Source organism: Pseudoalteromonas sp. XMcav11-Q, assembly GCF_040104525.1.
In the GTDB taxonomy this organism is placed as follows: domain Bacteria; phylum Pseudomonadota; class Gammaproteobacteria; order Enterobacterales; family Alteromonadaceae; genus Pseudoalteromonas.
Genome location: NZ_JBECOX010000003.1, coordinates 1 through 57,671, shown reverse-complemented (window position 1 = coordinate 57,671; position 57,671 = coordinate 1). Strand labels below are relative to the sequence as shown.

The 57,671-nt window shown below is 44.4% G+C and carries 54 protein-coding genes and 1 tRNA gene (1 of these 55 running past the window's edge); 31 read left to right on the top strand and 24 right to left on the bottom strand.

The window, feature by feature from the left end:
- The 3 genes from hflX to hflC form a co-directional block, all read left to right on the top strand.
- Window positions 1–171 carry the 3' end of a ribosome rescue GTPase HflX gene (hflX, locus tag ABMY45_RS05890; protein WP_349288573.1) on the top strand. It extends 1,119 nt beyond the left edge of the window, so only the last 171 of its 1,290 coding nucleotides appear in the window; its start codon lies off the left edge, out of view; it ends in the stop codon at window positions 169–171.
- A gap of 92 nt (window positions 172–263) precedes the next feature.
- The gene (hflK, locus tag ABMY45_RS05885) at window positions 264–1,439 is read left to right on the top strand and encodes an FtsH protease activity modulator HflK (protein ID WP_010605650.1); all 1,176 of its coding nucleotides are present in this window, start codon (window positions 264–266) and stop codon (window positions 1,437–1,439) included.
- Between the two features lie 5 nt (window positions 1,440–1,444).
- The gene (gene hflC, locus ABMY45_RS05880) at window positions 1,445–2,323 is read left to right on the top strand and encodes a protease modulator HflC (RefSeq protein ID WP_010377388.1); all 879 of its coding nucleotides are present in this window, start codon (window positions 1,445–1,447) and stop codon (window positions 2,321–2,323) included.
- Between the two features lie 739 nt (window positions 2,324–3,062).
- Here the strand turns inward: hflC and ABMY45_RS05875 are convergent.
- Window positions 3,063–4,223 (bottom strand): DcaP family trimeric outer membrane transporter, encoded by a 1,161-nt coding sequence (locus ABMY45_RS05875; protein WP_235366976.1) that lies wholly within the window; start codon window positions 4,221–4,223, stop codon window positions 3,063–3,065.
- A gap of 314 nt (window positions 4,224–4,537) precedes the next feature.
- On the opposite strand from ABMY45_RS05875, the gene acs reads away from it, so the two are divergent.
- Window positions 4,538–6,478 (top strand): acetate--CoA ligase, encoded by a 1,941-nt coding sequence (gene acs, locus ABMY45_RS05870; RefSeq protein ID WP_239421603.1) that lies wholly within the window; start codon window positions 4,538–4,540, stop codon window positions 6,476–6,478.
- Window positions 6,479–6,564: 86 nt separating this feature from the next.
- The gene (locus ABMY45_RS05865; RefSeq protein WP_010605647.1) at window positions 6,565–7,218 is read left to right on the top strand and encodes a response regulator transcription factor; all 654 of its coding nucleotides are present in this window, start codon (window positions 6,565–6,567) and stop codon (window positions 7,216–7,218) included.
- A 47-nt stretch (window positions 7,219–7,265) separates the two neighbouring features.
- On the opposite strand, the gene ABMY45_RS05860 is transcribed toward ABMY45_RS05865, so the two are convergent.
- From ABMY45_RS05860 to ABMY45_RS05850, 3 genes are read right to left on the bottom strand one after another with little or no spacing between them, the layout of a single operon-like run.
- Window positions 7,266–8,450: a VWA domain-containing protein gene (locus ABMY45_RS05860; protein ID WP_239421604.1), complete on the bottom strand. Its 1,185-nt coding sequence runs from the start codon at window positions 8,448–8,450 to the stop codon at window positions 7,266–7,268.
- Window positions 8,451–8,452: 2 nt separating this feature from the next.
- Window positions 8,453–9,286: a MoxR family ATPase gene (locus tag ABMY45_RS05855; RefSeq protein ID WP_235366981.1), complete on the bottom strand. Its 834-nt coding sequence runs from the start codon at window positions 9,284–9,286 to the stop codon at window positions 8,453–8,455.
- Window positions 9,287–9,332: 46 nt separating this feature from the next.
- Window positions 9,333–9,569: a DUF1653 domain-containing protein gene (locus tag ABMY45_RS05850; RefSeq protein WP_010377401.1), complete on the bottom strand. Its 237-nt coding sequence runs from the start codon at window positions 9,567–9,569 to the stop codon at window positions 9,333–9,335.
- Between the two features lie 84 nt (window positions 9,570–9,653).
- On the opposite strand from ABMY45_RS05850, the gene ABMY45_RS05845 reads away from it, so the two are divergent.
- The 10 genes from ABMY45_RS05845 (at window position 9,654) to rpoS (ending at window position 16,777) form a co-directional block, all read left to right on the top strand.
- Window positions 9,654–10,124, top strand: a complete 471-nt coding sequence (locus tag ABMY45_RS05845) for a DUF2947 domain-containing protein (protein ID WP_045962078.1) — start codon at window positions 9,654–9,656, stop codon at window positions 10,122–10,124.
- Window positions 10,125–10,208: 84 nt separating this feature from the next.
- Window positions 10,209–10,853, top strand: a complete 645-nt coding sequence (locus tag ABMY45_RS05840) for a hypothetical protein (RefSeq protein ID WP_010605643.1) — start codon at window positions 10,209–10,211, stop codon at window positions 10,851–10,853.
- 32 nt (window positions 10,854–10,885) lie between these two features.
- Window positions 10,886–11,179, top strand: coding sequence for a cell division protein FtsB (gene ftsB / locus ABMY45_RS05835; RefSeq protein ID WP_010605642.1), 294 nt, complete (start codon window positions 10,886–10,888; stop codon window positions 11,177–11,179).
- Window positions 11,163–11,861, top strand: a complete 699-nt coding sequence (gene ispD, locus ABMY45_RS05830) for a 2-C-methyl-D-erythritol 4-phosphate cytidylyltransferase (RefSeq protein ID WP_239421605.1) — start codon at window positions 11,163–11,165, stop codon at window positions 11,859–11,861. The genes ftsB and ispD overlap by 17 nt, the downstream gene beginning before the upstream one ends.
- Window positions 11,854–12,330: a 2-C-methyl-D-erythritol 2,4-cyclodiphosphate synthase gene (gene ispF, locus ABMY45_RS05825; RefSeq protein ID WP_010605639.1), complete on the top strand. Its 477-nt coding sequence runs from the start codon at window positions 11,854–11,856 to the stop codon at window positions 12,328–12,330. The genes ispD and ispF overlap by 8 nt, the downstream gene beginning before the upstream one ends.
- Window positions 12,327–13,364 carry a tRNA pseudouridine(13) synthase TruD gene (locus ABMY45_RS05820; protein WP_010605638.1) on the top strand — a complete coding sequence of 346 codons (1,038 nt, stop codon included), beginning with the start codon at window positions 12,327–12,329 and terminating at the stop codon, window positions 13,362–13,364. The genes ispF and ABMY45_RS05820 overlap by 4 nt, the downstream gene beginning before the upstream one ends.
- Before the next feature lie 35 nt (window positions 13,365–13,399).
- Window positions 13,400–14,140 (top strand): 5'/3'-nucleotidase SurE, encoded by a 741-nt coding sequence (gene surE, locus ABMY45_RS05815; RefSeq protein ID WP_010377409.1) that lies wholly within the window; start codon window positions 13,400–13,402, stop codon window positions 14,138–14,140.
- Between the two features lie 9 nt (window positions 14,141–14,149).
- The gene (locus tag ABMY45_RS05810) at window positions 14,150–14,788 is read left to right on the top strand and encodes a protein-L-isoaspartate(D-aspartate) O-methyltransferase (protein WP_010605637.1); all 639 of its coding nucleotides are present in this window, start codon (window positions 14,150–14,152) and stop codon (window positions 14,786–14,788) included.
- Between the two features lie 123 nt (window positions 14,789–14,911).
- The gene (locus ABMY45_RS05805) at window positions 14,912–15,733 is read left to right on the top strand and encodes a peptidoglycan DD-metalloendopeptidase family protein (protein WP_239421606.1); all 822 of its coding nucleotides are present in this window, start codon (window positions 14,912–14,914) and stop codon (window positions 15,731–15,733) included.
- Window positions 15,734–15,796: 63 nt separating this feature from the next.
- Window positions 15,797–16,777 carry an RNA polymerase sigma factor RpoS gene (gene rpoS / locus ABMY45_RS05800; RefSeq protein ID WP_010605635.1) on the top strand — a complete coding sequence of 327 codons (981 nt, stop codon included), beginning with the start codon at window positions 15,797–15,799 and terminating at the stop codon, window positions 16,775–16,777.
- Between the two features lie 85 nt (window positions 16,778–16,862).
- On the opposite strand, the gene ABMY45_RS05795 is transcribed toward rpoS, so the two are convergent.
- From ABMY45_RS05795 to pepA, 3 genes are all read right to left on the bottom strand, one after another.
- A complete protein-coding gene (locus tag ABMY45_RS05795) occupies window positions 16,863–19,712 on the bottom strand; it encodes a valine--tRNA ligase (protein ID WP_235366994.1) in 2,850 nt (949 codons plus the stop codon).
- 20 nt (window positions 19,713–19,732) lie between these two features.
- The gene (locus tag ABMY45_RS05790; RefSeq protein WP_010377414.1) at window positions 19,733–20,179 is read right to left on the bottom strand and encodes a DNA polymerase III subunit chi; all 447 of its coding nucleotides are present in this window, start codon (window positions 20,177–20,179) and stop codon (window positions 19,733–19,735) included.
- 555 nt (window positions 20,180–20,734) lie between these two features.
- Window positions 20,735–22,246 carry a leucyl aminopeptidase gene (gene pepA, locus ABMY45_RS05785; RefSeq protein ID WP_010605633.1) on the bottom strand — a complete coding sequence of 504 codons (1,512 nt, stop codon included), beginning with the start codon at window positions 22,244–22,246 and terminating at the stop codon, window positions 20,735–20,737.
- Between the two features lie 196 nt (window positions 22,247–22,442).
- Here pepA and lptF point away from each other — a divergent pair, with 196 nt between their 5' ends.
- Window positions 22,443–23,555, top strand: a complete 1,113-nt coding sequence (gene lptF / locus ABMY45_RS05780; protein WP_102056161.1) for an LPS export ABC transporter permease LptF — start codon at window positions 22,443–22,445, stop codon at window positions 23,553–23,555.
- On the top strand, window positions 23,552–24,619 hold the full coding sequence (gene lptG, locus ABMY45_RS05775; protein WP_102056162.1) for an LPS export ABC transporter permease LptG: 1,068 nt from the start codon (window positions 23,552–23,554) through the stop codon (window positions 24,617–24,619). The genes lptF and lptG overlap by 4 nt, the downstream gene beginning before the upstream one ends.
- A gap of 93 nt (window positions 24,620–24,712) precedes the next feature.
- Here lptG and ABMY45_RS05770 read toward each other — a convergent pair whose 3' ends face one another.
- Window positions 24,713–25,210 carry an RDD family protein gene (locus ABMY45_RS05770; RefSeq protein ID WP_239421607.1) on the bottom strand — a complete coding sequence of 166 codons (498 nt, stop codon included), beginning with the start codon at window positions 25,208–25,210 and terminating at the stop codon, window positions 24,713–24,715.
- Window positions 25,211–25,527: 317 nt separating this feature from the next.
- On the opposite strand from ABMY45_RS05770, the gene ABMY45_RS05765 reads away from it, so the two are divergent.
- The 3 genes from ABMY45_RS05765 (at window position 25,528) to ABMY45_RS05755 (ending at window position 29,400) form a co-directional block, all read left to right on the top strand.
- Window positions 25,528–25,612 (top strand) — tRNA-Leu (locus ABMY45_RS05765).
- A 549-nt stretch (window positions 25,613–26,161) separates the two neighbouring features.
- A complete protein-coding gene (locus ABMY45_RS05760; RefSeq protein WP_349288572.1) occupies window positions 26,162–27,553 on the top strand; it encodes a diguanylate cyclase in 1,392 nt (463 codons plus the stop codon).
- Window positions 27,554–27,597: 44 nt separating this feature from the next.
- Complete coding sequence (locus tag ABMY45_RS05755) at window positions 27,598–29,400, top strand: HAMP domain-containing sensor histidine kinase (protein WP_349288571.1); 1,803 nt, start codon at window positions 27,598–27,600, stop codon at window positions 29,398–29,400.
- Between the two features lie 150 nt (window positions 29,401–29,550).
- Here the strand turns inward: ABMY45_RS05755 and ABMY45_RS05750 are convergent, their stop codons facing one another.
- From ABMY45_RS05750 to ABMY45_RS05720, 7 genes are all read right to left on the bottom strand, one after another.
- Window positions 29,551–31,383: a DUF885 domain-containing protein gene (locus ABMY45_RS05750; protein ID WP_010607720.1), complete on the bottom strand. Its 1,833-nt coding sequence runs from the start codon at window positions 31,381–31,383 to the stop codon at window positions 29,551–29,553.
- Between the two features lie 79 nt (window positions 31,384–31,462).
- A complete protein-coding gene (hemW, locus tag ABMY45_RS05745; RefSeq protein WP_206471376.1) occupies window positions 31,463–32,599 on the bottom strand; it encodes a radical SAM family heme chaperone HemW in 1,137 nt (378 codons plus the stop codon).
- Entirely contained in the window at window positions 32,596–33,189 is a 594-nt protein-coding gene (locus ABMY45_RS05740; protein ID WP_193522438.1) for an XTP/dITP diphosphatase, read from the bottom strand. The genes hemW and ABMY45_RS05740 overlap by 4 nt, the downstream gene beginning before the upstream one ends.
- A gap of 7 nt (window positions 33,190–33,196) precedes the next feature.
- Window positions 33,197–33,631 carry a DUF4426 domain-containing protein gene (locus ABMY45_RS05735; RefSeq protein WP_010607717.1) on the bottom strand — a complete coding sequence of 145 codons (435 nt, stop codon included), beginning with the start codon at window positions 33,629–33,631 and terminating at the stop codon, window positions 33,197–33,199.
- Between the two features lie 10 nt (window positions 33,632–33,641).
- A complete protein-coding gene (locus ABMY45_RS05730) occupies window positions 33,642–34,175 on the bottom strand; it encodes a YggT family protein (RefSeq protein WP_010607716.1) in 534 nt (177 codons plus the stop codon).
- Between the two features lie 9 nt (window positions 34,176–34,184).
- Window positions 34,185–35,006: a pyrroline-5-carboxylate reductase gene (proC, locus tag ABMY45_RS05725; RefSeq protein WP_174170326.1), complete on the bottom strand. Its 822-nt coding sequence runs from the start codon at window positions 35,004–35,006 to the stop codon at window positions 34,185–34,187.
- 13 nt (window positions 35,007–35,019) lie between these two features.
- Entirely contained in the window at window positions 35,020–35,703 is a 684-nt protein-coding gene (locus tag ABMY45_RS05720; RefSeq protein WP_010607714.1) for a YggS family pyridoxal phosphate-dependent enzyme, read from the bottom strand.
- A gap of 30 nt (window positions 35,704–35,733) precedes the next feature.
- Here ABMY45_RS05720 and ABMY45_RS05715 point away from each other — a divergent pair, with 30 nt between their 5' ends.
- From ABMY45_RS05715 to ABMY45_RS05705, 3 genes are read left to right on the top strand one after another with little or no spacing between them, the layout of a single operon-like run.
- Window positions 35,734–36,780, top strand: a complete 1,047-nt coding sequence (locus tag ABMY45_RS05715) for a type IV pilus twitching motility protein PilT (RefSeq protein ID WP_010379026.1) — start codon at window positions 35,734–35,736, stop codon at window positions 36,778–36,780.
- Between the two features lie 14 nt (window positions 36,781–36,794).
- Window positions 36,795–37,916 (top strand): PilT/PilU family type 4a pilus ATPase, encoded by a 1,122-nt coding sequence (locus ABMY45_RS05710; RefSeq protein WP_174170325.1) that lies wholly within the window; start codon window positions 36,795–36,797, stop codon window positions 37,914–37,916.
- A complete protein-coding gene (locus ABMY45_RS05705) occupies window positions 37,894–38,781 on the top strand; it encodes a hypothetical protein (RefSeq protein ID WP_349288570.1) in 888 nt (295 codons plus the stop codon). The genes ABMY45_RS05710 and ABMY45_RS05705 overlap by 23 nt, the downstream gene beginning before the upstream one ends.
- A 303-nt stretch (window positions 38,782–39,084) precedes the next feature.
- Here the strand turns inward: ABMY45_RS05705 and ruvX are convergent, their stop codons facing one another.
- From ruvX to ABMY45_RS05675, 6 genes are all read right to left on the bottom strand, one after another.
- On the bottom strand, window positions 39,085–39,534 hold the full coding sequence (gene ruvX / locus ABMY45_RS05700; RefSeq protein ID WP_211867894.1) for a Holliday junction resolvase RuvX: 450 nt from the start codon (window positions 39,532–39,534) through the stop codon (window positions 39,085–39,087).
- 42 nt (window positions 39,535–39,576) lie between these two features.
- Entirely contained in the window at window positions 39,577–40,134 is a 558-nt protein-coding gene (locus tag ABMY45_RS05695) for a YqgE/AlgH family protein (protein WP_010607710.1), read from the bottom strand.
- 19 nt (window positions 40,135–40,153) lie between these two features.
- Window positions 40,154–41,113 (bottom strand): glutathione synthase, encoded by a 960-nt coding sequence (gene gshB, locus ABMY45_RS05690; RefSeq protein WP_174170323.1) that lies wholly within the window; start codon window positions 41,111–41,113, stop codon window positions 40,154–40,156.
- Window positions 41,114–41,170: 57 nt separating this feature from the next.
- Entirely contained in the window at window positions 41,171–41,905 is a 735-nt protein-coding gene (gene rsmE, locus ABMY45_RS05685) for a 16S rRNA (uracil(1498)-N(3))-methyltransferase (protein WP_010607709.1), read from the bottom strand.
- A 62-nt stretch (window positions 41,906–41,967) separates the two neighbouring features.
- A complete protein-coding gene (locus ABMY45_RS05680) occupies window positions 41,968–42,465 on the bottom strand; it encodes a hypothetical protein (RefSeq protein ID WP_010607708.1) in 498 nt (165 codons plus the stop codon).
- Between the two features lie 11 nt (window positions 42,466–42,476).
- The gene (locus ABMY45_RS05675; protein ID WP_029215930.1) at window positions 42,477–43,370 is read right to left on the bottom strand and encodes a hypothetical protein; all 894 of its coding nucleotides are present in this window, start codon (window positions 43,368–43,370) and stop codon (window positions 42,477–42,479) included.
- Between the two features lie 79 nt (window positions 43,371–43,449).
- Here ABMY45_RS05675 and glnE point away from each other — a divergent pair, with 79 nt between their 5' ends.
- A complete protein-coding gene (gene glnE, locus ABMY45_RS05670; RefSeq protein ID WP_174170322.1) occupies window positions 43,450–46,245 on the top strand; it encodes a bifunctional [glutamate--ammonia ligase]-adenylyl-L-tyrosine phosphorylase/[glutamate--ammonia-ligase] adenylyltransferase in 2,796 nt (931 codons plus the stop codon).
- On the opposite strand, the gene ABMY45_RS05665 is transcribed toward glnE, so the two are convergent.
- The 3 genes from ABMY45_RS05665 to tolC all read right to left on the bottom strand — a co-directional run bounded on the left by ABMY45_RS05665 (window position 46,242) and on the right by tolC (window position 49,252).
- The gene (locus ABMY45_RS05665) at window positions 46,242–46,850 is read right to left on the bottom strand and encodes a TcpQ domain-containing protein (protein ID WP_017217000.1); all 609 of its coding nucleotides are present in this window, start codon (window positions 46,848–46,850) and stop codon (window positions 46,242–46,244) included. The genes glnE and ABMY45_RS05665 overlap by 4 nt on opposite strands.
- A gap of 26 nt (window positions 46,851–46,876) precedes the next feature.
- Complete coding sequence (gene lpxL, locus ABMY45_RS05660) at window positions 46,877–47,800, bottom strand: LpxL/LpxP family Kdo(2)-lipid IV(A) lauroyl/palmitoleoyl acyltransferase (RefSeq protein WP_010607704.1); 924 nt, start codon at window positions 47,798–47,800, stop codon at window positions 46,877–46,879.
- Window positions 47,801–47,905: 105 nt separating this feature from the next.
- A complete protein-coding gene (gene tolC / locus ABMY45_RS05655; RefSeq protein ID WP_010607703.1) occupies window positions 47,906–49,252 on the bottom strand; it encodes an outer membrane channel protein TolC in 1,347 nt (448 codons plus the stop codon).
- 247 nt (window positions 49,253–49,499) lie between these two features.
- Between tolC and ABMY45_RS05650 the strand changes: the two genes are divergently transcribed.
- The 7 genes from ABMY45_RS05650 to parC all read left to right on the top strand — a co-directional run bounded on the left by ABMY45_RS05650 (window position 49,500) and on the right by parC (window position 57,281).
- Window positions 49,500–50,102, top strand: a complete 603-nt coding sequence (locus ABMY45_RS05650) for an NUDIX domain-containing protein (RefSeq protein WP_174170320.1) — start codon at window positions 49,500–49,502, stop codon at window positions 50,100–50,102.
- 22 nt (window positions 50,103–50,124) lie between these two features.
- A complete protein-coding gene (locus tag ABMY45_RS05645) occupies window positions 50,125–50,580 on the top strand; it encodes a DUF1249 domain-containing protein (protein WP_010379051.1) in 456 nt (151 codons plus the stop codon).
- Window positions 50,567–51,343 (top strand): metallophosphoesterase, encoded by a 777-nt coding sequence (locus ABMY45_RS05640; RefSeq protein ID WP_174170319.1) that lies wholly within the window; start codon window positions 50,567–50,569, stop codon window positions 51,341–51,343. The genes ABMY45_RS05645 and ABMY45_RS05640 overlap by 14 nt, the downstream gene beginning before the upstream one ends.
- The gene (locus ABMY45_RS05635) at window positions 51,328–51,891 is read left to right on the top strand and encodes a YqiA/YcfP family alpha/beta fold hydrolase (protein ID WP_349288569.1); all 564 of its coding nucleotides are present in this window, start codon (window positions 51,328–51,330) and stop codon (window positions 51,889–51,891) included. Before ABMY45_RS05640 ends, ABMY45_RS05635 begins: the two co-directional genes overlap by 16 nt.
- A 77-nt stretch (window positions 51,892–51,968) precedes the next feature.
- Window positions 51,969–53,858 (top strand): DNA topoisomerase IV subunit B, encoded by a 1,890-nt coding sequence (gene parE, locus ABMY45_RS05630; RefSeq protein WP_010607699.1) that lies wholly within the window; start codon window positions 51,969–51,971, stop codon window positions 53,856–53,858.
- A gap of 1 nt (window position 53,859) precedes the next feature.
- A complete protein-coding gene (locus tag ABMY45_RS05625) occupies window positions 53,860–54,969 on the top strand; it encodes a PQQ-dependent sugar dehydrogenase (RefSeq protein WP_174170316.1) in 1,110 nt (369 codons plus the stop codon).
- A gap of 8 nt (window positions 54,970–54,977) precedes the next feature.
- Window positions 54,978–57,281, top strand: a complete 2,304-nt coding sequence (parC, locus tag ABMY45_RS05620; RefSeq protein WP_039494472.1) for a DNA topoisomerase IV subunit A — start codon at window positions 54,978–54,980, stop codon at window positions 57,279–57,281.
- The last annotated feature ends 390 nt before the right edge of the window (window positions 57,282–57,671 follow it).

Sequence of the window (57,671 nt, the reverse complement as noted above, 5' to 3'; positions counted from 1 at the left end):
CCTGCGCTTGGGCGCTTACGAGGTGCACTATTTGAGCTTAATGCCGTGGATGAAAAAGGCTACGACGAGCAAGGCAACTGGCTTGTTTCGGTAAGAATGCCAAAAATCGAATGGGAAAAGCTCAATAAGGAATTCGGGCGAAATCTCAATGATTTGGTTGTTGGTAGTTAAAAATCGTCAATTTCGAGCGTATTTTTATATGAGAGTCGCTCGAATTTTGTTAGATTTAACCTAATTCATTTAAATAACAATGGAGTATAGCTATGGCCTGGAACGAACCGGGTAATAATGGCAATGATAACGATCCGTGGAAAAACCGCGGGGGGCGGGATCAAGGCCCACCTGATCTAGATGAAGTATTCCGTAAATTTGGTAATAAATTCGGCGGTATTTTCGGCGGTAAGCCGGGGAAAGGTGGTAATGGCGGATTAGGCGGTGCTGGTTTCGTCTTTATACTTATTATCGCAGCCATCGTATGGGCACTAAGTGGTATTTACACGGTAAAAGAAGCTGAGCGCGGTATCGTGTTGCAATTTGGTAAATTTGACCGTATTGCTGAGCCGGGTCTGCGCTGGAAAGCCACGTTCATCGAGCGTGTTATTCCTGTAGATATTGAAGCGGTGCGTTCATTGTCGGCTTCAGGCTTTATGCTTACGGAAGACGAAAACGTCGTGAGTGTTGAGTTTGAAGTGCAATATCGTGTTGTAGATCCAACGCTTTATCGTTTCAGTGTGACCGATGCTGATCACAGCTTACAACAAGCGCTAGACAGTGCTCTACGTTACGTTGTGGGCCATTCTCGCATGGACCAAGTGTTAACTACGGGTCGTGAAGTGGTTCGTCAGCGCACTTGGGAAGAGCTAAACAGTATTATCGAACCATACAATCTTGGTTTGATTGTTACAGACGTTAACTTTAAGGACTCGCGTCCTCCTTCAGAAGTAAAAGACGCATTTGATGATGCGATTGCTGCACAAGAAGATGAAGAGCGTTTCATTCGTGAAGCAGAAGCTTATGCGAAAGAAATTGAACCGCGTGCGCGTGGTCAAGTGACTCGTATGACGCAAGAAGCAGAAGCTTATCGCGAGCGTATAATCCTTGAATCTCGAGGTGAAGTGGAGCGCTTTGAAAAGTTACTACCAGAATACCAAGCTGCGAAAGAAGTAACGCGTAAACGCTTATATATTGATACAATGGAGCAAGTTTTGGGCCGTAGCTCAAAGGTATTGGTTGATGTTGAAGGTGGTAATAACATGCTGTATCTACCACTTGATAAGATTATGCAATCCCATAACAACGCTTCGTCACCAGTACGTTTGCCAAATCAGAGCGATATTGAGCAGCTTCGTAGAACGATTGAAGGTACTCAACAGCAAAATAGCTCTGTCAATTCAGGCGGTGATAGATTTAATCGCGACAGATTTGGTAACGGGAGATAATCAATATGAAGAATTTTAGTCTACTTCTATTAGTCACTGCCGTGATCATGTCGTTCTCTGGTATCTTTGTAGTAAACGAAGGTCAAAGAGCAATTGTACTGCTATTTAGCAAGGTACAAAAAGACGCGAATGGCGATGCTCTGGTGTATGAACCTGGCCTTCACCTGAAAGTGCCTTTCTTTAGCCAAGTACGTAAATTAGATGCACGGATCCAAACACTTGATGGTCAACCTGATCGCTTTGTAACGAGCGAGAAGAAAGACTTGATCGTGGATTCTTACGTTAAGTGGCGCGTGAATGATTTTAGTGCTTATTACCTACGTGCGCGTGGTGATAAACAGTATGCTGAAACGCTACTTAAGCAAAAGGTGAACAACGGTCTAAGAACAAACTTCGGTTCGCGTACTATTAAAGAAATAGTATCTGGTGAACGTAGCGAGCTAATGGAAGAAGCGTTAGTTCAAGCGTCTGAAAGTGCAACTGAGCTTGGGATTGAAGTACTTGATGTCCGTGTTAAGCAAATTAACCTACCTAACGAAGTAAGTAACTCGATCTACCAGCGTATGCGTGCGGAGCGTCAAGCTGTGGCGAAAGAGCACCGCTCTGAGGGTCAAGAGAAGGCGGAGACCATCCGTGCTAATGTTGATCGTCGAGTGACAGTAATGCTTGCAGATGCTGAGCGTAATGCTCGCGCGGTTCGCGGTCAAGGTGATGCAACGGCGGCAAACATTTACGCTAAAGCATATAATAAAGACCCTGAGTTTTTCGGGTTTGTTCGTTCGCTTGAAGCATATAAAAATACCTTTAAAGATAAGAATGACGTTATGGTGTTATCACCGGATAGCAAGTTCTTTGATTATATGAAGGATGCAAAAGCTCAATAAGATGATGCTTTTGAGATGATTGTAAAACCCCGCCAGCCAGCGGGGTTTTTTATTGGCGCGATATGGCCACAACGTTAGACTATGAAATCCCACGAGTAGCCGCGATCTTTCATGCCGCAAAAAACACACCGTAGCAGCGACTTTATGTCGCGAAGAAATACACTGTAACAGAGCCTTTATGCCGCGAAAAAACACATTGTAGCAGCGACTTTATATCGCGAAAAAATACATCGTAGCAGCGACTTTATGTCGCGAAGAAACACATTGTAGCTACGACTTTATATCGCGAAAAAATACATCGTAGCAGCGACTTTATGTCGCGAAGAAACACATTGTAGCTACGACTTTATATCGCGAAAAAATACATCGTAGCAGCGACTTTATGTCGCGAAAAAGCACACCGTGGCAGCGACTTTATGTCGCGAAAAAATACATCGTAGCAGCGACTTTATATCGCGAAGAAACACACCGTAGCAGCGACTTTATATCGCGAAGAAACACACCGTAGCTACGACTTTATATCGTGAAGAAACACATTGTAGCTACGACTTTATATCGCGAAGAAACACATCGTAGCAGCGGATTTTATGTAGCGAAGAAACACACCGTAGCAGCGGATTTTATGTAGCGGAAAAACACATCGTAGCAGCGACTTTATGTCGCGACCAACAATAAAAAAGCGGCCAATAGGCCGCAGTTAGGAAGTGAATTGGTACTAGCCTATTAAAATTACAAAACCTTAAAACACGTACTTCACTGAAAGTTGCAGTCTATCTAAATCACCTTCGAGGCCACTTTCTGTTTCCCGAGTACCCATCTTATATTCAGCACCAAAGGTAAGTTTTTTCACGGGTGAATAAAGTAGGTTTGCGCTGTAACTCATACTTGATTTTGTCGGATCGCCAGTTACCGCCAGCAAATCGCTTTCGTTATCAGCATTAAAGAATGAGTATAAGAATGTTGAGCGGAACTGATCATTCCAGCTATGTTGGTAAGCAATAAAGCCCGACGTCGAGTCAATTGCATGTAACGAGTTACCGTCGTATACCGCACCATTAGCAACGTTCAGTCCTACATAACGACCAAGCCCTTGGCCTTGGGTCAGCATAAACTTCAAGTTATTGTTGCCAAAATTAACACGACCAGATGCACTGACCCCAAATGAGCTTTCAGACTCATCAGCTCCACCGACTTTATAGGTTATTTGGCGCGCAAGTGCCGCTACCGCAATATGACCCCAATCTGCATTGTGTGTGTAACGTGCAGTGAAATCAGGCATGCTAGCGTCATCAGTGACGACACGGCCACTATCTGCAGTGGTAACCGTGCTTTCTGGGTTTTCAATAGAGAAAGACCAGTTTCCCGTGGTGTATTTAGCCATGGCTTGGCGTACGAAAACAGTGCCTTCAGCTGGGCCAACGAAATCTAAAGTCTCTGGTAGCGCGCTAACATTTTGGAAGTTTGACCAAGCTTGACCGAACAAGAAGCCTTTGTAGCTCACAAAGGCTTGGCGAATACGAGGTGAGTAGGAGTTACTCACACGCTCATTGCCTCCAGATGTAGAAATAAAGTCTAGCTCGATTTTAGTCTTGATACTGCTGCCATCATCAAGCTTAGTATCGGTCCCGAAGCTAAAGCGAGATTGGCGAGCGTGCATATCAAACACAGCATCGCTATCTGAGTTAACCCCGACAGGAGTCGTACCAGGAACGTAAAAGTCTCGGCCGATATTTTGCGCACCCAGCGCGCCGTCAGAAAAGTCACTCCAAATGGCATCTAGCTTGATATAACCACCATAGTTAACTTTAGTATCGCCAATCTCAGCCGCAGTGGCAGGGAGAGCGCAGAGGCTACTGATAGCAACTGCGAGCAGTTTTTTATTAATGTTATTCGTTGTCATAATCCAGTTCCTCAATAGCTGTGCTTTGCAGTTGGCAGCAGCCGATATTCATATTAATCATCACTAACTGTTGTTTAAGGTTGGTTTTTACTCAATTACCTATTGGTCTATTAGACTAAGGTGGCATACAGTAAATGAGCGGAGGATAAGGCGATCATAACGTTTGAATTAGGTACAGTCGGTAAGTTGTATGAAACTTTTACGTTTGCAGCTGTTCTACAACTAAGGTCTAATACTTAAACACCCAAGGCTGGGTGATCCTTAGGAAAAGCGTGTCTAGCAGACCTAGACCTCTAAATATAATGGAGATGACTATGTCACAGAGCATTTATCCAGTTCCTGAAAAAATCAAGAACGCAGCATTAATCAACGACGAGCAATATCAAGAACTATATCAAAAGTCGATTGATGACCCCGCAGAGTTTTGGAAAGAGCACGGTCAACGTTTAGATTGGTTCAAACCTTATAGTAAAGTTAAAAATACCTCATTTGATAAAGGCCATATCAATATTAAATGGTATGAAGACGGCGTACTAAATGCCTCTTATAACTGTATCGATAGACACCTCGAAAAGCGCGCCGATAAAGTTGCGTTGATTTGGGAAGGTGATAACCCAGAACAAACAGAAAATATTACCTACCAACAACTGCATGATGAAGTCGCAAAGCTTGCCAATGGTCTTAAGAGTCTGGGCGTTACAAAGGGTGACCGCGTGGCAATCTACATGCCGATGACTCCACAAGCAATTTATGCCATGCAGGCCTGTGCAAGAATTGGTGCTATCCATTCCGTTGTGTTTGGGGGCTTTTCACCTTCTGCGATTGCAGACCGTATTAAAGATTCTGGCGCCAAAGTGGTCATCACCTCAGATGAAGGTCGTCGCGGTGGTAATTGTGTGCCGCTTAAGGCTAATGTTGATGAAGCGGTAGCACAAGTTGGCGTCACCACTATTGAGCATGTGATTGTACATCAATTAACAGGTGGCGATGTTGAATGGAATGCTCACGATGTATGGTGGCATGAATTAGTTGCTGATAAGCCAGCCGAATGTGAACCTGAAATGATGAATGCGGAAGATCCGCTCTTTATTCTTTATACCTCGGGCTCTACCGGTCAGCCGAAAGGGGTAGTGCATACTACGGGTGGATATCTAGTGTATGCATCAATGACCCATGAGTATGTATTCGACCTTCAAGAAGATGATATTTACTGGTGTAGCGCGGATGTGGGCTGGATCACAGGTCATAGTTATATTGCTTATGGTCCACTGGTGAATGGTTGTACTCAAGTTGTATTCGAAGGCGTGCCGACCTATCCGACGTCTGGTCGCATGGGTGAAATCGTTGATAAACATGGCGTTACTATTCTCTATACTGCGCCTACCGCGATCCGTGCTTTGATGGCGAAAGGGGACGAGCCGACAGCAAGTTCTAAGCGTGATAGTTTACGTATTTTGGGTTCAGTCGGTGAGCCAATTAATCCAGAGGCTTGGTCTTGGTATTATGAGCAAATTGGTAATAGTGACTGTCCTATCGTAGATACTTGGTGGCAAACTGAAACGGGCGGCATCATGATCACGCCACTACCTGGCGCGACTGCACTTAAGCCGGGTTCTGCGACCCGTCCATTCTTTGGTATTGCTCCTGCACTATTTGACGCGGAAGGCAATACGCTGACAGGCGCGACTGAAGGAAATCTGGTGATTTTGGATAGTTGGCCTTCACAAGCCCGTACGGTTTATGGCGACCATGAGCGTTTTGAACAAACGTACTTCTCGGCTTATCCGGGCGTTTATTTTACGGGCGATGGTTGTCGCCGTGATGAAGACGGTTACTACTGGATCACCGGTCGCGTGGATGATGTACTTAACGTTTCAGGTCACCGCCTCGGTACTGCTGAAATCGAAAGTGCGTTAGTCGCTCACGAAGCGGTTGCTGAGGCGGCTGTGGTAGGCTATCCACACGACATTAAAGGTCAAGGGATCTATGTCTATATAACGCCAAATGAAGGGGTAACGGTATCTGACGAGTTAACTAAAGAGGTGAGAAATTGGGTGCGTAAAGAGCTAAGCCCAATTGCAACCCCTGACATGATCCAATGGTCTCCAGGTTTACCTAAAACCCGTTCTGGTAAAATCATGCGCCGTATTTTGCGTAAGATTGCAGCCAACGAGTATCAACAGTTAGGGGATACTTCTACACTTGCCGATCCAAGTGTGGTTGATGAATTAATCGAGAATAGATTGAATCGTTAACTGAATAACTTGAATTGCGACCTAATATAAACATACTATAACGGCTGTTATCTTTACGATAACAGCCGATTTTTTAGGAGCATAGCATGTATCAGTTTTTAATCGCGGATGATCATCCTCTATTTCGAGAGGCGCTTAAGGGGGCTCTAAAAGCGCAGTTTGAAGGACTAGAGGTATTCGAATCTGAAAACTTTGACACTACGCTCTCGGTCTTACAACAACAAGAAGAACTAGACCTACTCCTGCTCGATTTACATATGCCGGGCAATGGTGATTTATATGGACTAATTCGGATCCGTGAGGATCACCCAAGTCTTCCAGTTGTTGTGGTTTCGGGAAGCGAAGACCTTTCTATCATTTCTAAAGTGATGGGATACGGCGCGATGGGTTTTATCCCAAAAGCGGCGTCAGTAGAACAAATTACCGAAGCCATAGAGCAAGTGCTCGAAGGTGACACGTGGTTGCCTGAAGGCATGAAAGACAAAGTGGCTGAACTTGAAGGGGAGGACAAAGAGCTTGCCCAACAAGTGGCCTCGCTCACGCCGCAGCAATATAAAGTGCTACAATATTTACACGAAGGCTTGCTGAATAAGCAAATTGCCTACGAGCTAAATATTTCAGAGGCAACGGTGAAAGCACATATCACCGCTATCTTCAGAAAGTTGGGTGTCTATAATCGTACTCAAGCCGTATTGATTGCTTCAAAACTACAACTAGAACCTATCGAAGCGAGTGACTAATTTCGCATCATTGCTTGCAAGGTGCTTACCTTGCAAGCAATGATGCTTTAGCTTAACTCTTTAAACGCCTGACTTAGTCCCTCTATTGTTAGCGGATACATTCTGTCTTGCATTAATTGATTTATTAGCTCTATCGAATGGTAATAAGACCAATAGCTTTGCGGCTGAGGGTTAAGCCAAGCCACCTTACTAAAGTGATTGGTTAAACGATTCAGCCAAGTAGCACCTGCTTCTTGATTCCAATGCTCTACGCTACCTCCGGGATAGGTGATTTCATAGGGGCCCATTGTCGCGTCACCAACAAATATTAGTCGATAGTCTGAACCGTAACGGTTAATTAGCTGATAAGTATCAAGCAATTCGCTGTCACGACGGTCATTATCGTGCCAAACATGTTCGTACACACAATTATGAAAGTAAAAAAACTCAAGGTGCTTAAACTCACTGTGTGCGGCACTGAAGAGTTGTTCACAAAGCTGGATATGGTCATCCATAGAGCCGCCAATATCAAACAGCATCAATACCTTCACTGAGTTATGTCGCTCAGGAGCCATTTTCACATCCAGCATGCCGCCTTGTCTTGCGGTAGCGCGAATGGTTTCATTAAGATCGAGCTGAACGCTTGCTCCACTGCGCGCAAATTTACGCAATTGCTTGAGTGCAAGCTTAATATTGCGGCTGCTGATGTCGGTATTACTGTCAAGATTGCGATACTGCCGTTTATCCCAGACTTTTACTGCTCTGCGATGGCGATTTCCATCTTGGCCAATGCGGATCCCTTCAGGATTATAGCCGTAAGCGCCAAAAGGCGAAGTGCCTCCTGTACCAACCCATTTATTGCCGCCTGCGTGACGTTTTTGTTGCTCAGCCAAGCGTGCTTTCAACGTTTCAAGGAGCTTATCGAGTCCACCCATGGCGTTAAGTTTGGCTTTTTCTTCTTCAGACAGCGACTTCTCAAACTCTTTACGCAACCAATCCTCAGGCAATTGCTGCTGTTGAAGTTGTGAGAAGAGATCAATTGACTCTATTCCCTCAAAGTAATCAGCAAACGCACGGTCGAATTTATCAAACAAGGTTTCATCTTTCACGAAGATGGTTTTTGCCAAAAAGTAAAAGCCGTCCAGATCGGCAAAGCAAACTTCTTTATCCAGCGCCTCTAAACAGTCTAGTAATTCGCGCAGGCTCGCTTTGATACCGTAACGTCTAAGCGTGAGTACAAAATCGATGAGCATGATCAGCGGCGGCTCATAAAGGCAAGTTTCTCAACCAAAGAAACATCTTGCTCGTTTTTAAGTAGCGCACCAAATAACGGCATTAGGCCACCTTGGTTAGATTTGTCATGCAACGCGTCAGGGGAAATATCTTCCGCTAATAATAGTTTTAGCCAGTCGAGTAATTCACTCGTGCTTGGCTTTTTCTTTAGGTTTGGTGTGTCGCGTAATTGGAAAAAGCTTTCGAGTGCTCGTTGTACTAAATTTGCTTTAATATGTGGAAAATGCACGTCTACAATCTGCTGCATCTCTTCTTTGCTCGGAAAGTCGATGTAGTGGAAAAAGCAGCGGCGTAAAAAGGCATCTGGTAGCTCTTTTTCATTGTTTGAAGTGATAATAACGATGGGGCGCACCTTTGCCTTTATTTGCTCGTTAGTTTCGTAGACATGAAACTCCATTTTATCGAGTTCTAACAGCAGATCATTGGGGAATTCAATATCGGCTTTGTCGATTTCATCAATCAGCAGAACGGGGCGCTTTGTGGCGGTAAATGCCTGCCACAGCTTACCTTTGATGATGTAATTGCCAACGTCATTAACGCGAGGATCGCCAAGTTGACTGTCGCGTAAACGCGAGACCGCATCGTATTCGTACAGGCCTTGCTGGGCTTTGGTTGTTGACTTTATATGCCATTGAATTAGTTCGGTATCTAAACTTTTTGCCAATTCTTCGGCGAGTAAGGTCTTGCCAGTACCAGGTTCACCTTTAATGAGGAGTGGTTTTTCTAAAACGATGGCCGCATTCACGGCCTGTTGTAGAGCAGAGGTAGCAATATATTGATCAGTACCTTTAAACATAGTTCAACTTCTTGTGGTCAGATGAGATAGGCTCATCTTGCCACAATCAGCTTTTCGCTGCCAACCCTGCTTCGGTTTCGATTAAGGTAAAGCGAGGCACCGCTTCGCCTTCGACCATAACGTCTTCTAAAAACATTTCAAGTGGTCGAACCCAAAAGCTCATATCTCCATATAGGGTTTGATAAACCACTTGCTTCTCTTGCGTTTCACTGTGCGTTGCCAAGGCGTGCACTCGATATAATTTTCCTTTGTAGTGGCGGTAAATTCCAGGTGTGATATCCACTAATTCAAGCTCCAAAAAATAAAAGCCGTACGTGACGGGCTGAAATGTTATAATCCGTGCCATTAAGACTGAAGGTGTTTAAAGATGAATTATATTGCGCTGGACGATTATAAGAAAGCTTGGGTTTTCAAACATAAAGATCTTCCAATCGAAGAATCCGACCTGGCATTGATAAAACCAATGTCAGCGGCGCGCGCTGCGGTGCTTTGGAGCACTATGGTAAGCAACGAAAAAGATCACCCTGATTTCTTTGATAAAACTGACTGGGTTGGTAAAGCGGACTCATGGCAAGAAACCCTCAATTGGGAGCAACCGTGGGAAGCGGGAGAAGCATTTCCTGAAACTATCGAGCAATTTCTTGATTGGCAAGCTAATACTACCGTGTATTTTTGTCTCTCTCGAGATGATGTGATCGAGACCCGCTTTGACGTGTTTAAGCGATGTTGGCAGAACTTTATGTTTTTGACTGATGGTAGTTTCTTAATAGGAAAAAAACGCAGTTCGGTAGTACAATTTATGGCTGAGGGGCAAGCAAAATTAGGAACCAAGCCGTAAGCAAGTACAACTGAGCAGTTTGCTTTGATTTGAAACATGGCTAGTGTATAAAGGATGTACACCAGTCTACTAAAGTAGATTGCATTGACGGGAGGCGTTTTGGAGCAACAGCAAAATACAATCTGGTATGACGAAGCATCTCGCCTTGTATTTGCCGAGCTTGTAAACGTATTTTATGCCAGAGAGTTGCCGAAACTTGCTGAACTCTCAGATCATACTCGCCTTCAGCGTTTGTTAAACAGCCTGCCGTATTATGTTGAGCGCGCGGCCACACATATTATTCATGGTGATGTCCCGCTTGAGCTAGATAGTTTCAATGGATGTTGGTTAGCAAAGCAAAAATCACAGCCTAAATGTGATGACGCTGCCAACGCAGCATTTTTTACTACTAAGGTGAAAGTGGGGCTGGTGGTTCCCGTGCTATATGCAGACTCGACGGGGACAACCGTGAGGCTCGACAGTGTTGACCAAGTGGGTGAGGCTGACAAATTGCACTGCAACCAATTTGGCTGGTTTAGTGTTAGTGGCAATAGCTTACAAGCAAGTGATGAAGCGCGTGTACAACTGCTAAAACCGACGAAAGCGTTAATGACAGCTGCCTGTTGTGGCCATTCTTGGCACTTTGGCAAGGCGGTAGTACCACGAAGGCTGACGCTAAGGGAAATGCTACTTGCCAGTGCAATTAATTGGCCACAAGTACAAAAAACAAAAACGAGTCAACGATCCTAATCGACTCAAAAAACAGAAGTTTGGATTAAGCAATGCGATTTTTTCAGTTAGCGCTGTTGGTTTTAGCGCTATTTATTCAGTACAGACTTTGGTTCGGCCACAACGGCGTGGAGGACTACACTCGGATAAAATCCGTGGTTAAATCGCACCAAGAAACCAATGCCAACCTCAGTAAACGAAATAAACTATTAAAAGCGGATATCGAAGATTTAAAACTCGGCCTTGAAGGTGTTGAGGAGCGCGCTCGTCATGAGCTTGGCATGATTAAGCCTGGCGAAACTTTTATCCGTGTATTACCGAAAGTACCTCATGAAAAGAAACGATAAACTTGCAGTCGTCATCCCCGCAGCTGGGGTTGGCAGTCGTATGCAGGCGCAGATGCCTAAACAATATATTCCACTATTAGGTAAACCGATCTTAGTACATACACTGGAAAAACTAGCCGGACTTGAGTGCGTCAATCAATTTATGGTTGCCGTTTCCAAAGAAGATGGATATTTTTCATCGGCGTTACTACCTGATAGCCGTTTTAGCTACTGTGAAGGTGGACAAGAACGTGCCGACTCCGTTTTATTGGCGCTAAAAGCGTTAGCACCAAGTTGCCCTGACTGGGTGTTAGTTCATGATGCGGCTCGACCTTTAGTTGCGCTGGACGATATTCATCAGCTGATTTCACAATGTATAAATCAACAGCAAGGTGGCATACTGGCTGCCAAGGTTAAAGATACCATCAAACGCGGTGCGGAGTTGGTACAGGAGACCGTACCTAGAGCGTCGTTATGGCAGGCTTTTACGCCTCAAATGTTTAGGTATGAAGAGTTATTGGCTGCGCTGGAGCTTGGACTTTCTCAAGGTGCAAATATCACAGATGAAGCATCAGCGATGGAATTACAAAATCAGCCAGTCCAACTCATTGCCGCGCGTACAGATAACATTAAGATCACAACGCCGGAGGATTTACCTCTGGCGGAGTTTATAATTCAACAACAAGGTAAACAGCATGATTAGAATTGGCCACGGATTTGATGTTCATAAATTTGGTGGAGCTGGCCCATTGACGATTTGTGGGGAAAAAATTCCTTACGAACAGGGGTTTATTGCTCACTCCGATGGTGATGTGGCAATTCATGCATTGTGTGATGCCTTGTTGGGAGCGCTTGCGCTGGGAGATATTGGTAAGCACTTTCCTGATACCGCGAGTGAATTTGAAAATATCGACAGTCGTATTTTATTACGCCGCGTGATGGAACAAGTGAAAGCGCTTGGCTATCAAATAGGCAATATCGATATCACGATTGTCGCGCAAGCACCAAAAATGCGACCACATATTGATGCGATGCGCGGTAAAATCGCAAACGACTGTGAAGCGCAGCTGGACCAAGTTAATGTTAAAGCAACCACTACTGAAAAGCTGGGTTTTGAGGGACGTAAGGAAGGGATCTCAAGCCATGCTGTGGTGCTATTGGTAAAAGCATGAAGACACTAAATTATCTTTACGGCAAACCGTTATCTGATGGCGATTATAAGTCACAACCAGAAGACTTTAGAGTCGAAGAAATTTTAGATATTCCTTTTACTGGCGAAGGTGAGCACGTTTGCTTGCAGATCATAAAAAAGGGAGAAAACACTGCATTTGTCGCTAAAAAGCTTGCAGAATTTGCTCAAATTTCACCGCGAGATGTCAGTTATGCAGGAATTAAAGACAGACACGGCGTATGTACGCAGTGGTTTAGTGTGCCGGTGCCAATTAAAAAGTCGGTAGATTTTAGTGCATTAAATAGTGACTCTATTTTTGTGGTGCAACAAATACGGCACAATCGAAAGTTAAAAACAGGCTGTCATAAGGGTAATCGCTTTGCCATTACCCTCAGAAACGTGACTGCTCCACTTGATATTCTGTCGCGTATTAATGCCGTACGCCAAGGGGTTCCTAATTATTTTGGAGAACAACGTTTTGGTCATGATGGCCACAACTTAGCCATGGCAGATAGGTTATTTGACGGCGAAAAGATCCGCGATAAAAAGCTCAGAGGGCTGGTGCTTTCAGCCGCCCGCTCTCATCTGTTTAACGAAGTCGTCAGTCGCCGCGTGGCAGAGCATGGTTTGGCAACGACTTGGCATCGTGAAATCTTTTTACTGAGCGGTAGTAACGCCTTTTTTGATTCAGAAATTGATTGCGAGCTCATCGAACGGTTACTGAATGGCGACATTTTGCTTTCGGCGCCATTGGTTGGCAAAGGTGAAAAGGGCTTGTTGCCGCAAGAGCGTGAATGGTTGGCTCCTTTCGCTAAATGGCACGAAGGGTTGGCTGAATTTGGGATGAAAAATGAGCGTAGAGCGCTTAGATTAATACCCGAAGCACTTAAAGTGAGTATGGCTGACAACAGTACGCTCACCCTAGAATTCAGTTTACCAAAAGGAACTTTTGCCACGGCGCTGCTCAGAGAGCTTGTTAATCATAAAGATGCCAGTAAAAAGTTTAATAAACATGAAGAGTCGATACAGCAGTGAGATACTCATTGTCTAACAAGAAAAAGAGGTGAAATATGAAGATCCTATTGAGTAATGACGATGGTGTTCACGCCAAGGGTATTGCTATCTTGTATCAAGCGTTATCACAAATCGCGGACGTAACCGTCATTGGTCCAGATAGAAACTGTAGCGGTGCGAGTAACTCGTTAACCTTATTAAACCCGCTCAGAGCGACTACGCTAGATAATGGTTTTATCTCCGTGAATGGCACGCCCACCGACTGTGTTCACCTTGGAGTGAACAAACTGATGGATGAATTGCCGGATTTAGTCGTTGCAGGGATCAACAATGGCGCTAACCTTGGCGATGATACGCTGTACTCTGGCACTGTTGCGGCGGCCACTGAAGGTCGACATGTGGGCTTGCCTGCGATTGCCGTTTCTCTTTGCTCTAAAAATGAAGCCCACTACGAAACTGCAGCGCATGTCACGGTAGAGATCATTAAAAAGCTTGCAAACCACCCGCTACCAAAAGACCAAATCATTAATATCAACGTCCCTGATATTCCATTAAGTGACTTAAAAGGGATTAAAGTCACTCGACTAGGCTCACGTCATAAAGCGGATACCATGACCGAACAAATCGACCCATGGGGCCGAAGTGTGTACTGGTATGGCACGTTAGGTCATGAAAGTGACGCTGGTGAAGGCACGGATTTTCATGCTGTAAACAATGGTTATGCCGCTATCACACCGCTCAAGGTGGATATGACGGCTTACGAGAGCTTAGATGCTGTGGCGAGCTGGTTATCTTAAGAGGCGTATGTGCTGAATAATTATCAGGGCAGTGCCAACGCGCTGGTGGAACTGCTAACACAGCAAGGCGTAGAAGATAAAATGGTACTCAATGCCATCGCTAACACGCCTAGACACTTGTTTGTCGATGAAGTGCTTAAACATAAGTCATATGAAAATACTGCACTTCCTATCGGTCAAGGGCAAACGATATCACAACCTTTTATCGTCGCAAAAATGACTGAAGTGTTAAAACAAGTGGGTGTTAAAGGGCGCATTTTGGAAGTGGGGACGGGCTCTGGTTATCAGACCGCCATACTGGCACAAGTGTTTGAACAGGTTTTTAGCATCGAGCGGATCAAGTCGCTGCAGTGGCAAGCGCGCAGAAGGCTGCATTTGCTGGATTTATACAATGTTACCATGAAACATGGTGACGGTTGGAAGGGCTGGGCTTCAAAAGCGCCCTTTGCGGGGATCATTGTTACAGCCGCTGCACAATCAGTTCCAGATGATTTGTTGACGCAACTAGAAGATGGCGGTGCCATGGTCATTCCAATTGGGATTGAAGAGCAAATACTCACGTTATTTGTTAAACAAGGTGAGCAGTTTATTCGCCATGCTCTAGCTCCCGTGCGCTTTGTGCCTTTAATCGCTGGCGAAGTCGGTTAATTTGCTGGTTTTAAAAACAACTCCATAAAATATAACTATTTTTCCAGTAGAATGTGAAAACCAAGCAAAATTAAGTTAGATTGATATGATAGTCGTTGATAGTAGCACTGGAAAATATAAGTAATGCGCAAGTCTCAGGTCATCATATCGATTTATTTAAGCGGCCTGCTTGTTGCCTGTTCGTCGAATCATACGCCTGCACCTGTAACAACTTTATACTCTGGTAAGACCACCTCGTCACATAAAATTAATATTAACGGAAGCAGTTACAAAGTAAAAAAAGGCGATACTTTATTTGCAATTGCATTTAGCGCGAACAAAGATGTAAGAACACTTGCGAAAATCAATAAAATTAAGCCTCCGTACACGATCTATCCCAATCAGATCATTCGTCTAGAATATCCCAGAAATAAAAACAAAAAGAACATAAAATACACGAAAGTAAACCGCAAGTCTCAGTCTTTAAAACAAAAAAGTAACAAAACCTCCAAAAAAGAGCTTGATAAGCCAAATCAACGAGAGTATGTTCAAAGACAAGCCACACAAAAATCTAGTAGTACCAAGGCTTTGTATAATAATAAGGTACTATGGAAATGGCCTGCTGAAGGCAAGGTGACTCGTCACTTCTCTGTTAAAGAGAATGGTTATAAGGGATTGGAGATCTCAAATAAACTGGGCACTTCAGTTAAGGCTGCTGCTGGCGGTGTAGTTGTATATGCAGGGAGTGCGTTGCGTGGGTATGGCAATTTAATCATTCTGAAACATACAGATGATTATCTAAGTGCGTATGCCCACAACGCTAAGTTACTCGTCAGAGAACAGCAAAAAGTTAAAGTTGGGGAAAAAATTGCCGAAATGGGTAGTACAGATGCTTCTAAGACGGCGCTTAGGTTTGAGATCCGTTTTAAAGGTCAAGCTGTAAACCCGGCAAAATACTTGCCATAAAGTAATGCGAGTACATCGATTGGTTCGAGTACCCTTACTTTTATTCGCTTGGGGAGAATACTTATGGCTCACACTGCAAAATTACCTACAAAATCTACTCCTGAGTTAGACAAGCTCGAAGATGATAATATTGACGAACCGAAAGACGAATTACTTGAAGACCTCGAAGACGACGAAGAAGTTTTTGCCAAAGAAGAAGTGGTTAAAAACTTAGATGCCACTCAACTCTATTTAGGTGAAATTGGATTTTCCCCACTGCTCAGTGCAGAAGAAGAAGTTTACTTTGCGCGTAAAGCGTTAAAGGGGTGTGAAGCCTCACGTAAACGGATGATAGAGAGTAACTTGAGATTAGTGGTTAAAATCGCTCGTCGTTATAACAACCGTGGTTTGGCATTACTTGACCTCATTGAAGAAGGTAACTTAGGTCTGATCCGAGCTGTAGAAAAGTTTGATCCGGAACGTGGATTTAGATTTTCTACTTATGCAACTTGGTGGATCCGTCAAACCATCGAACGCGCTATCATGAACCAAACTCGTACCATTCGTTTGCCAATTCATGTTGTCAAAGAGCTCAACGTTTACCTACGTACAGCACGTGAATTGACGCAAAAGTTGGATCATGAACCTACCGCAGAAGAAATCGCTGAATGTCTCGACAAACCTGTCGAAGAGGTCAGCAAGATGCTGCGTCTGAACGAAAAGATTACTTCGGTTGATACGCCTATTGGTGGTGAAAATGACAAAGCACTGCTCGATATAATCGCGGATGAAAAGGGCGGTGGTCCAGAAACCGAAGTGCAGAGCAACGATATTAATAAGCACATTGTTGATTGGCTTGGAGAGTTAAATCCAAAACAGCGAGAAGTGCTAGCGAGACGCTTTGGTCTGCTCGGTTATGAGCCGTCTACGCTTGAAGATGTTGGCCGCGAAATCGGGCTAACGAGAGAGCGTGTAAGGCAAATTCAAGTTGAGGCATTGAGACGCTTGAAGGATATTTTACAACACGAAGGGTTAAGTACCGACAGCCTATTCGAGCAACAGTAATACTTTAATCAGTTAATGAAAAAGCCGCAATATGCGGCTTTTTTAATTTTTGCAGTGGTATAAAACCAACCAAGATAGAAAGCGATTACAAGCTTTCTATCTTTGCTTTTTGTTCAAGTAGCTTCGTTTTTGCATCGCTAAACTCAGCTAATTTTGCTTTCTCTTTAGCAAGTACCGCTTCAGGCGCATTACTTACAAACTTTTCGTTTGCGAGTTTCTTTTCGACCTGCTCAAGACCTTTTTCTGCTTTTTCAAGCTGTTTGGCAATACGTGCAAGTTCAGCTTCTACATCAATCAGACCTGCCATTGGGATCATGATTTCAAGGTCGCCGATAAACGCAGTCGCACAAGCTGGTGCTTCGTCTTTGCTTGCAAGCAAATCTACCGTTTCCAGTTTTGCCAGAGCACTTAAGAAAGCTTGGTTTTCTTCTAGACGACGTTTGTCATCTTCGCTTGCACCAGTAAGTAACACGTTTAGCGGCTTGCTTGGACTGATGTCCATTTCACCACGAATGTTACGGATAGCAATAATAAACTGCTTCACCCACTCAAGGTCTGCCATCGCTTGCGCATCAACTTTGCTTTCGTCGAATACTGGGAACGCTTCAAGCATAATTGTCTTCGCTTCGACACCTGCGATTGGTGCTACACGTTGCCAAATTGTCTCTGTGATATAAGGCATTAGTGGGTGCATTAAACGAAGTAAGCCTTCCAATACGGTGATAAGCGTATGACGTGTACCACGTTGCTGCGCTTCATTGCCTTTAAATAGAATTGGCTTAGTTAGCTCTAGATACCAGTCACAGAATTGGTTCCATGTGAACTCATAAATGGTATTTGCCGCAAGGTCAAAACGATAGTTATCTAAGTGCTCAGAGAACACCTTAACTGTATTTTGGAATTGGCCTAAAATCCAACGATCCGCTAGAGAATACACTTTTTCGTTATCGTTGAAGCCACAGTCTTGTTCTTCTGTGTTCATCAATACATAACGGCTAGCATTCCACAGCTTGTTACAGAAGTTACGGTACCCTTCAAGACGGTTCATATCCCAGTTGATATCACGTCCCGTTGATGCCATTGCTGCAAGAGTGAAACGCAATGCATCAGTACCGTGTGCTTCAATACCATCGACAAATGTTTTGCGCGTATTCTTCTCGATTTTTGCCGCAAGCTGTGGCTGCATCATGTTGCCAGTACGTTTTGTCACTAGGCTCTCAAGATCGATACCGTCAATCATGTCTAGTGGATCTAACACGTTACCTTTTGACTTAGACATCTTATCGCCATTTTCGTCGCGAATAAGGCCAGTCACATAAACGGTCTTAAATGGAACTTGAGGTTTACCATCTTCATCTTTGATGAAGTGCATGGTCATCATGATCATGCGAGCTACCCAGAAGAAGATAATATCGAAACCAGTAACCAAGGTATCTGAAGGGTGGAATACCTTTAGATCTTCCGTGTTTTCAGGCCAACCTAACGTTGAGAAAGTCCACAGTGCAGAAGAGAACCAAGTGTCTAGTACGTCTTCATCTTGTGTCAGCGTTACACTCGCATCTAGGTTATGGTTTTGACGAACTTCTGCTTCGTCACGACCAACATATACATTACCTTCGCTGTCATACCATGCCGGGATCCTGTGGCCCCACCAAAGTTGACGGGAAATACACCAGTCTTGAACATCACGCATCCAAGAGAAGTACATGTTCTCGTATTGCTTAGGTACAAATTGAATATCGCCATCTTCTACCGCTTTTACCGCAGGCTCAGCAAGAGGAGCAACGCGAACATACCACTGATCGGTAAGTAATGGCTCGATAACTACGCCAGAGCGGTCGCCGTAAGGAACGGTTAGACTGTGATCGTCGACTTTCTCAAGTAGACCAAGCTGTTCAAATTCATCAACGATTTGCTTACGCGCATCGAAACGGTCAAGGCCGTGGAAACGCTCTGGAATTGGTGCATCCATCGCTTCAAGTGGCTTACCATCAAAAGTAAAGCACTCACCCGTATTTAGAACAGCCGCGTCTTTGTTGAACACGTTGATCATTGGCAGCTCATGGCGCTTACCAACTTCGTTATCGTTAAAGTCGTGTGCTGGCGTGATTTTTACGCAGCCCGTGCCTTTTTCCATATCTGCATGTTCATCGGCAACGATAGGAATGCGACGGTTGACGATAGGAAGTAGAATTTCTTTACCAATTAAGTCTTGGTAACGTTCATCATCCGGGTTTACTGCAACGCCAGTGTCACCAAGCATGGTTTCTGGACGAGTGGTTGCTACGATAATATAGTCCTTACCATCTTTTGTGGTTACGCCATCCGCAAGTGGATAGCGTAAATTCCACATATGGCCCTGCTTGTCTTTATTCTCAACTTCTAAATCAGAAATCGCAGTGTGTAATTTAGGATCCCAGTTAACTAGACGCTTACCACGGTAAATTAAGTCATCTTGATATAGGCGAACGAATACTTCTTTTACTGCTTCAGACAAGCCGTCATCCATCGTAAAACGTTCTCTATCCCAATCTACAGACGCGCCTAAACGGCGTAACTGTTTGGTGATTGTGCCACCTGATTGCTCTTTCCATTCCCAGATTTTATTGATGAATTCGTCACGGCCTAAATCATGGCGTGATTTACCTTCTTCAGCTGCAAGCTTACGCTCAACTACCATCTGAGTGGCGATACCTGCGTGGTCGGTACCCACTTGCCATAGTGTGTTTTTGCCTTTCATACGCTGATAGCGGATCAAAGTGTCCATGATAGTGTCTTGGAACGCGTGGCCCATGTGTAGACTACCTGTGACATTCGGCGGTGGGATCATAATCGAGTATGCGTCACCATTGCCTGATGGCTTAAAGTAGCCATTTGACTCCCAGTCTTGATACAAAGACTGTTCAATATCTTGTGGATTGTAGGTTTTATCCATTACACAGAACCCTAAAAATGCTATTTCTCAATGTCTTCAGTGGAAATTGTTGCGCCAAGTGCACGAAGTTGCTTAAAACGTTCTCGTGCGGCTTGCTTAGCGCTGGCTTCAACAGGCACAAAATCTATCACCTGTTCAAAGCGACGAATAAAGTCAGGGACGACCCGAGCCAGATTAATGAGCACGGGGCGACGAGCAGCAGGAGGCATAGTGCCAATTTCCACCGGTGCGCCGCCCTTGGGGCCTTCGCCTTGTAAGTTGTGGGGCACAAACCTGTCTGCGTCAAAACACCAAAGGTGCTCATCGAATAAATGAGCGTCGTCAGTATTATCGACGTTAACAAAGATACGGTGTCCAGCTTGATATAAGCTCGCCGCAGTTTGTGCTGCCAGATCAAAATGAGCCGGAACGCTAATCCCCGGCTCATCGTTTTGTTTTAACACGTAAAAGCGCGCTTTGATAGTCATGATAATAATACCAATTGCGAGGAGTACTGAGGTTTGCCACAGGCTCCACAGCTGCTCAATATCTGTAATCTTGTTTACCGTGATAGCGTAGACGAAGAAAATCAGTATGCGCGGCTTAGTTTAAAACTAATTATAGCGCCACTTAAATGCACATAAATAAGCCTGTATTCTGCCATATAAAGGCAATACCATCAATCAAGAACCAGGCGAAGAAGAATAAAATATGGCAAGTGGTGAGAAGTGCTTGCTGAGATGGTTTAGTTGCTTTGTAGGCTTAATTTGGCGCGGGATATAGTCGCGGGGTAAACCCGCTGCTACATCATGTCGCGGGGTAAATCCGTTGCTACATGTCGCGGGATAAACCCGCTGCTACATGTCGCGGGGTAAACCCGCTGCTACATCATGTCGCGGGATAAACCTGCTGCTACATGTCGCGGGATAAACCCGCTGCTACATCATGTCGCGGGGTAAACCCGCTGCTACGGTTTGGATTAGCCTTTTGTAGCAGCGACTTTATGTCGCGACTTATGCTTGTTAAGTATCGCGACTAGACTATTAGTCTTGCTGCGCGTCCGTGATATTGGCGCGGTTAAGTAAGTATTGCATCAGCATAGGCACAGGACGACCTGTAGCGCCTTTGTTCTTGCCGCTGCGCCATGCTGTACCTGCGATGTCTAAATGCGCCCAGTTGTACTTTTTAGTAAATTTAGACAAGAAACACGCGGCTGTAATTGTGCCAGCTGCGCGACCACCTAAGTTCGTAAAGTCTGCAAATGGGCTCTCAAGTTGTTCTTGATAATCATCCCAAAGCGGTAGTTGCCACGCTCTGTCGCCGCTTTGCTCTGACGCTTTTAGCAAATCATGGGCAAGCGGGTTATGGTTCGATAATAAACCTGTTGCATGGCTACCAAGCGCAACAATACATGCCCCCGTTAAAGTCGCAACATCAACAACGGTTTCAGGCTCGAATGCTTCAACGTAAGTTAGTGCATCGCACAGTACTAAGCGGCCTTCGGCATCTGTATTGAGTACTTCAACGGTCTGGCCCGACATAGTGGTTAAAATATCGCCCGGACGGTAAGCATCGCCTCCAGGCATATTTTCGCAGCCAGCTAAAACGCCAATCACGTTAAGTGGCAGTTGCATTTGTACGACAGCTCGCATTAAGCCAAGCACGCCCGCGGCTCCGCCCATGTCGTATTTCATTTCATCCATCGCTTCGCCAGGTTTGATAGAAATACCACCTGAGTCAAATGTTAAGCCTTTACCCACAAACACGATTGGTGCTTGGCCTTCGTCACCACCGTTATAGTGGATAACTGACATCACTGATTCGTTGCGACTGCCACGGCCAACCGCTAGATATGAGTGCATACCCAGCTCTTCCATTTCTTGTTCGCCAACAAGGTTAACGGTAACGTTATCAAAGTCTTCAACCAACTGTTGTGCTTGCTCGCCCAAATAACGAGGGTTGCAGATGTTTGGCGGCATATTAGCAACGTCTTTACACAGCTTACTACCTGCTGCGATAGCAAGACCGTGCTCAATCGCGCTTTCACCGATTGTTAATTCACGACGCGTTGGTACGTTAAAGACGATTTTACGTAGCGGGCGTCTAGCCTCACTCTTTTTGCTTTTTAGTTGATTAAAGGTATACAGGCAATCTTGCGTGGTTTCGACCGCTTGGCGAACTTTCCAGTAAGTATCACGGCCCTTAACATGTTGCTCGGTCAGAAAACATACCGCTTCCATTGAGCCCGTTTCATTTAACGTATTGATGGTCTTAGAGATGATTTGTTTGTATTGTTTATCGTCGAGCTCTCTTTCCTTACCACAACCCACCAACAAAACGCGTTCGCTGAGTACATTTGGTACATGATGAAGAAGTAGAACTTGTCCTGGTTTGCCTTCAAGATCACCACGTCTGAGTAAATTTGAGATATAGCCTTCGCTTATTTTATCCAGCTGTTCACCAATTGGTGAGAGACGGCGTGGCTCGTATACACCTACAACAATACATGCGCTACGCTGTTTCTCTGGACTACCACTTTTAACGCTGAATTCCATTGCGACTCCTGAGTCTTTGTCATGTCATTTTGAACTTTTTATGCCAGCACACTTTCCTACATTAAAGTCATGAATATGCTTTAACCTTAGGTAGGATATTCCGGCGCATTGACATATAATAAAGTGACTAAAATAATCAGTTTACTCAATTTTTCCCACTATTCCAGTGAAACAAGACGTTTTATAGGGACGAACATTGCTTATTTTCCGCTATTTAACGGGTGAAGTACTAAAATCTCAGGTTGCGGTTTTTCTCACCTTAATGACAATATTTTTGTCACAAAAGTTTGTACTCATTCTGAGCTCAGCGTCTGAAGGGAGTATACCGGGTAAGTTAGTACTTGCTATGCTTGCGTTGAAACTGCCACAGTTGGCCGGATATATTTTACCGCTTAGTCTCTTTCTAGGGATCATTTTAGCCTATAGTCGCATCTACGCCGACAGTGAAATGACGGTACTGCGCGCTTGCGGGGTCAGTGAGTGGTATGTGGTTAGGGTGACTTTAGTCTCTAGTGTGTTTTTTGCATTACTGGCCGCTTGTGTGAGTATGTATATTGCACCTTGGGCGAGCGAAAAAGAGTACCAATTAAGAGAGCAAGCCGATGCGGAGTCGGGGCTTTCTACTCTCAGAGCCGGTAGATTTCAGCAAACGGGCAATGAAAAAGCGGTGGTATTTGTTCACGGCATTAGCGAACAAGGCCGCGAATTAGACAAAGTGTTTGTCGCGCAATTGCCCGAGAAGGACTCAAATCAAGCCGCTCGTTTAGTGTATGCGCAAAAAGGTGAAGTGATTGAGCTTGATAGTGGTGAGCAGCAACTACTCCTTCATGAAGGTAAGCGTTACGAGACTGATGGCTTCAGCCAAGCACTTAATCGCACTGAATTTGGTACTTATCAAGTGCAAATTAAAGAACAAGAAATTGAACACCAGCGCCGTAAATTAGAGGCTATTCCAAGCTTACAGTTACTTGAAATGGATACGCCAGAAGCAAAAGCGCAATTTCAGTTGCGATTGTCGGTGCCTATTTCCATTTTGTTACTCACTCTATTGGCTGTGCCTCTGAGTGTGGTTAACCCAAGACAAGGCAAGTTCGCTAAGCTCGTGCCAGCAATTACCCTGTATTTGGGTTATTTCATTTTACTCAATGCAGGCAAGTTTTTGTTAGCTGAAGAAAAAGTACCAGCCTCAGTCGGTCTCTGGTGGATCCACTTAAGTGTGCTCTTTATTGGCGTTTATTTAATTGCTAAAGGAAGACCTTTTGGTGTGTGGGTTCGCTCGGTATTTATGAAACGGGAGACGACGGTATGATGAAGACGCTAGATTGGTATTTAGGGCGTAGCATCTTACAAACCACAGGTTTCGCGCTATTAGTTTTTGTTGGGATCAATACGCTTATTAAGTTTATTGAGCAACTGCGCTCGGTTGGTCGTGGCAGCTATGATTTACTCGGTGCCATGCTCTATACCATTTACAGCATGCCAAGCGATATCGTGGTATTTTTCCCGATGGCTGCGCTGATAGGTGGCCTGATTGGGCTTGGTGCACTTGCCTCAAGCAGTGAACTAATTGTGATGCAAGCGGCTGGGTGGTCGCGTTTTCAAATTATTATGTCGGTGATGAAAACGGCAGTGGTGCTTGCACTACTGATGATGGCGCTTGGGGAGTGGGGCGCACCAAAAGCGGAGCAAACCGCAAAACGGTTAAAAAACGAAGCAATTTATGGCGGTGAAGTCTACAGCGCTCAGCGTGGTGTTTGGGCGAAAGATGGCGGCAATTTTATTAACATTGGTAATGTTGAAAAAAACGGTAAGCTTAAAGATATCGCGATTTATTATTTCGATGATTCACTAACACTGGCAAAAATAGTACGTGCTCAGTCGGCGCAAAGTATGTCTAACGGCTGGCAATTGCAAGACGTGGAAGAAGTACATATCGATCAACAGCAAATTACAACGCATTATTCAAAATCAATGCTCTACGAGTCTGAATTAAGCGAAGACAGATTGGGTGTCGTGTCGGTAGAGCCTGATGCTTTGTCTTTTACGGGGTTATGGTCATTTCTCGCTTATCTAAAGCAAAATGAGCAAGATTCAAGTAGCTATGAACTCGCGCTGTGGCGTAAAGTGATGCAGCCGCTGACGATTGGGGTTATGCTACTAGTGGCTTTGTCATTTATCTTCGGGCCACTGAGGACGGTGAGTATGGGCGCGCGGATTATTATGGGCGTGGTAACAGGCTTAGCCTTCCACCTGAGTAATGAAATTTTTGGCCCTATTGTGATGGTATATCAAGTTCCACCGGTGGTTGGCGCGTTAATGCCAAGCTTGTTATTTATTGGATTGGCTATCCATCTGCTGAAGAAACAAAATTAACGTTTTGAATTAAATAAAGAAATAGGCCTCATGTTGAGGCCTATATTTTTTATGGACATGGCTAATGGAATAGGCTGCTATTTGAAGCTTAGATTAATCTAAGCTGTTATAAACCTTTTTATTTTCCTCTTTGCTGAGTACTACCACTTCAGTGCCACACAGCATATCCTGGAGCGATCTTTTCTTTTTAAAGTCTAACAACACTATCAGATTACCCAGCCCAAGTAGTGCGCATAGGCTACGAGCGATTGCTTTTGGCCAAGTTAACAGTGTTCCGTCGGGGTTTTGCACTTTTAGGCGCCATGCGCGCATGCCGATAGTTTGACCGCTCTTAGTCCAAAAATAGGCAAAAAACAGCACTGAAACCAACACTAATAAAGTGGCTCTAAGTGTATATAAAATGGGATCCGCTTGGATCAGCGCCGATACGTCTTCATGATTACCAAGCGTGAGCACGTTAAATGAAATTAAGGCATTGATAGTTAGTAAAAATAACACGGTAGTCAGCATTGCGAACGCGACGACCACTAAGCTGTCGTATATAAGTGAAGCCAAGCGACGGCTGAAATTCGCTGGAGCAAAATGTGACATAACAACTCTCATAATTACAAGGTTGCGGGGTATTTTACACATAAACCGATAAAACGTTTACTGAATTACGTTAACTAATGGATTAGTAATGCCCTGTCTTTATAGCTTTGACATGAATAAAGTTGAATTTAGAGCAATATTTAACTACTTGTGTGCAAATAACAAGCAGTTAACGCCTTATTGCAAAAAAATTACTTGCCGTTCTTAATCGCCTTTGTATAATGCAAAGCATAGAGACGAAGGCAAATAAAAAAAGCCTGAGCTCAAAGTGGTTTTTCTTTATTTTCTCTTGTTTTAGAAGATGAAAGAAAAATTATGCCAGTGTGATGGAATTGGTAGACATGACGGATTCAAAATCCGTTGCCTTCGGGCGTGGCGGTTCAAGTCCGCCCACTGGTACCACTTTTTATAACCCTTGCTTTTTAGCAGGGGTTTTTTTATGCCTCAAATTTATGCTTTGAAATTATGATATCGGACTTGGACGCCACGCGGGTGGCGCTAATACAGGTTAAGAGCCCGCCCACTGGTACCACTTTTTATAGCCCTTGCTTTTTAGCAGGGTTTTTTTTATGCCTCAAATTTATGCTTTGAAATTATGATATCGGACTTGGACGCCACGCGGGTGGCGCTAATACAGGTTAAGAGCCCGCCCACTGGTACCACTTTTTATAACCCTAACCAATTGGTTGGGTTTTTTTATGCCTCGAATTGTAGGTCGAGATTTATCTCGACGAACGAATTGGTCTTATCTCGACGAATTAATTTAAGCGCCACATCACCGGTGCTATTCGCCGCTACAAATCAAGCTGTCTCCACGATTCAACCCATTCTTCTAAACAGACAGTTACTTCCCCACAAAACTGGCGGTTTTCGGTAAATTGCCTATGCTTTTGTAATTAAATTGGTTTATTGTAGATTTAAGCTGCTAAATTTTATTAGGCAAGAGAGGCGATGAAGGTAACTGTAGAAAAGCAAACCATAGTGCTGTTATCGTTGTTTACCATCGTGTTCTGGAGTTTGACTTTCTACGCGGTAAAGCTTATTTCTCACTCTATTGTGGTTCAGGAAGTAAGCGAAAGAACCGAAACGGTAAGGTCTAACATTTCACTTGTCCGCGCTAAAATTGAAAACGCCATATTTATGGACACCTATCTGGCTGAGAGTTTAGCGACCTTTGTTACAATTGATCCTGACTTTGCAATTGAGCATTGGTCTCATGTGGTTGCTAAAGCCGTTGAAAAGTCGACGCTGATTCGCCATGTCGGTCTCGCACCAAATAATATCATTAGTCATGTCTATCCAGTTGAAGGGAACCGAGCGGCTATCGGTTTCGATTTTCGCACTAACCCTGAACAATTTCGCACTGTTGAAATTGCAAGAACCTCTCAAAAGGTATTTATCGCCGGTCCATTACAGCTAGTGCAAGGCGGTGAAGCGTTGATAGCGAGGTTTCCTGTGTTTTCGGATTATCCGAGGAATGAAAACTACTGGGGCGCGATTAGTGTGGTTCTAGATTATCAGAAGCTGCTTGAATACAGTGGCATTAACGAATTGGACAGTGCCACTTTAGCGATTCGAGGTCGAGATGGACTCGGTGAACAGGGAGATGTCTTTTATGGCTCTGCTACCTTGTTTGAAACACCAGATTTAGTCATCCCAATCAATTTACCATCTGGTGAATGGCAGCTTGTGGCTGATTATCAAATTGACGAGAGCACTTATGCAAAAGCAAGACAACAAGCACAGATTTTGGTTACTGCTGTTGCCTCAATATTGTTTCTCTCGTTATTAGTGCTCTATCGATCGTATCACTTAGCACATACCGCCTCGTTGCAAGACGATTTAACTAAGTTGCCCAACCGTCGCTATGCGATTAGACAGCTCAATACGTTACTTGGTCGTTCAGAGCAATCGTCATTTGTGCTACTTAACCTCGATCTAAATAATTTTAAACAAGTAAATGATAAGTTTGGTCATGAAGTGGGAGATAAGCTGTTACTCCATGTCTCGTCAATTTTGATGAACTCAGTGCGTGTGTATGATTTTATCGCGCGATTGGGGGGGGACGAGTTTGTTATTATTTTGCACAGAGTTTCAGAGGACGCTTTGGTTAACTCAATTATAAAAAATATTAAGGAGCAGGTTGAAAAGCAACCGCTACAAGTTGATAGACACACTATTCAAACGACGGTGAGCGTTGGTTATGCTTTTCCTTCAGCAAATCAAGATAGTGTTTCGGAACTCATGGCTCGCGCTGATCACAACATGTATTACGATAAAAACCTGTCGCAACGACAACAAAAAGAAAGTGAGGTTTTGGAAACAAATCAGGAAACCCAATAGAACTATACTAAGCTTACAGAGTATCAATTAAGTGAGAATGTGCCGTGCAGCTAAAGCAGTCAGTTCTATTTTTCAAAATTGCCGCGTTGACTTCTGCGATTGTGATCATTTTTGTCAGCTGGTTTTTGTATTACGAAGTGAGTCGTAGTGCCCGCCTTACCGCACAACTTACTCAGCTGCAAACCGCTCTACAACGAACCATGGATCAAGAAGAGCATATTCTTGTTCGAGCACAAAAAGATGATGTTTCTGCCATCCCGCAATTAAAGTACAGCTATCAGGATAGCTTTAGTAGCTTGCTTAATTCTATGGCCAATGAAGAGGCCTTGCTGCCTTTGCTATTACAACTCGATGAACTGTCAAAAGCCTACTTTAGTAAACTAGACGAACTTATCCGTTTGCATGAGCAACTCGGCTATGACGAAAATGCAGGTATTTATGGTGAGTTCAGACGTAGCGCCCATGCTTTGCAGGAGCGAATTTCTGGTAAGGCTATGCCTCAGTTGGAAATTGCCATATTGGAATTAAGGCGTCGAGAAAAAGACTTTTTGTTAAGAGCTGACTTAAGTTATTTACAGCAGCATGAACAACTTGTCATGCATGCTGAGCAACTAATCAAAGACAGTGCGCTTAGTGAAGAGATAAGCAACTTGCTTAAACGTTATGAAGCGGGTTTTGCAAGCTATGTTGCTATTTTGCGAAAGCTAGGTTTGCACGATGGTGAAGGCGTACGTGCGGAGCTATTCACCGAGAAGCAAAAATTAAGAAGCCAGTTTGAACTGGTATCAATCCGTACCCAAGCCGTTACGCAAGAACGTAAAGAAAGTATCATTTTATATGGCCTCATTTTAATTGTACTGATGAATATTGCTGTGCTTATCTTACTGAATTATCAAAATAGCAAAGTCACACGGCATATACTGGCTATTAATAAAGTACTCGTAAAAGTTGCTAAGCTTGAAGACTTTAGCTTAAGGGTGAATATTGACGGTAACGATGAGATTGCACAAATTGCTCATCAACTCGATGACCTATTAGCATTTATTGAAACCTTGCTTGCGCGCCTGAGCGCAGCGCAGCAACGCTTAATCGAAGAAGCCAAAATGGCGAGCTTAGGAAATATGGTGAGTGGCTTTGCTCATGAGCTTAATACACCGCTTGGTGTTGCTATTACCAGCCAATCGCATTTAAAAGAGCAAGTCGCGACACTAAAATCGCAACTTGAACTTGGTAAGTTACAGCGGCAAACCTTGACGACACTAATTACTGAGGCAGAAGCCGCGCTATATTTATTAGAGAATAACCTCCACCGCACAGCCTCACTGGTAGATGATTTTAAGCTAGTGGCAGTGAATCGAGAGTTTGAAGAAAAGAGCGCGTTCAACCTTAAGCATTTAGTTAAAAATGTCTTTGATTGCTACCAATCAGAATTAAACCAAGAAGACTATGCCATTGAACTCGAAATCCCCGAAAACTTAACTTTAATAAGCTACCCGTCGGTGTTTAGCCAAGTTGTTGGGTATAGTATTAACAACTGCATCAAGCACGCCAAGATTGACGGGCAAAAGCTCAATATTGTGGTATCTACCGTGTTAATTAATGACTATATCCATTTTTATTTTAAAGATGATGGTGCCGGTATAGATAAAGAGTTATTGCCCGCTATATTTGAGCCTTTCGTTACTTCAAAGCGTTTTTCGGGGGGGACAGGGCTTGGCTTGAGTATTGTATATAACTTAGTAACACAGAAGTTGAAGGGCGAAATCAAAATGCAAAGCCCAGCGCATGGCGGTGCCTGCTTGCATATTATTTTAACCGGAACAGAGTTTAATTTTATAGAAGAGTAATCTCAGCATGGAATAACAACTCGCGCTCTAGCGGCCGTTATTTCTTATACCGATTTGCTTATCTGAATACAGCTTATGTAAGGTAAATAAAGTAAAAAAGCCAGCATGACTGATCGTGCTGGCTTTTATTCGGTTCATTGGCAGTAGGAGTTAGCCTTTTTTGCTCGCGACCCACTCATCAACAAATGATTCAAGCACGTTTAGTGGAACTGGGCCATTTTTCAGTACGATGTCGTGGAACTCACGAATATCAAACTTATCGCCTAGTTCTTTCTTAGCGGCTTCACGAAGTTCTAGGATCTTCAACATCCCCACTTTGTACGCAGTGGCTTGTGAAGGCATAACAATATGGCGCTCTACCATCTTCACTGCGTCTGACTTAGCATTTGGTGTGTTGTTTACGTAGTAATCAATACCTTCTTGACGTGTCCACTTCATTGCGTGGATCCCAGTATCTACCACTAAGCGGCATGCACGCCATAATTCCATCGCTAAGCGACCAAAGTCTGAATAGGGGTCTTCGTATAAACCCATTTCTTTTGGTACAAGTTCAGAATATAAGCCCCAGCCTTCGATGTATGCAGTGTAGCCACCAAACTTACGGAATTTAGGCATATCTTCTAGCTCTTGAGCAATCGCGATCTGCATGTGGTGACCTGGAATACCTTCGTGATAAGCCAAGGCTTCCATTTGGTAAGTTGGCATCGCTTCCATGTCGTAAAGGTTTGCATAGTAAACACCAGGACGTGAGCCGTCAGGCGCGGGTTGCTGGTAGAAAGCTTTACCTGCAGATTTTTCGCGGAATGCCTCTACGCGTTTTACTATCATGTCCGCTTTTGGCTTAACGATAAACAGCTCATCCAAGCGTGACTTCATATTATCGATCATCGCTTTGGCTTCGGCTAAATATTGTGCCTTACCAGCTTCTGTATTGGGAAGGTAAAACTGTTTGTCGGTTTTCATGAACTCCATAAAGGCTTTTAAATCGCCTTTGAAGCCCACTTTCTCTTTGATTGCTCGCATTTCGTCATGAATACGCGCCACTTCAGATAAACCGATTTCGTGAATTTCTTCAGCGCTTAACGATGTGGTTGTCGTACGTGCTAGGGCGTTATTATAAAATTTTTCGCCGTTAGGGAATTTCCACGCACCGTCACGTTTGTCTGCTTTTTTCTCAAGTTTATGTAGGTAACCAATCAACTTGTTATAAGCAGGCTTTACTGCTGTTGTTAGCGCATCTGTTGCTTCTTTTACCAGCGCTGATTTCTCGTCTTCACTGACTTCAAGTGTTGCTACTTTGCGTTTGAAGTCAGCCAGTAACGTTGAGTCGTCACCCGCAGCAAATGGCGCACCTTTGATGATATTTTCACTTGATTCAATGACGTGAGGGAAAACGAATTTTGGTGCAATAATACCTTTATCTGCACGCGCTTTTAAGTCAACGATGAGCTGATCAAATACAGCCGGTACACCGTTTAAGCGTGAAATATACGCTTTGGCATCTTTGACATCGGTAATTTGGTGCTGGTTGATTAAAAATGCAGGCACCATTGAGTGTGTACCATACATCTGATTTACCGGATATGAGTGATAACGCCATTTAAAATCTGCAATGGTGTTTTCAAGACCTTGCTTGAATAAGTCGTAGCTCACTTGCGTATTGGCATCTAGCTTATTTCGATCAATTGCATTAAGCGCAGTTAAGTCTTGTTTCGTCAGTTCAAGATCTTCAAGTTGGCGCGCTTCGCTGCCGTCATCCCACTTGTCGTAGTCTTGTTTGATACCCATATAAGTTTGGTAAACTGGGCTACGCATTACGCCACGGGTAAACGACGCTTCAAAAAGTGCGTTTGCCTTTTCTACTTCACTTTTTACGACTTGTTGTTCAGCTTTTGGAGCAGGTGCTGGAGAGTGTGTGGTTTGTTGACAGCCAGCAAAAAGCGCGACGCTTACCGCTGCTGCTAAAATGGTTAATTTACGCATTTTATACCCTTTTATTATATGTTGCCGAATGGCGGTTTTCATGCGGGTTGCAGTGAATATCACCCGCATAATTTCTATATTAAACAAATAACTCTAGCAGATCGTTGAGGTATCGGTGGCCTTTATTTGTAACTAGCCATGAATCGTTGGTTTCCTCAATCAAACCCTTATCTACGGCCTCAGCAATTTGCGTTGCAATAGCGCTAAGTTCAAGACCAGTGTAGTCAATAAACTGTTGTTTTGATGCGGCAGTTTTTAAACGGAACACATTCATAAAAAACTCAAATGGTCTGTCATCGCTTGCAACATGCCACTGCTCATACAAATAGGGTTTACTCAGATCCATATAGCCACGAGGGTGTTTTACCTTTACGGTTCTTAAGATCTGTTGCTGCTCAGGCAAAGTGATTTTGCCATGCGCACCACAGCCGATCCCAAGATAATCGCCAAATTGCCAATAATTCAAGTTATGTCGACATTGAAATCCCGCTTTGGCATAGCCTGAGATCTCATATTGCTGGTAGCCGTGCTCCGCAAGTAATGCCTGACCTTGTTCTTGGATGTCCCACAGTGTTTCATCCTCAGGTAAAACCGGAGGCTTAGAGGCAAACTGCGTATTTGGCTCAATGGTTAATTGATACCAAGAAAGGTGTGGCGGTGCCATTGCAATGGCTTTTTCTAAATCACTTAAGGCGTCGCTAACCGATTGATTAGGAAGACCATGCATCAAATCAAGATTAAAGCTATTTAACCCTGCTTGATGTGCTTCTTGAGCGGCATTTAGCGCTTCTTGCTCGCCATGAATACGACCAAGTTGAGTAAGCTTTTCCTGTTGTAAGCTTTGTACACCTATCGAAATACGATTGATGCCAGCCGCGACATAATGCTTAAAACGATCTGTCTCAACTGTACCTGGATTTGCTTCTAAAGTGACTTCAATGTCATCCTCAAAACCAATTAGCGCCTCAATTTCACTGAGTAAATAGCGGTACGCTTCACCTGAAAGCAGACTAGGGGTGCCACCGCCAATAAAAATACTACTGAGTTTACGGCCCTGAACATAGTGAAGATCGGCTTTGATATCGTTGAGCAAATGTTGAATATATTCCGTTTCAGGGATATCGCCCTTTTTACCATGGCTGTTGAAATCACAGTAAGGACACTTTTGCACGCACCAAGGTACGTGCACATAAAGACTTAATGGAGGTAGTTTCACGCGAGGCCTTGAAAGTGACTGACGAGTTGTTTAAGTGCCTGTCCTCTGTGGCTGATTGCGTTTTTTTCTTCCTTGGTTAGCTCTGCTGATGTGCAGTCTAAACCTTGTACCTTAAAGATTGGGTCGTAACCAAACCCTTCTCGGCCTTGTTGCGTTGTGGTGATTTCACCTTCCCAACTCGCCTGACAAATAATCGGCGTTGGGTCGTCAGCGTGGCGCATATAAACTAGAACACACCAAAAACGGGCGCTGCGCTCAGTTTGTTCACCAAGCGCTGCGAGTAAGTGATCAATATTTTTTTGGTCGTCGGCGTTTGCGCCAGCATAACGCGCTGAATATACTCCAGGTGCGCCGTTTAACGCGTCTACCTCAAGGCCTGAGTCATCGGCAATGGCAGGCAAGCCAGAAATCTTAGCTGCATGACGTGCCTTGATAATGGCGTTTTCCACAAAGGTCGTGCCGGTTTCTGCAACCTCTGGCACCTTGAAATCACTTTGCGGTAATACCTCAATGTCATACTGATTTAGCATCGCGCTAAGCTCTTTGACTTTACCTTGGTTACCCGTGGCAAGTACCACTTTATTTGACATATTTTCTCTACTCTACATAAAACTTTTGTGAGAACGTGAGTTTGCGGCTTTGCTTACCTTCACTGATCTCAATGTCGAAACGAAAAATATCTTCATCGTCGTAATCTAATTGGGCAAGATAGTATATTGCCTCACCTTCTACGACTTCTTTAAACTCTAGCTGTACGGTTTTACCAAGTAAGTTTTTGGCGCTACCTGCAACGCGTGCCTTAACTGCTGGTTTTCCTGGCTTGTCGGCCAAGACCGAGATATTCACAATCGCTTTGTTACCACTACGAATTAAGCCATACGCTTTTGCAATTGTGGGCTGAACAAAGGTAGACGGGAAGGCGATATAATGCACTTCCCAAGGACCTAAGTCTTTAAATTGGCCGCCTTGTTCATCTTGAGCGAATACGCCCGGTGCAAGCAGCATCATTAACACAATAATAAATGGTTTCATTGGGATGCTCCTATCTCAGTAAATCCATCATTAGAATCTGCAAAAATTGCATGCCGATAATTAGGACTAAAATAGATAAGTCCAGTCCGCCTAGCGGTGGGATCACTTTACGAATAGGTCTTAGCATCGGCTCTGTTAATTGCTCGAACACGGCGGCGACTGGATTGTAGCCTTGCGCTACCCAACTTAAAATGGCACGAATAATAAGGATCCAGAACACCAGACTAAATGCTTCTTTTACTACCGTAATAGCGCCACCAATCAGCGCGCCTAAAGCGTCAAAGTAACCACCGAATAACGCCATCAGCGTCGCCATTTTGGCAAAACCAATCATGAATGCCAGCACCAAAGAGGCAAGATCTAAACCGCCCACACCCGGAATGATTTTTCTCAGCGGGTTCACGGCAAAAGAGGTTGCTTTAACAACCGCTTGGCTTAGCGGGTTATAAAAGTCCGCTTTGACAAGCTGCAACCAGAATCGTAGTAATACGACCATTAAAAATAGATCAAATACGATCCCGACTAAAAATTGCATGGCATTCATTGGTCACCTTTAGATTTCTTTTTCCATTGCTTCAGCGCGCGCGATACATGCATCCATCGCGTCCGCTACGGTTTTTGGTAATTGCTGTGCTTTTAAATACTCAACGGCTGCGTGGGTTGTGCCACCTTTAGAGGTGACGTTAGCGCGTAGCTGAGCAATGCTAATTTCAGGTTGCGATAATGCCATTTCAGCCGCGCCTAGCGCAGTTTGCTGCACAAGCTTTCTGGCTTCCTCAGGACTAAAACCTAGGGCTTTAGCCTTTTCTTCAATGGCTTCCATAAATAAGAAGAAATACGCTGGAGACGAACCTGTTACCGCAATAACGTCGTTGATTTTCGACTCTTCATCAAGCCACAGGGCAATACCTGTGGATGAAAATACTTGCTCAACATAGTCTTTTTCTTCATCGCTGATGTCGACGCCATACAAGCCAGACACACCGCGTCCAAGCAACGATGGCGTGTTAGGCATACAGCGCACCATTTTTACCGGTTGGCCGAGCATTTCTCTCAGTCGTGCAACGGTAATTCCGGCGGCGACAGAGATAAACAGTTTATTGCTAATATCAATATCTGCATCTTGAAAGGTCTGACACAGCTCGGCCATCATCTGTGGTTTTACAGACAAGACAATGACGTCAGCCGCGGCGACTGCTTCTAGATTATCTTGTGTTGTTTTTACCGATAATTGCTCTGCGACTTTGGCAAGTTTCTCTGCATTGCGGTTGGTGGCAATAATAGACTGCGCGTCAAAGCCACTTTTGATCATGCCACCGATAATGGCATAGCTCATATTTCCCGTTCCAATAAATGCAATTGTCTTGTTTGACATTGTGTTATTCACCTCACTGTCGTTTGCCAAAAATATCAGTACCAATGCGAACCATAGTGGAACCTGCTGCAATCGCAGTGTCTAAATCGCCACTCATTCCCATCGATAAGGTATCTAGCTGTTGATATTGGTCCTTTAGTCTATCAAAGCAAGCGCGCATTTGCTGGAAATATTGTAATTGCTTTTGTTTATCATCGGTTTGCTCAGTGATAGTCATCAAGCCACGAAGCTCCAATTGACGACAGTCATTAATAAATTGCGCGAGCGTATCAACCTCATTGGGATGACAACCTGATTTGTTGTCATCACCGCTAATATTGACCTGCAATAGCACCTTGAGTGGCTTCAAGTTTGTTGGTCTTTGCTCATTTAGCCTGCGTGCGATTTTCTCTCTATCCACGCTTTGTACCCAATGAAAGTTTTCGGCGACTAATCTTGATTTATTGGACTGGATTGGACCAATAAAGTGCCATTCAAGCGCTTTGTTTTGTTTAAAATAGGCAACTTTATCAACCGCTTCTTGTACGTAAGATTCACCGAATTGGGTTTGACCTGCCGCAATTGCAGCCTCAATATCGGCGATAGGTTTGGTTTTAGAAACCGCGAGTAATTGTACTGTTTCGCTGAATTGACAGTTTTGTTTGGCTTTTTCTATCCTGCCGTAGGCGTTATCTAAGCGTTCTGCTATTGTAACCATATAGTACTAGTGCTCATTGTGGAGTTATAAATGGATATTACAGAATTATTGGCTTTTAGTGTTCAACACAAAGCATCTGACCTACACCTTTCTTCGGGTGTTTCCCCTATGATACGTGTTGACGGGGACGTACGTCGGGTGAATATCCCGCCGTTAGAAGCAAAAGACGTCAGCAGCCTCATCTACGATATTATGAATGATAATCAACGTCGTGACTATGAGCAAAACCTTGAGGTAGATTTCTCGTTCGAAGTGCCAAATCTGGCGCGTTTTCGTGTTAACGCCTTTAATTCAAATCGTGGTCCTGCTGCGGTGTTCCGTACCATTCCAAATCAAGTGCTGAGCTTAGATGATTTGGGGGCACCAGACATTTTTACCAAAATTTCCGACAACCCACGTGGCTTAGTATTGGTAACCGGCCCGACAGGTTCTGGTAAATCAACCACCCTGGCTGCGATGGTGGATTATATTAATAACAACAAACATCACCATATTCTAACCATCGAAGACCCGATAGAATTTGTTCACGACAACAAGCAAAGCCTTATTAACCAACGTGAAGTACATAGAGACACACACAGCTTTAACGCGGCGCTGAGAAGTGCACTCCGTGAAGACCCTGACGTTATTTTAGTTGGTGAATTACGTGATCTTGAGACCATTCGTTTAGCGCTAACTGCCGCGGAAACAGGCCACTTAGTATTTGGTACTTTGCATACTACCTCAGCACCAAAAACCATCGACCGTATTGTGGATGTGTTCCCAGGTGAAGAAAAAGACATGGTGCGATCTATGCTGTCAGAGTCGCTACAAGCGGTGATTTCACAAACGTTGGTGAAAAAAGTTGGCGGCGGGCGAATCGCAGCGCATGAAATCATGCTCGGGATCCCTGCTATTCGTAACCTTATTCGTGAAGACAAGATTGCACAGATGTATTCGGCAATTCAAACTGGTGCAATGCACGGTATGCAGACCATGGATCAATGCCTTACAAATTTATTAAACCGTGGTTTGATCACACAGCAAGATGCGCGTGCAAAAGCGCATGACAAAAATCAGTTTAATAGCGGCTATTAAGTAGTGGTGTAGCGATGAATATAGAACCGTTTTTGCAAACGATGGCCAATCAGCAAGCATCCGACTTATTCGTTTCGGCAGGGCTTGCGGTGAGCGCCAAAATCGATGGCGAACTTAGAGCCTTAAGTGAAGAAAGACTGGATGCCGCGCAGTCACTGAATCTTGTTACCTCGATTATGAGCGACAAGCAAAAGCAAGAATTCTTTAACACTAAAGAGTGCAACTTTGCGATTGCTAACGATATCGGGCGTTTTCGTGTTTCAGCATTTTGGCAACGGGATTGTGCGGGCATGGTTATCCGCCGTATCGTTACTGCTATTCCTGATGTCAATGAGCTAGGTTTGCCGTCGGTACTGACCGATGTAATCATGTCCAAACGTGGCTTGGTGTTATTTGTAGGTGGTACGGGCACGGGTAAGTCAACTTCGCTTGCAGCACTGCTCGGTTATCGTAATCGTAACCAACGTGGCCATATTTTGACCATTGAAGATCCCATCGAATTTGTGCATCAACACCAAAAAAGCATCATTACTCAGCGTGAGGTGGGCATTGATACTGACAGTTTTGAATCTGCCTTAAAAAGTTCATTACGCCAAGCGCCAGATGTTATTTTAATTGGTGAAATTCGCTCGCAAGAAACCATGGAGTATGCACTGAGCTTTGCTGAAACGGGGCATTTATGCGTTGCAACCTTGCACGCCAATAATGCTAACCAAGCCATCGACCGTATCATGCACTTAGTCCCCAAAGAAAAGCACGATAAACTGAAGTACGATTTGGCGCTGAACTTGCGCGCTATTGTGGCGCAACAACTAGTGCCTTCTTCAAAAGGCGAAGGTCGAGAGGCGGCCATTGAAGTGTTACTGAACTCCCCACTCGTTGCCGAGCTTATTAAAAAAGGCGATATTGGCTCGATTAAAGAGGCAATGGCAAAATCGAAAGACATGGGCATGCAAACCTTTGATCAAGCGTTGTTTGAGCTTTATAAGCAGCAGCGGATCAACTATGCCGACGCACTACATCATGCTGACTCGCCAAACGATCTGCGCTTGATGATCAAGCTGCAAAATAATGAACAAAAAGGTGCGGGCTTCCTACAAGGGGTTACGGTAGATGGGTTGGATTCGAAGAACTAAACGCAGCTACCTATTTTTCACTTTCGTGCTGAGCTTTGCTGGTGTACTTAATGCCAGCGAAGCACTTAATGTTTTTATTAGAGATGATGTCCTCGCAGATTATCAACGTTTTGTTGGTGAGCGCGACGTCACAAAAATTACCGATTTTAGTGGCCAGTATTTACGCCGTGATGTTGTCGATATGGTGATAGCACAGCAAGCCTTGCAAAAAGGTGGCTTCGACAAAGCATTTATTTTTACGCCAGGTTTTGTCAGTTTTCGTGAATCCAATTTGCTTGAAAAAGGGGAACAACTACTTCACTTTGATAGTTATTGGAAAGCAGACCTTGAAAATAAAGGTCGGCTGCTTTTCATCAGTGAGCCCGTTATTCAAAAAGGTCAGTATTTTGCTGGTATTTATCACGGGATAGATAATCAAAAAGTAAAGCAGCTAAAAGCGGAGCAAGGGCTCACTCAGTTAACTTCGGTATCGAACCCTAAGTGGCAGACTGATTGGCAAACCTTGGAGTCACTTCCGCTTAAACAGCTTCATGCTGAACCCGATTGGATGTCACAAGCGCGTATGGTGAGCAAAGGTTGGGTCGACTTTATGTTGATGCCGCTTATGCCGAAGCTAGATAATCGCTTTGTTTTGGAAGATGTTGAGCTCATTGCTAATGAGCATCTAGTCGTGCTGTTAAACGACAGCAGGCACTTTGCGGTGTCTCGGCTGCACCCAGAAGGTGAACGAGCGTTTGCTGCATTACAAAAAGGCCTTGCAATACTGCGTGAGCAAGGCCGGATCACTAGCGCGTATCAGCAAGCAGGGTTAATACCTGATTTGAAGAAGTACCAAGTCGTAAACCCCGTACAGGAGATCCGCTAGTCATTCATACACTATTCGTGGCTAGAGTTGCTTTGCTAGCTGTACAAAAACGGCGATTTCACCATAGTGTTTAGAGGAATAAGAGTTGCCTTACTGCTGGTGATTGAAAGCGTTGAGAGTCCGTTAAATATGATGGACTTTTATAGTTAGCCGTACCTTTAATATCAGTACTGAATTTTTGATATTAAAGGTCGGCGCTAGATTGATATTTTTAGTGTGTTATTGCTACACCGACTACGCCGTGTATAAATATCAATTCACTTGGTGGAAAATAAAGCTCAACAGGCCCAAGAGTTAGGCAGGCTATTCCCACATTGCTTCAAAGTAGCTTTCGAGAATGATACAAGCGGACATGCCGTCTACCTTACCTTTTGCGAGGTTCTTATAGCCACCTTGTTCAAATAAGCGTGCTCTGGCGTCAGCTGTCGTCAAGCGCTCATCTTGTGTTTCTACCGGCAACCGGAAGTGGTTATGCAGGCGGTTGGCAAACTTTTTTGCCCTGAATGTTAAATCTTGATTGGTACCATCCATATTCAGTGGTAAGCCAACCACCAATAAATCAGGTTGCCATTCGTTAATAAATACCGCGATGTCATCCCAATTTGGAATGCCATCATTTGCCTTTACGGCACCTAAACTTGATGCGGTTGCGGTGATTTCTTGGCCGATAGCCAAGCCGATACTTTTAGTGCCAAAGTCAAACCCGATGACGCTACGTTTACCTTTAGGCGCTTTTTCTTTTTTGTTTTCCATGAATACTTCGTTTATTAACCTAAGCTCAAAATGACAGGCTAGTTACGCATGACCTGCTTGCGAGCTTAATTGTGCAACGTCGAAACCAAGCATTTGCACTGCTTTTTCCCAACGCTTTTCGGGTGGCGTATTAAATATGATTTCGGGGTCAGCCTCGACGACTAACCAAGTGTTTTCTTTCAGTTCTTTCTCTAGCTGACCACTTACCCATCCGGCGTAGCCCAAGGTGATGATAAATCCTTCGGGAGAGTGTGATGACGTTAAAGAGGCTAAAACATCTTTTGATGTGGTGATCATAATTTCGGAACTAAGCTCTTGGCTTGAGGCGTAACCAAACTTTGGCGTATGTAATACAAAGCCTCTGTCGGTATGAACAGGCCCACCTGCGTAGATATTTACCTTAGCCGCTTGGCTAGATTTGTCGTTATCGATATCAATTTGATCAAGCAATTCGCCCACGGTGATATCGATAGGGTGGTTTACCACCAACCCCATCGCGCCATCTTCGCTGTGTTCACAAAGATAGGTTACCGTATGATTGAAAAAAGGGTCGTCCATGCTGGGCATTGCCACTAAAAAGTGATTAGCGAGTGATTTCATAACCAGACCCCCTTAATGGTTAGTTTTTAGTATGGTCGAGTTTTCGCTCGATCGCATCATAAAACTTATCCATAATTGAAATGTCATACGCCGCTTCAATTTCTTTTACGCAAGTTGGTGCGGTGACGTTGATTTCGGTGAGCTTATCGCCAATGATATCTAGGCCAACGAATATTAGGCCCTTTGCCTTTAACGTTGGGGCAATGGCTTCGGCAATTTTACGGTCCGATTCGCTAATAGGTCTTGCTTCACCACGGCCGCCTGCCGCGAGATTACCACGAGTTTCACCGCCTTGTGGAATGCGAGCCAAGCAGTACGGCATCACTTCACCATCTACCACTAACACGCGCTTATCACCGTCTTTAATGGCTGGAATATAGTTTTGCGCCATCGCATAGCGAGAACCATGCTCGGTAAGTGTTTCGCAGATCACGCCAATATTTACATCATCTTGTTTCACTCTAAAAATAGACGCGCCGCCCATCCCATCTAAAGGCTTGAGAATGATATCGCCATGTTTAGCTAAAAACTCGCGAATTTGTGATTGATTACGCGTAACCAAAGTATCTGGAGTATGCTCACTAAACCACGCCGTAAAGAGCTTTTCATTGGCGTCGCGCAGACTTTGTGGTTTATTTACCACAAGCGAACCCGCAAGTTCAGCGCGCTCAAGAATATAAGTGGCGTAAATATATTCAGTGTCAAAAGGCGGATCTTTACGCATTAAAATAACGTCAAGGTCGCCCAAATCGATTTCTTGTTTCTCAGCTAGTTCATACCAATGGGAAGTATCGTCAAATACCTGCGCTTTTGCCGCGGTCGCTTTGGCAACGCCTTGGTACAAGAAAAGGTCATTCATTTCCATGTAATACAATTCATAGCCGCGCTGCTGTGCCGCCAGCATCATGGCAAACCCGGTGTCTTTTTTAATGTTAAAGCCACTGATTGGATCGGAAATGATCCCTAATTTAATCGTCATAGACGCTCCCATTGCGCTTGCTGAGTTTACCCATGATATGGGGGTTGCTCTGTGTATTTAAAGTGCTAAATCGCCAAATTGCAGCTGTAGTGCACTCAGTACCGTGAGAGCTGCGGTTTCTGTACGAAGTACACGTGGGCCTAAACGGACATCAACAAACCGCTGTTGAGCGGTAGCATCGAGCTCTTCATCGGTAAAGCCGCCTTCAGGCCCCACTAAAAAGCGGATCCCAGACTGACTATACGGCAGTGTTTTTATTGAATGTTCGGCGCGAGGGTGCAGTGTGATTTTTAACTCGTCGCTTTGCTGTGCAAGCCATTCAGACAACTCCATCGGTGGGTTAATAATAGTGATGGTATTACGTCCGGATTGCTCGGCCGCGGCAATTGCTATCTTTTGCCATTGCTGGTGTTTTTTTGCTAGACGCTCGCCACTTAATTTAACGCCACAGCGTGTGGTAAACAAAGGGGTGATTTCGCTCACACCCAGCTCTACCGACTTTTGAATTGTGAAGTCCATTTTATCACCGCGAGAAATCCCTTGCCCAAGATGTATGGCAAGTGGGGATTCTACATTTTTGTCTTCAAATGATTCAGGTACAGCAACGACTTTCTTTTTCCCAACTTCACTTAATTGACATAGGTACTCGCCGCCCTGTCCGTTGAACAGGCTGACTTTATCTTTGGTTGTCATTCTAAGCACTCGGCCTATGTGTCCTGCGGCGTCATCGTCCAAAGTAACTGGCACACCAATGGCCAAAGGCGAGTCTTGATAAATATGTGGAATACGCATAATTCGATTATTCAGTTGCTGTTTTGTGGCAATGGTAAGCGCTCGCGCACGGTTAGTCTACATCATCCTGCCACTTTAGCTTTACCGCAAAGTAACCCGGTGAGCTTAGCAAGCATCAAGTCAGGGTCGGGGAGGCCCGCGGTATCCGGATGACAAGATAAGTGATTGATTAATGCTTGTGAGTGCTGTTTAGTGATCTGAAAACCTTGCGGGGTTTGTTCGATTAAAAACCGGTGTGGGTGAAGAGAATCAAAAATAAAGCGCTGCTCCTCGGTAGCTAAATGATAGTCCAGAGAATAGAGCAGCACAGCATTAATGTTATGATGACGGTGCAAATAGCTGGCAAGTTCAGAGACGCTGATTTCATTGTCAAAGTCACAATAACAGTAGTCTTTTATTTGCTCTTTAAACATCATCTTGAGCATTTGTTTGGTGTTGTCACCTGCGATAATTATATTACTGGCTTGGCTAGAGCGCACATTTTGCAAATGCTCGACGAGTTCTTGGCTAAAATCCCAATTGCTATCTACCAGTAAAAGTCCATCACTTAAAGCATTCATGCAGTATTGCGTTACACCGAAAACAAGTTAATAAGTAAATAGCCTATTGAGCAGAAAACTGCAAACTCCAAACATGCGATGCCAACGTTATCTTGGTGGTCTACCTCTAGACCAATATTGACCTTAGGTAAGGATAAATGCAGCAATACGTAGCTACCAATGTAAAGAAAAAGCCACATTACACCGCAATGCATGACAACCGAAAACAAGTTTTCTACCACTTTTGCTCCATGGTAGGGAGCGCTGTGCAGCCCCGCATACATGGCTAAAGAGAGGCCGATGGATTTGCCTGCATACCGAATACCAATCGAAGTGTTTCTGAGATTAAAATTTTGTTGTAAAGAAGCCCCTTGATTGAACTTGGCAAAGCGACTTTCTCTGATTTTACTATCTAGCGTATAAAGCAGCTGCAATAGCATAAAGCCGAGGGCTACGACTAATAGATCGCTCCAGCCTTTCGGGTGCACCCAATGATATAAACCAAGCACCAATATGGTGTTACCGAGTAACATGCCGGAGTCCACCATCGCGGCGCAGATATTTTGCTTTAAAATCGCTTCTTCTTCGTCAAACTGATACAGAATCCATTTGCGATGGATCCATTGGCCGAAGTATACAAAGGCAATGATCAACCCTATATGTAAGGCCACTTGCAGAGGGTGTGCCTGCGCCCTAACCACGCCTAAGTCATTGAATAAGTATGCAACACAAATACACAGCATCGTCACTTGACTGGCATAGCTGATCCCAAGTGCAAAGTTGTCACGTTGTGCGAGCTCGTCATCAAGGAGATTGTTGGCGCTACGTTGGATCATTAAGCGCAGCAAAATAGTTAAACCGCAGACAATGACAAAGCAAATCAAAATCGCTAAAAAGTTGATATTGTTTAAAGACAAATAACTCATACTCGGTGTAAGGTTGTGTTTTAGATAGAGTTACTATAACACTGCTCACAAAGAGAGCCAGTCTACCGTGGAGTTTTTTATGTCGGAATTGTTTGTTCAAGCAGCGCTAAATACGCTTGCTCAAGAGCGTTACCAAATGATTTATGGTGATGCGCCGATGGAGCCCAAACTGGCACGGTTACTGGCGTTGAGTGATTTTGCCGAGCGTACGCTTACACGATTTCCTGAGTGGGGAGCTTGGCTGCTCGATGAATCGCAGATGCAAATGCGCGACTGTCCTGATGTGTTTGACTTTTCCGCGCCTTTGGTTGAAGAAAAACAAGCTTGGCAGCAGCTGCGTCACTATCGGTTAAAGTATTGGCTTAAAGTGATGTGGCTGGATTTGGTTGCAGGCAATGAGATTGATGACAGTATTCGCTATATTTCGCAGCTGTCCGATACCTTGATTTCAAATGCGTACCGATGGGCGTACTTAAGCGTAGAAGCGCAATCAGGCTCACCAAAAGATGAGGCTGGTAACTCGATACCTATGACGGTATTAGGCATGGGAAAGCTTGGTGGTAAGGAGCTGAATTTTTCCTCTGATATCGATTTGATCTTTGCCTATCCGAGAAGTGTCGACACATCCGGTGGCCGGCGCAGTATTGAGGCGCAAGTTTTTTACACTAGAGTGGCACAAAAACTTATTTCAGCGCTTAATCAAGTTACCATTGATGGCCAAGTATTCAGAGTCGATATGCGTTTAAGACCATTTGGGGATAGTGGTCCTTTGGTAATGAGCTATGCCGCGATGGAAGATTATTACCAAGATCAAGGTCGAGAATGGGAGCGCTATGCGATGTTAAAGGCGCGGCCAATTGGTGAACCGTCGCCGTATTGGCAAGAGTTTTACGACTTAATTCGGCCGTTCGTCTATCGCCGTTATATCGACTTTTCTGTGATAGATTCACTGCGAAAGATGAAAAATATGATTGCCCAAGAGGTGAGACGCAAAGGCTTAACGAATAACATAAAGCTGGGCGCTGGTGGCATTCGAGAAGTAGAGTTTATTGTGCAGGCTTTGCAACTGATACGCGGCGGTCGCGAAACGCCATTACAAACCCCTTCATTGTTACAGGCATTAGAAGAGCTTGAAGCGCTTGATATTGTCCCTGTCGAGGTCAAAAACCGTCTGCATGAGAACTATTTAGTGCTGCGTAAAGTTGAGCAATATCTACAAGCATTTGACGACAAACAAACGCAAACTTTACCCGACAACAACTTAGATTGTCTGCGCCTGAGCCACTTATTGCAATGTAACGATTACGCCGAAGTTGAGCAAATGCTAAAGGTTGTGACGCAGCATATCCGGGCTGAGTTTAGTCAAGTCATTGGTGAACCGCCTGAAGAAGAATTAGATGAAGACGATAGCGCGGTTTACGCGTGGCAAACGGGAGAAATTGCTCAGCTAGGCCAGTGCCGAGCTGCACCGTGTTTTGAGACTTGGCAAACTGACTTGATGGAGTTTAAACAAGGGCTAAGTAAAAAGCAGGCGGGCACTCGTGGTCGCGATATTCTCGATAAGTTAATGCCAGCCTTGCTACGAGAGCTTAGTAAACAAAACATGGAGCCGGCGCTCGCTCGCGTGCTCAGTGTGATCAATAAAGTAGCGTCTCGTACTGCATATTTGGAGCTACTTTACGAAAATCACGGTGCGTTGACTCAACTTATCAAGCTTTGTTGTCATAGCGCGTGGATTGCTGAGCATATTGCGAAATACCCGATCCTCCTTGATGAGCTTATCGACCCACAAACTCTCTACAAACCTTTGCCATTAACGGCCTATAAAAACGAGATCCAGCAAGCATTTTTACGTATAGATGAGCAAGATGTTGAGCTACAGATGGAAGCGCTGCGACAATTTAAACAAACGCATCAGCTAAAAGTCGCGGCTGCAGACGCCACTGGCGTGTTGGATATTATGAAGGTGAGCGATCATCTAACTGCGCTTGCTGAGGCGATTATCGCAAAAGCCGTCGATATTGCTTGGGGGCATATGGTGGCGCGTTTTGGTGCGCCTGAAGGTGCAACAATAGAAGAAAAAGGCTTTGCTGTAATAGCGTATGGCAAGGCTGGGGGATATGAGCTCGGTTACAACTCAGATCTAGACTTAGTGTTTGTGCATAATCGTGACGGCGAAAGCCAAACTCAGGGTGATAAAGCTATCTCTTCAAGACAGTTTTATATGAAGCTGGCACAGCGTTTAATGCATTTGTTCAATACCAAAACGCTCTCTGGCATGCTTTACGAATTAGATACTCGACTTCGCCCTGAAGGAAACTCGGGCTTACTCGCTATCAATCTAGAAAGCTTTTACCAATACCAGTTAGAGCAAGCTTGGACATGGGAGCATCAGGCGCTAGTGAGAGCTCGTATGGTGTTAGGTGAGTCGAAAATGGCCGCACGATTTGAGGAAATACGTCATGCAATACTAATGCAGCAGCGAGACATGCCTAAATTAGCGGAAGATGTTCGCAATATGCGTGAAAAAATGCGAGCCCACCTTAACCAAGATAGTGACAGTCACTTTGACTTAAAGCAGGGAATTGGCGGCATGACGGATATTGAATTTATCAGTCAGTACATTGTGTTGCGATATAGCAGTCAGTATCCAGCACTTTGTACTTATCCAGATAATATACGTATTTTAGAGCAAGCGGGTGAAGTTGAAGTGATTGATAGTGATGAAATGAAGCACTTAATCTCTGCATATTGTTTGTTTAGAGATCAATATCATTTTAATAGCTTAAACCAATTAGGTAGGGTTGTTGGGCGTGAAGCGTTTGATCAACACGCACAACAAGTCACTCAAGTTTGGCAGCGGGTACTTGCTTAACCCGCTAGCTTACGGCAGTTTTCACGTACATAGATTGGTGGGTTTTCGGTGATAACCGCAGCACGCTCTCGCGGGCAGAAAAATGTGTAGACTTGAAATTCAAAGTCGTCGTTTATCGCCGTTCCAACCTGATAGAGTGCAGAAACAAAGTCAGTATCGAGACGGAAGTTATACTTCACCACATAGTCACGCTCTAGATACCAAAACAGTTCCACACCTTCTTCTTTGGCTTGCTTTGTAAGTACATCTTTTAAAGTATCGCCTGTGTCAAAGCGTCTTGGTTGTTTTTCACCGGTCCATTTAGGGTTAGATGGTTTAACTGCGAGCGCTCTTTGTGCTAGCGCATCGTCAAGCGGATAGGTGGGCTTTCCGAGTGTGATAACATACTTTTCACGATCGGTATCACGATTGCTCATGCTATTTCGAAAGCTTTCGTAAAATTGCGACAGGCCTTGCGCTGCAACATTGGTGGTTTCCCTAAAGTTCATATCTTTAGAGGCACCAAAAAGAAAATAGTAGGCAGCCCAAATGAGTAACACGCCTAGTGATAGGTGTTTAGTCCAAAACCAGATTGACGATAATTTATTTTTTTTCTTCTTAGCCATTTCAAACTACTCCAAGACTCTAGGCCCTAATAAAACGAAGGTGCCTTTTCATCAGGTCGCGTTTTAAAGCGACGATGCACCCACATATATTGATCCGGCGCACAATTGATTGCTTGCTCCATTCTCTCGTTGACGCGAGTAACATCTGCAAGATCATTGCCACTTGGGAATGCTTCTAAAATAGGTTGTATGTCTAAATGATACATCCCTTTTGCGTCTCTCGTACAGTGTAAGCTTAAAGTCTCAGCCTTTTTGCTTGAAGAAAATAATAAAGTACCAGTTGTTGTTGCTGCATCAGGAACCGCAAAGAAAGGGGCAAACTCACAGCGCTTGCGGCCATAATCTTGATCTGGCAAGTAATAACACACGCGTTTGCTTGAGAGTGTTTTCAATAAGCCTTTGACGTCTCGCTTAGTGACTAAATACTCATTTGAGCGTAGTCGCCCACGGGTCATAAAAAACTCCATAAGTGGATTATTGTGTGGGCGATAAAAGCCAACACCTTGCACTTTAGTGCCTAGCACTCGGCTTGCCATCTCAAGATGCAACATATGGGGAACCAGCATAAGTACCCCTTTTCCTTGCTTTTGCACGGCTTCAATATGCTCTAATCCCTTAATAGAGCCCACTACTTGATTGATGCGCCACTCTGGCCACCACCATGCCATCCCCGTTTCAAGAGTTGCTATGCCGGTATTTTCCATATTTTTTAGTAGCATAGCTTTGTGTTCTGCTTCACTTAGCTGTGGAAAGCAAAGTTTCAAATTGACATCAGCAATATGACGGCGGCGTTTCATATATTTATGAACTAGACGTCCAAGGCCTCTACCCAGTGTAAATTGAACACCTTGTGGGAGCCATGAGATCAAATACAGGGCGAAAACACCAAGCCAAGTCAGCCAAAATTTAGGTGCTAAGAATGACCATCTGAAAGGTGAGTGAGTAACCAAAGTAATATACCTGAGACTTAATTGAAGAGGCTAGTTTATCTATATTGCTGTAAAAATACAAAAAGCCAGCATAGCTGGCCTTTTCAGAGGTGATAATCGAAGTACTTAGCCTTCAATCAAACCTTGGTTAATTGCTTCAAGATCGGTACGAGATAGTGTACCTGCTGCTTGTTTTAAGCGTAGCGATGATAGTACGTAGCGATAACGGATATCAGCTAAGTTACGTTTCGCGTTATACAGGTTTTGCGTGCTGACTAGTACGTCAACGATGGTACGAGTACCTACATCAAAACCCGCTTCAGTTGCTTGTAATGCACTTTCTGCTGAAACAACCGCTTGCTCTAGCGCACGGTAAGTTGCAACGTCTGAAACCACTTGGTTATAAGACGTGATCACTGATCGTGTCATGTTACGCATTGCCGCTTCCATATCTTCGCTGCTAGCAACAAAGTTTGCGCGAGCTTGATCTGTTGCTGCAACTGTACGGCCACCTGTGTAAATTGGTACGTCTAACGTTAAGCCTACCGAAGTTCTGTCGCTACGTGGTGCATGTTGTCTACCTGCACTGTCAGCTAAAGAATCAGAGTAAGTAGCGTTTAAGTTTAGTGTTGGGTAATGCCCAGATTGAGCTAAATCAATTTGATCTTTTGCGATGTCTACCGCAGATTTTGCAACTTGAAGGTCTAGATTCTTCGCTTTTGCAATTTCGATAAAATCGTTCGTATTCTGCGTAGGCTTAACTGTTGAGAACTTTTCAGTGTTTAACTTATCTAGCTTAGCGTGGTACTTACCAGTAATCGTACGTAATGTTTCACGTGCTGTTTCAACTGCATTACTTGCTATGATTTCGTCTGCAACTGCACGGTCAAATTGTGCTCTTGCTTCATGCACGTCTGTAATTGCTGTCAAACCTACTTCGTAGCGCTGTTTTGTCTGCTCTAGTTGACGTTCAATAGCGCGCTTCTCGGCTTGTACAAACTCTAGGCTATCTAACGCACTTAGTACATTAAAGTAACCTTCAGCGATACGGACAATCAAAGTTTGCTTTTGCTGCTCATATTGCGTCGATGCTTGCATTGCACGTTTTTCTGCAATTGAAAGACCCTGCCAAGATGCCATATCAAAAATGGTTTGGCTTAGAGAGATTGAACGCTGAAAGGTGTCAGTGTCAGACTCAAACATGGTGTAGCCTGTCGAGTCATTTTGCTGGCTCGATGGACCTTCAGAGTTAACGTCTGTATAACTCATTTGAAAGCCAAGCTGAGGTAGCAATACGCCTAATGCTTGGTCTTGTGCATATTTTTGCGCATCAGCCTGCGCTTTAGCCTTTAATACGGTAGGATCGTTAGCCGTTGCAATGTCGTATACTTGCAGTAGGTCTTCCGCGTGGGACAGGCTGCTTGAAAGTGCGCACGACAACCCAACAACTAATGATAGTAGAGTTTTTTTCATTTTTCGCTCAGTCCTTAGACAATTTTTATACTGTCAGCATGTTACCCTGTTTTTGCGGCCCAATTAAAGACCAAATGCGTAAAACATCGCCAACAAGTGTAACAGAATATATTAATACCACTTGGGTATTGTAAAGTGGAAAAAGTTAAAGGTAAACGACTTCGTTTACTTATTCAGGTATGACCCTACTATAAGGGCGATTGGTTAGCTTTTAAACCGTTGCTATTAAAAAACACAGGATTATTTTATGAAACCTTTGAGTCAGTTCAACAAAGTCGACGTCAATGTTTCTTCAATAGAAACAATCTTCAATGGTTTTTTTACCATTCACAAGTACCAATTTACCCATGCCTTATTTAATGGCGGTGTATCAGAGCTGATAACTCGCGAGATATTAGAGCGTGGTCATGCGGTTGCAATATTGCCGTATGATCCTGTTACAGGCAGTGTGTTGCTTATCGAGCAAATTCGCATTGGAGCGTTGGCTTCAAAACACTCTCCTTGGCTTTTGGAATGCATTGCAGGGATGGCAGAAGGGAGCGAAGACTATGAGAGTGTTGCAAGAAAAGAAGCCAAAGAAGAAGCTGGACTTGAGCTTGATAAGCTCATTTATATGCGCTCTTATTTATCAAGCCCTGGTGGTACAACAGAGCGACTATATTTGTATCTAGCGCTTGCTGATTTATCTAAAGCGAGTGGGGTTTATGGACTGGCTGAAGAAGGTGAAGATATTAAAGTGCATGTGATGCCACTTGATGAAGCCCTTGCACGTCTTGATAATGAGGAAATCGATAACGCTGCCACTGTTATTAGTCTACAATGGTTGGCATTAAATAAAGCGCGGATATAGAAGCAGTTTAGGAGTCGTATTTTTGTCACAAGTGCTGAGCTCAAAGCAGTATATTCAATCTCTGCCCCGTTACATCACGCTGTGCGAACGTAATTATTTACGGGCGCTAAAATTGCTACCTGAAGAAGTGGTCGGTGAGAGTCGAGTGATTGACTTAGCCTCTGCGCGATACAGTTTGAGCGTAGCTGGAGTCAGTAAATACACAACGGACATTCACATCGAGCAGATGGCGACAGTAAGCGCCCATTTGCCACACTTTTCGTTGTCTGTGCGCCTCTACCATGATGCTAAAGTGGCTGAAGTAATTCACCGTGATTATCATCGTCGAATAAAGCCATCCTATGGTTACCCAAATCCTGATATGCACCAAAAAGATGAAAAGTATCAAATAAATGCGTTTTTAGCTGATTGGCTTATGGTGTGTTTAGAAAAAGGCCGCGTGCATTTAAACTGGGATGTAAACAATGGCTTGGTTTGATCTCGAGCTGCAATTCGATAAAGCGCAAATTCGTATTGGTCATTTTACGGATTGCCATTTGTTTGCCACGCCCTCTGGGGAATATTTTGCGGTAAATACCGCCGCTAACCTTGAACGCACTTTCGCCGCGATGGCAAAAGAGCATTTCGATTGTGTGGTGTTTGGCGGTGATTTAACACAAGATCACAGTGCGGCTTCTTATCATGAGTTTGCTCGTATAGTGAGGGAGAGTAAGTTGCAATGTCCGGTGCTTTGGGTGCCGGGTAACCACGACGAGCTAGCTTTACTCGAAGAAATAAGTGCTGGGCAAATCGTCCGTCATAAATGCATCACAGGTCCGTTTGGGCAGGTGTTACTGTTAAACTCAAAGGGTGAAACACCCGCCGGATGGTGTGCTAAGTCACATTTAGGTGCGCTCAAAGACAAGCTTAACAATAATATCAACAACAATACGATTGTTTTTGCTCACCACCATCCTAGGCCGATAGATGGCTATTTAGATAAACATATGCTCGAAAATGGTCCTGCACTGTTAAACCTGTTGGTGGATTCAGAGCAAGTCTTAGGGCTATTTCATGGTCATGTGCATAATGAATATCAACAACAATTTCGCACTTTACCTATCTACGCTACGCCTGCAACATCAATCCAATTTGATAAGCACACAAAGGACTGGTATCAGTCTGATTTGGGTCCCGCTTATCGTGTCATCGTATTTAGTAAAAGCGCTATAACAACAGAGGTAAAATGGCTCGGAAAGTAGTTTATATTCACGGCTTTAATAGCTCTGAGCTATCCTATAAAGCGACGGCGTTTGGTGAATATATGATGGATAAACAAACGCCATACCTTGTCCCAAGACTACATTATGACCCGAGAGTCGCATTGGCACAGTTGGATAGCGTCATTGATTCTGATACTGTGTTGTTAGGTAGCTCGTTGGGCGGCTATTACGCCACCTACTTTTCGCAACATCTTGGCTGTAAAGCGGTGGTGATAAACCCTGCAGTTAGGCCTTTTTCATTATTAAATGACTACCTTGGACCACAATACAATCCTTATCAGGACTGTCATTATGAGCTGCAGTATGAACATATTGATGCGTTAAAATCCATGTATGTCAAGCAGCTGAGTAATCCAGAAAACTTGCTATTATTGCAACAAACGGGCGACGAGGTGCTGCCTTTTGCAGAGGCGGTGCGTTATTATAGTCATTGTCGTCAAATTATTGAGTTTGGTGGGGATCATAGCTTTGTTGAATTTCCACGCTATTTTGACACCATCACCAAATTTTTAACTATCAAAAATTAGAATTTATGCACAAAGCTCTGCTCAAAACTGTATGTTGTGCATATACTAGCGGATAAAAAGATAACTAGAACTAGCCTATGAGTCAGCAAAACTATAATGCCGAAGCTATTGAGGTACTCAATGGCTTAGAGCCAGTTAAGCGCCGTCCTGGCATGTATACCGATACCACCAGACCTAATCATTTAGGCCAAGAGGTTATCGATAACAGTGTCGATGAAGCCTTAGCTGGACATGCCACCAAGATTGACGTGATCTTGCATGAAGACAACTCCTTTGAAGTCATCGATGACGGTCGAGGAATGCCTGTGGACATTCACCCAGAAGAGGGCGTGCCTGGGGTTGAATTGATCCTGACCAAACTTCATGCCGGGGGCAAGTTTTCCAATAAAAACTACCAGTTCTCCGGTGGTCTTCATGGGGTGGGTATATCGGTTGTTAATGCGTTGTCGACTCGGGTCGAAATTACCGTTAAACGCGATGCGCAAATCTATGAAATGGCATTTGAAAACGGCGATAAAGTCGAAGACTTAAGAGTGACCGGCAGCGTTGGTAAGCGTAATACCGGCACCTCAGTACACTTTTGGCCCGACGCGAGTTATTTTGACTCAGCTAACTTCTCAATTACTAAGTTAAACCACTTGCTCAAAGCTAAGGCTGTATTGTGTCCAGGGCTTAGAATTCGTTTCGTAAATAAACAGACGAAAGAAACGCAAGAATGGCACTACGAGGCAGGTCTTGAGGATTACCTAAAAGACAGCGCTGAAGGCTACGAAGTGCTGCCGAAATCCCCATTTACAGGCAGTTTCAGTGGCTCAACCGAAGGGGTTGATTGGGCGCTTCATTGGTTGCCTGAGGGCGGGGAATCCATCGCTGAAAGCTACGTAAACCTTATTCCAACGGCACAAGGCGGAACCCATGTAAATGGGTTACGCCAGGGCTTACTTGAAGCGATGCGTGAGTTTTGTGAATTCAGAAACCTGATCCCGCGTGGCGTGAAACTGACGCCTGATGATGTTTGGGACCGCTGTAGTTATGTCTTGTCGGTTAAAATGCAAGACCCACAATTTGCCGGTCAAACCAAAGAAAAGCTGTCATCACGTTCGTGCGCTACCTTTGTGTCTGGCATTGTCAAAGACGCCTTTAGTTTATGGTTAAACGAACACACTGAAACTGCAGAGTTACTTGCTGAGCTGTGTATTAGCAATGCGCAAAAACGTTTGCGTGCTGCAAAAAAAGTGGTTCGTAAAAAAGTCACTTCGGGTCCTGCTTTACCGGGTAAATTAACCGATTGTTCTGGGAGTGAAACCGAACGCTCAGAAATCTTTTTGGTGGAAGGGGACTCAGCAGGTGGCTCAGCAAAACAAGCACGAGACCGTGAGTTTCAAGCAATCATGCCGCTGCGCGGTAAAATCCTAAATACCTGGGAAGTGGAATCTGGACAGATCTTAGCCTCGCAAGAAGTACATGATATTTCTGTTGCCTTAGGTATTGACCCAGACTCTGAAGATTTATCAGGCCTGCGCTATGGCAAAGTATGTATCCTCGCGGATGCGGATTCTGACGGACTTCACATTGCAACTTTATTATGCGCACTCTTTGTGAAGCACTTCCCAGAGCTTGTTCGTAAGGGCCACGTTTTTGTTGCCATGCCGCCGCTATTTCGCATTGATGTTGGTAAAGAAGTTTACTACGCCCTTGATGAAGATGAGAAAAAGGGCATTTTAGACCGTATCGAGGCCGAAAAGAAACGCGGTAAAGTCAACGTACAGCGCTTTAAAGGGTTGGGTGAAATGAACCCGTTGCAATTGCGTGAAACCACTATGGATCCAAATACTAGACGTTTAGTTCAGCTGACATTAGATGAGCCTGAACAAACCCTCGAAATGATGGATATGCTGTTAGCTAAAAAGCGCTCTAGCGACCGTAAAATTTGGCTTGAGCAGCACGGAGATAAGGCAGAGGTTTAACATGAAAATACATAGTAAATTGACCACGGTAGCGACGACGCTGGCAGTAGCGTTATTAAGCTCACCTGCGCTGGCAAATGATATGCTTTCGCGCCTTTCAGTACCTAAAGGGTATGAGCTGAGCTATTTTGCGAAAGATGTTGAAAATGCGAGACAAATGGCGGTGGGCAAAGATGGCACTGTGTATGTTGGCTCTCGTAAAGCGGGTAAAGTTCACGCACTCATTGACAACAACCGTGATGGCGTAGCCGACAAGAAAATCTTGGTTGCAGAAGGGCTGAATATGCCCTCCGGTATCGCCCTAAAAGACGGTGACTTATATGTTGCTGAAGTTGAGCGTATTGTGCGTTTTAAGCAAATCGCAAAAAACCTCAAGGCACCGGTAAAAGAAGTGGTGTTCGATGATTTGCCTGACAAACGTCACCACGGCTGGAAGTACCTGACAGTATCGCCGGAAGGCGAACTGATCATTCCAGTTGGCGTGCCTTGTAATATTTGTGCCGAAGACCCTAAGTTTGGCCGTATATTTTCACTAAATCTTGAGACGAAAAAGCTTTCGACGATTGCCAAAGGCGTGCGTAACTCAGTGGGTTTTGATTATCACCCAGTAACTGGAAAGTTATGGTTCAGCGACAACGGTCGTGACATGATGGGAGATGACATTCCACCATGTGAAATCAACCGTGTTGACGAAATTGGTCAGCATTTTGGCTTCCCCTATGTTCATGGCGGCAGCGTGCTAGACCCTGAATTTGGCGAGGGTAAATCGGTGACTGACTACGCCATGCCAGCACTTGCACTACAAGCGCACGTTGCACCGCTGGGCATTCACTTTTACCGTGGCGAGCAATTTCCAAAGGCAATGAAGCATCAGCTTTTTGTTGCTGAACATGGTTCTTGGAACCGCAGCAAAAAAGTGGGCTATCGAGTAATGCGAGCAAATGTGCAAGATGGCCAAATTAGAGGCTATGAACCTTTCCTTACCGGCTTTATGGAAAACGAAACAACCCATGGTCGACCAGCCGCAATTGCAGAACTCGACGACGGTAGCCTGCTCGTTTCCGATGATTACGCCAATGCGATATATCGCATCAGCTACAACAACAAGTAAGGTGTAACATGACAGATCCTCAAGCCTTGTCCTTGCAAGGCATTGAACAACTTCCGATGGGGCGTTTTACTGAAGATGCCTATCTGAACTATTCCATGTATGTGATCATGGATAGGGCGTTACCACATATTGGTGACGGCCTGAAGCCTGTACAACGTCGTATTGTATATGCGATGAGTGAGCTGGGCTTATCTGCTCAAGCAAAATACAAAAAATCTGCCCGTACCGTTGGTGACGTATTGGGTAAATATCACCCTCATGGCGACAGTGCTTGTTATGAGGCCATGGTACTCATGGCGCAGCCGTTTTCTTATCGCTATCCGCTGGTGGATGGCCAAGGTAACTGGGGTGCTGCGGATGATCCTAAATCATTTGCTGCGATGCGTTATACTGAGGCGCGTTTATCTAAGTTCTCAGAAGTACTGCTGAAAGAGCTTGGCCAAGGTACGGTCGATTGGACCGCTAACTTTGATGGCACCTTAGATGAGCCGCAAGTGTTACCCGCGCGTTTACCACATATCTTGCTGAATGGGGTGACGGGTATTGCGGTGGGGATGGCAACCGATATTCCGCCGCATAACGTACGTGAAGTTGCTGAAGCTTGTTGTTTGTTATTGGATAAGCCTAAAACCGAACTAGAAGAAATTCTAGAATTGGTCAAAGCGCCAGATTATCCAACCGATGCGGAAATCATTACGCCGCAAGAAGAGATCAAAAAGCTTTACACCACAGGTCGTGGCTCAATCAAGATGCGTGCTGTGTACACCGAAGAGCAAGGCGAAGTGGTGATCACCGCGTTGCCACATCAATGTTCGGGTGCCAAGGTGCTAGAGCAGATAGCAGCACAAATGACAGCGAAGAAACTCCCTATGGTAGCGGATTTACGTGACGAATCGGATCATGAAAATCCGACGCGTATCGTCATCGTACCGCGCTCAAATCGAGTTAAGGTCGAGCCATTAATGGCGCACCTATTTGCCACGACGGATCTTGAAAAGAACTACCGTGTTAACATCAATATGATTGGTTTAGACGGGCGTCCACAAGTTAAAGACTTGCGTCAGATTTTATCTGAGTGGTTAGTATTCCGCCGTGAAACGGTGCGTAGACGTTTGCAGTACCGTTTAGACAAAGTGCTTGCGCGTTTGCATATTCTTGAAGGTTTGATGATTGCATTTTTGAATATCGATGAAGTCATCGAAATCATTCGCAACGAAGACAAACCAAAAGAAGAGTTAATAGCGCGTTTTGGTCTTTCAGATAAGCAGGCAGAAGCAATTCTAGACCTGAAATTACGCCACCTTGCAAAGCTTGAAGAAATGAAGATCCGTGGTGAGCAGGATGAGCTTGAAAAAGAGCGTGATGGATTGGAAAAAACCTTAGGCTCTGAGCGTCGTATGTCGACGTTGATGAAAAAAGAAATCCAAGAAGCTGCTGAATTGTATGGCGATGATAGACGCTCACCGGTAGTTGAGCGTGGTGAAGCCAAAGCGCTTAGCGAAAAAGATTTGATCCCATCAGAGTCTGTAACTGTTGTGCTATCTGAAAAAGGCTGGGCGCGTTTTGCAAAGGGCCATGATATCGATGCCGAAGGGCTAAGCTACCGCTCAGGAGACAGTTATAAAGCCTCTGCGAAAGGCAAGAGTAATCAGCCTGCGGTGTTCTTAGATACTTCAGGGCGAGCCTTTGCAACCGATGCGCATAGCTTACCTTCAGCCCGGAGTCAGGGTGAACCGATGACGGGACGCTTTAACTTAGCGTCAGGATGTAACTTTGAACATGTGGTCATGGGCGAAGAGAAATCGACTTATCTGATGGCGACCGATGGCGGTTACGGTTTTATCAGTGACTTTGCTGATATGGTGAGCAAAAACAAAAATGGTAAAGCGTTCGTTAGCGTGCCAAAAGGTGCGCATTTGATGGCTCCTATCCAGGTATTTGATGTTGCCACCGATATGTGTATGGCGATTTCGAGCGAAGGCAGAATGCTGCTATTCCCATTACGTGATTTACCTAAGCTTGGTAAAGGTAAGGGGAATAAGATTATCTCTATCCCTAGCGCGAAAGTGCAAAGCCGCGAAGAGTTTGTCAAAGTGTTAGCGGTAGTACCTGAAGGCGTTTCTGTTACCTTACATGCAGGTAAGCGCAAGCTAACCTTAAAGCCGAGTGATTTAGAGCACTATTACGGTGAGCGAGGGCGCAGAGGTAATAAGTTACCGCGCGGATTACAGCGCGTAGATAGCTATGATCTGGAGCACAATGGTGTTGAGACACCAGAAGACAATGACGCCAGCGTAGACACCGAAGAATAACCGATACAGGCCGCCCACCGCGGCCTTATTTTTATCTGTTGAAAACCATCGCGAGGTGAACTCGCTGCCACCAAATTAAATAACGCTATGCGGTATCTGTTCACCCATTGAACTTTGTGTCTGAGCCGGTTTATCCGGCGACCTTTGAGCTCTTTAGAACATCGCGAGATGAACTCGTTGCCACCAAATTAACCACTCTGTGTGGGTGTCTGTTCACCCGGCGATCTTTTAGCAGTTTAGAACATCGTGAGGTAAACTCGCAGCCACCAATTAAATAACGCTATGCGGTGTCTGTTCACCCATTGAACTTTGTGTAGGAGCCGGTTCACCTGGCGATCTTTTAGCAGTTTATAACATCGCGAGGTGAACTCGCTCCCACCAATTAAATAA

What these genes read in the sequence shown, in the direction of transcription:
- proC (WP_174170326.1), bottom strand. Translation starts at nt 35,006, where the DNA reads ATGTCAAACAAGACAATTGCATTTATTGGAACGGGAAATATGAGCTAT.
- ABMY45_RS05875 (WP_235366976.1), bottom strand. Translation starts at nt 4,223, where the DNA reads ATGACAACGAATAACATTAATAAAAAACTGCTCGCAGTTGCTATCAGT.
- rpoS (WP_010605635.1), top strand. Translation starts at nt 15,797, where the DNA reads ATGGCTCACACTGCAAAATTACCTACAAAATCTACTCCTGAGTTAGAC.
- ABMY45_RS05805 (WP_239421606.1), top strand. Translation starts at nt 14,912, where the DNA reads ATGCGCAAGTCTCAGGTCATCATATCGATTTATTTAAGCGGCCTGCTT.
- hflC (WP_010377388.1), top strand. Translation starts at nt 1,445, where the DNA reads ATGAAGAATTTTAGTCTACTTCTATTAGTCACTGCCGTGATCATGTCG.
- ABMY45_RS05750 (WP_010607720.1), bottom strand. Translation starts at nt 31,383, where the DNA reads ATGCGTAAATTAACCATTTTAGCAGCAGCGGTAAGCGTCGCGCTTTTT.
- ABMY45_RS05710 (WP_174170325.1), top strand. Translation starts at nt 36,795, where the DNA reads ATGAATATAGAACCGTTTTTGCAAACGATGGCCAATCAGCAAGCATCC.
- ispD (WP_239421605.1), top strand. Translation starts at nt 11,163, where the DNA reads ATGAAAAGAAACGATAAACTTGCAGTCGTCATCCCCGCAGCTGGGGTT.
- ABMY45_RS05740 (WP_193522438.1), bottom strand. Translation starts at nt 33,189, where the DNA reads ATGTCAAATAAAGTGGTACTTGCCACGGGTAACCAAGGTAAAGTCAAA.
- parE (WP_010607699.1), top strand. Translation starts at nt 51,969, where the DNA reads ATGAGTCAGCAAAACTATAATGCCGAAGCTATTGAGGTACTCAATGGC.
- ABMY45_RS05735 (WP_010607717.1), bottom strand. Translation starts at nt 33,631, where the DNA reads ATGAAACCATTTATTATTGTGTTAATGATGCTGCTTGCACCGGGCGTA.
- acs (WP_239421603.1), top strand. Translation starts at nt 4,538, where the DNA reads ATGTCACAGAGCATTTATCCAGTTCCTGAAAAAATCAAGAACGCAGCA.
- ABMY45_RS05860 (WP_239421604.1), bottom strand. Translation starts at nt 8,450, where the DNA reads ATGCTCATCGATTTTGTACTCACGCTTAGACGTTACGGTATCAAAGCG.
- surE (WP_010377409.1), top strand. Translation starts at nt 13,400, where the DNA reads ATGAAGATCCTATTGAGTAATGACGATGGTGTTCACGCCAAGGGTATT.
- ABMY45_RS05820 (WP_010605638.1), top strand. Translation starts at nt 12,327, where the DNA reads ATGAAGACACTAAATTATCTTTACGGCAAACCGTTATCTGATGGCGAT.
- ABMY45_RS05865 (WP_010605647.1), top strand. Translation starts at nt 6,565, where the DNA reads ATGTATCAGTTTTTAATCGCGGATGATCATCCTCTATTTCGAGAGGCG.
- ABMY45_RS05760 (WP_349288572.1), top strand. Translation starts at nt 26,162, where the DNA reads ATGAAGGTAACTGTAGAAAAGCAAACCATAGTGCTGTTATCGTTGTTT.
- hflK (WP_010605650.1), top strand. Translation starts at nt 264, where the DNA reads ATGGCCTGGAACGAACCGGGTAATAATGGCAATGATAACGATCCGTGG.
- ABMY45_RS05635 (WP_349288569.1), top strand. Translation starts at nt 51,328, where the DNA reads ATGGCTCGGAAAGTAGTTTATATTCACGGCTTTAATAGCTCTGAGCTA.
- glnE (WP_174170322.1), top strand. Translation starts at nt 43,450, where the DNA reads ATGTCGGAATTGTTTGTTCAAGCAGCGCTAAATACGCTTGCTCAAGAG.
- ABMY45_RS05675 (WP_029215930.1), bottom strand. Translation starts at nt 43,370, where the DNA reads ATGAGTTATTTGTCTTTAAACAATATCAACTTTTTAGCGATTTTGATT.
- ruvX (WP_211867894.1), bottom strand. Translation starts at nt 39,534, where the DNA reads ATGGAAAACAAAAAAGAAAAAGCGCCTAAAGGTAAACGTAGCGTCATC.
- ABMY45_RS05680 (WP_010607708.1), bottom strand. Translation starts at nt 42,465, where the DNA reads ATGAATGCTTTAAGTGATGGACTTTTACTGGTAGATAGCAATTGGGAT.
- ABMY45_RS05795 (WP_235366994.1), bottom strand. Translation starts at nt 19,712, where the DNA reads ATGGATAAAACCTACAATCCACAAGATATTGAACAGTCTTTGTATCAA.
- ABMY45_RS05625 (WP_174170316.1), top strand. Translation starts at nt 53,860, where the DNA reads ATGAAAATACATAGTAAATTGACCACGGTAGCGACGACGCTGGCAGTA.
- ABMY45_RS05695 (WP_010607710.1), bottom strand. Translation starts at nt 40,134, where the DNA reads ATGAAATCACTCGCTAATCACTTTTTAGTGGCAATGCCCAGCATGGAC.
- ABMY45_RS05650 (WP_174170320.1), top strand. Translation starts at nt 49,500, where the DNA reads ATGAAACCTTTGAGTCAGTTCAACAAAGTCGACGTCAATGTTTCTTCA.
- ABMY45_RS05705 (WP_349288570.1), top strand. Translation starts at nt 37,894, where the DNA reads ATGGGTTGGATTCGAAGAACTAAACGCAGCTACCTATTTTTCACTTTC.
- ABMY45_RS05715 (WP_010379026.1), top strand. Translation starts at nt 35,734, where the DNA reads ATGGATATTACAGAATTATTGGCTTTTAGTGTTCAACACAAAGCATCT.
- ABMY45_RS05640 (WP_174170319.1), top strand. Translation starts at nt 50,567, where the DNA reads ATGGCTTGGTTTGATCTCGAGCTGCAATTCGATAAAGCGCAAATTCGT.
- ABMY45_RS05845 (WP_045962078.1), top strand. Translation starts at nt 9,654, where the DNA reads ATGAATTATATTGCGCTGGACGATTATAAGAAAGCTTGGGTTTTCAAA.
- tolC (WP_010607703.1), bottom strand. Translation starts at nt 49,252, where the DNA reads ATGAAAAAAACTCTACTATCATTAGTTGTTGGGTTGTCGTGCGCACTT.
- ispF (WP_010605639.1), top strand. Translation starts at nt 11,854, where the DNA reads ATGATTAGAATTGGCCACGGATTTGATGTTCATAAATTTGGTGGAGCT.
- rsmE (WP_010607709.1), bottom strand. Translation starts at nt 41,905, where the DNA reads ATGCGTATTCCACATATTTATCAAGACTCGCCTTTGGCCATTGGTGTG.
- ABMY45_RS05855 (WP_235366981.1), bottom strand. Translation starts at nt 9,286, where the DNA reads ATGTTTAAAGGTACTGATCAATATATTGCTACCTCTGCTCTACAACAG.
- ABMY45_RS05770 (WP_239421607.1), bottom strand. Translation starts at nt 25,210, where the DNA reads ATGTCACATTTTGCTCCAGCGAATTTCAGCCGTCGCTTGGCTTCACTT.
- gshB (WP_174170323.1), bottom strand. Translation starts at nt 41,113, where the DNA reads ATGACGATTAAATTAGGGATCATTTCCGATCCAATCAGTGGCTTTAAC.
- parC (WP_039494472.1), top strand. Translation starts at nt 54,978, where the DNA reads ATGACAGATCCTCAAGCCTTGTCCTTGCAAGGCATTGAACAACTTCCG.
- ABMY45_RS05720 (WP_010607714.1), bottom strand. Translation starts at nt 35,703, where the DNA reads ATGGTTACAATAGCAGAACGCTTAGATAACGCCTACGGCAGGATAGAA.
- ftsB (WP_010605642.1), top strand. Translation starts at nt 10,886, where the DNA reads ATGCGATTTTTTCAGTTAGCGCTGTTGGTTTTAGCGCTATTTATTCAG.
- ABMY45_RS05665 (WP_017217000.1), bottom strand. Translation starts at nt 46,850, where the DNA reads ATGGCTAAGAAGAAAAAAAATAAATTATCGTCAATCTGGTTTTGGACT.
- pepA (WP_010605633.1), bottom strand. Translation starts at nt 22,246, where the DNA reads ATGGAATTCAGCGTTAAAAGTGGTAGTCCAGAGAAACAGCGTAGCGCA.
- ABMY45_RS05790 (WP_010377414.1), bottom strand. Translation starts at nt 20,179, where the DNA reads ATGACTATCAAAGCGCGCTTTTACGTGTTAAAACAAAACGATGAGCCG.
- ABMY45_RS05730 (WP_010607716.1), bottom strand. Translation starts at nt 34,175, where the DNA reads ATGAATGCCATGCAATTTTTAGTCGGGATCGTATTTGATCTATTTTTA.
- lptG (WP_102056162.1), top strand. Translation starts at nt 23,552, where the DNA reads ATGATGAAGACGCTAGATTGGTATTTAGGGCGTAGCATCTTACAAACC.